Source organism: Pseudoxanthomonas suwonensis J47, assembly GCF_000513955.1.
Lineage (GTDB): Bacteria > Pseudomonadota > Gammaproteobacteria > Xanthomonadales > Xanthomonadaceae > Pseudoxanthomonas > Pseudoxanthomonas suwonensis_C.
On the sequence record NZ_AZUZ01000013.1, the window covers coordinates 54,686 to 100,922 of the forward strand.

The following is a 46,237-nucleotide window of genomic DNA, read 5'->3' on the forward strand; positions in this document are numbered from 1 at the left end:
AAGCCCTGCCCGGCGGCGACGCGGTCCTCGTTGATCACCCGCAGCGGTCCCCACTGCACGTGCTCGGGATCGAAATAGCTGGCGAAGGAGAAGCTGTGCCAGGAATCCAGCCAGCCGTGATCGGCATGGCCGCGCTCGGCGGCAGGTCGCAGGGTGATCACAGGGCACCTCGGGGGTTGAGGGTGGCAAGCTGGCGATCGCGGCGCCAGGCGTCGATGCTGAAGGCGCCGGCGCCGTTGGCGGCCAGCATCAGGAAGCCGCCGGCCAGGGCCACGTTCTTCATCAGGTGGATGAACTGGTTCGGGTCGGCGAAATCGGCGTGGAACAGCAACCCGGTGGCCAGCGAGAAGGCGGCCAGCGCCAGCGAGGCGCTGCGGGTGAAGACGCCGGCGAGCACCGCCAGGCCCGCGCCGATTTCCAGGGCGATCACCAGCGGCAGCAGCGCGCCGGACACGCCCATGTTTTCCATGTACTGCTGGGTGCCGGCATAGGCGGCCAGCTTGCCCCAGCCGGAAACGATGAAGATCAACGACGGGCCGATGCGGCCCAGCAATGCGTAGAGGTGGCTCATGACGGCCTCGATCCGCGGGGCGGATCCGGCGGAATCCGGATCGGGGGCGCCCTGCGATTGGCCGACAGGATGATTGCTGTCATGCATGGAATAAAGACCAGTAAGGTCTACTAATCGTTCCGTTAATATCAACAAAGTCTGGGCCGGCGCCCTGACCGTTCTGCGTGGACCTCCTGCGGCCTCAGCCCGCGCGCAGGAGCGCCTCGAGTTCCGCCCGCGGCGGCAGCGACCAGTCGATGGGGGCCTGGCCCCGGCGCTCGAGGTACTCGTTGGTCGCCGCGAAATGCCCGCAGCCGAAGAACCCGCGGTGCGCCGACAGCGGCGACGGATGCGGCGCCTTCAGCACCTTGTGCCGGCGCGGATCAATGACCTTGCCCTTGGCCTGGGCGTAACTGCCCCACAGCAGGAACACCAGGCCCTCGCGTTCGCGCGCCAGGGTCTCGATGGCGTGGTCGGTGAAGCCTTCCCAGCCCTTGCCCTGGTGTGCGCCGGCACGGCCCTCCTCCACGCTCAGCACCGCGTTGAGCAGCAGCACCCCGCGCCGCGCCCACGGCAGCAGGCAGCCGTGGTCGGGCCGTTCGATCCCCAGCTCCTGGCGGATTTCCTTGAAGATGTTGTCCAGCGACGGCGGCACCGGCACGCCCGGCTGCACCGAGAAGCACAGCCCGTGCGCCTGGCCCGGACCGTGGTACGGGTCCTGGCCGAGGATGACGACCTTGACCTGGTCGAACGGCGTGGCGTCGAACGCGGCGAACAGCTGCGGCCCCGGCGGATAGACCCGCGCCCCGGCCGCCTTGCGCTGGCGCAGGAACTCGGCCAGCGCGCGCATGTCCGGACGCAGCAGCCAGTCGCCGATCCGCGCCTTCCACGACGGCTCCAGCCGGATCGCCGCGCGCGCGGCCGCGTCGTCCACCGAAGCGGGAACGTCGCTCATCGAGCGGACCACGCGTACTGCACGAGCATGGCTCAGCGGCGCTCCAGCCGGGCCACGCGCAGCTGGAACAGCACCTTGGTGACCAGCAGGCGTTCCTCGATCGGCTTCTGCACCAGGTCGTTGGCGCCGGACTTGAGCAGTTCGGACTGGTTGTCGCGGTTGCCGTCGCCGGTCATTACCAGCACCGGCAGGCGGCGCTTGCCGTAGGCGAAGTCGATGCGGATGCGCTCGACCACGTCGCGCCCGCTCAGCTCGCCCTTGAGGGTGACGTCGGTGAGGACCAGGTCGATGCGCTCGGGGATGCGGCCCAGCGACTCGGCGGTCAGCAGCGCGAACGCCTCCTCGGCGGTGAGCACGTGGATGACCTTGAGCTTCTGCCGCTCGAGCATGCGCCGGGTCGCCTCGGCCACCACCCGGCTGTCCTCGATGTACAGCACGGTGGCGCCCTCGATCGGCTGCGGCTGCACGTAGCCGCGGATGAACTCGGCCAGCGCGTCGTGGCCCAGCGACTTGTCGAAGTAGTCGGTGACGAACTCGGTGAAGCGGCGCTCGACCAGGTGCTGCTGCGCATCGCCGGAGACGACGATCACCGGCACGTAGGCCTGGCCCGCCGCCTCGCGCACGCTGCGCGCCAGCTCCAGGCCGTCGCCGTCGGGCAGCGACAGCGCGGTGGTGACCAGGTCGACCGCACCGGCTTCCAGTGCGGCACGCGCCTCGGCGATGCTGGCACAGCCGACCACCTCCACGCCCGGGAGCGCGCGCTGAAGCACGTCGCCGATCAGCTTGCGGACCAGTTTCGAGCCGTCGGCCACCATCACCCGCGGCGCATCGCTGATCAGGTGCTTGAGCTCTCGGACTGCCATCAGGTCTCCGTGGGCCGGGTCTGCCGGAGGAAATGCCCAGTGACCGCCCAGGCCCCCAGCCACCCCAGCAGGACGGTCCCAACCAATACCATCGACCCGTGCAGTACATCCAGCCCCTTGAGCGAGAACTGGCTCCCGTAGCTGGCGGTCAGGGCGGCCAGCGGCTGGTCCAGGGCGGCGCCGGCGCCGGCCAGCAGGGCCAGGGCCAGCAGCCCCGCACCCAGGCCGTACCAGACGCCGAGGTACAGGAACGGCCGGCGGATGAAGCCGTCGCTGGCGCCCAGCAGCTGCAGCACGCCGATCTCCTCGCGCCGGGCCTGGATGTCCAGGCGCACCGTGTTGCCGACCACCAGCAGCGCGCCCAGCCCCAGCAGCAGGGACAGCACCACGACCACGCGCTGGCCGAACGCCAGCCAGGCGTCCAGGCGCCGGCGCCAGACCGCGTCGTGCTGGACCAGGTCGGCCTCCGGCAGCCCCTCCAGCACGGTGGCCAGGCGCGCATCGGCGGCGCTGTCGCCGGCAGCCGGGGTCACCACCAGCAGGCTCGGCAGCGGATTGCCGCCGAGCACGTCGAGCGCATCGCCCAGCCCGCTGCTGCGGCGGAACTCCTCCAGCGCCTGCTCCGGCGTGCGCAGCTCCACCGCCGCCACGTCGCCGCGCGCGCGCAGCGTGTCGGCCAGCGTCGCCGCACCCTTCGCGTCCACGTCCATCTTCAGGAACAGGTTGATCTCGCGCGACTCCTGCACGCTGCCGGCGAAGTGGCGCAGGTTGTCCATCACGATCGACAGGCCCAGCGGCAGCGCCAGGGCCAGGCCCATCACCGCCACCGTCAGCAGCGTCGCCCACGGCTTGCGCAGCGCGCGGCCGAGGCTGAAGGCCAGGCTGTGCACGTGCTGGTCGAACCACACGCGCAGCCGCGAGGGCGATGCGGACGCGGCGGCACCATTGCCGCGGGCGGGCCTGGTCGCGGCGTTCATTCGGCGAGGTCCTGTGGGGAGATGTCGTCGACCAGGCGGCCGTGGTCCAGCACCAGCACGCGCTTGCGCATGCGCTTGAGCAGCGGCAGGTCGTGGCTGACCACCAGCACGCTGGTGCCGCGCTCGGGCAGGCCGGCGAACAGTTCCATGATCTCGGCCGACAGCGTCGGGTCGAGGTTGCCGGTGGGCTCGTCGGCCACCAGCAGGCGCGGCTCGGCGATGATCGCCCGGGCAATGCCCACGCGCTGCTGCTCGCCGGCCGACAGCTGCGACGGCAGCGCCTTCTCGCGGTGGCCCAGTCCCATGCGCTCGAGCACCGAACGCACCCGCTTGCCGATCTCGGCGCGGCGCGTGCCGCGCAGGATCAGCGGCAGCGCCACGTTCTCGCCGATCGTGCGGTCGGTCAGCAGGCGGTGGTCCTGGTAGACCACCCCGACCTCGCGCCGGTGCATCGCCACCTTGCCGCCGCGCACGCGCTGCAGGTTGCGCTCGCCGAACACCACCGTGCCGCGGCTGGGCCGCTCGGACAGGTGGATCAGCTTGAGCAGCGTGCTCTTGCCCGCGCCCGAGTGCCCGGTGACGAACAGCATCTCGCCCTCGTCGACCTCGAAACTCACGTCCACCAGCGCCTGGTGGCCGCCGGGGTACTGTTTGCTGACGCTCTCGAATCGCAGCACGCTCATGCGGCGATTATGCAGTTCGGCGCGTCCCGGGCGACAGGGCGGGGGATCGTCCTTGCGGGCAGGTGGGCGGGAGGCCGGTGCGGGCTGCATCGCGCCCCCCGGATGCGCTGCGCTTGTCCGGGCTACGCAAGAGCCCTTCTCCCACCGGGGTGAGGCGGCATGTTTGCGCGCCACTGGCGCGCATGCCGGCGAACGCATGCGTCCCACGGACGGGAGCCCGGGCCCGAAGCGGGGGTCGTGGAGAGGGCAGGCGGGCCAATGTGGCGAGGATCCCGACCCTCACCCCTGCCCCTCTCCCGGAGGGAGAGGGGAAAAAGAACGAAGCCACGACCGAAACGCCGCAGAAGACGCGGTAGCGCGGGGGTATGGCGCAAGCGGCACAGGGATGTGCCGCGGTCGCGCGTTGGAGCAGGACGCGGAACCGCGCGATGCGCCATACCCCCGCGCTGCCGCGGCTCCGTCCGAAGCCGCCCACGCTGATGCGGTTGCCCTTGCCCTTGCCCTTGCCTTTGCGGTTGCCGTTGCCGCTGCCGTTGCCCTAATCAAGATGGCGGAACGGCAAGGGCGGCGAGACAGCCAGAAGCCGGACGCAGAGGTCCGGCAAACCCCGGAGCGTCAGCCCCCGACCAGCGAGCGCAGCTTGCGGCCGATGCGGCCCAGCAGCGACTCGCGCTTGGTGTCCTTGGCCGGGGCGGGCGCCTGGGCCGACGCCTGGCCGCGCAGCGACGGCGCCGACTGGCGGATCGCCGGCACCGCGGACGGATTGGACTGGTCGCCGGCCGGTACGTTGCCGTCGACCGGCTTGCCGCGACGACGACGGCGACGCTTGCGCGGCGCGCGCTCGCCCTCACCCTCGCCCGCCGGAACCGCACCGGCCCCGGCCACCGCCGGCTGCGGACGCGGCGCCCGTTCCGGTGCCGCCGCCTGGGCCTCGCCACCGGCAACGGCCGCGCCCTCGCCCTGCGGCTTGCGGCGCGGACGGCGCTCGCCCTCGCGACGCTCGCCACCGCCACTGCGGCCACCGCTGCGACCGCCGCGCGAACGGCCGCCGCCACGACGCTCCTCGTCGGCGGCACGCTGCTCGCGCGCCTCGCGGAAGATCTGGCCGATGCTCTCGCCGTCATCTTCCTCGCCCTCGGCCGCTTCCGGCTTCGGACGCTGCGGGCGCGGCAGCGCGGTCAGCAGCTCCGCGGTGACCGGCTCGGACGGGATCTTCTGGTCGATGTAGGCCTCGATGTCCGGCAGCGACATCGCGTAGCGCTCGCAGGCGAAGCTGATCGCATCGCCCTCCTCGCCCAGGCGCGCGGTACGGCCGATGCGGTGGACGTAGTCCTCCGCGTCGAACGGCAGGTCGTAGTTGTAGACGTACTTCACGCCGTCGATGTGCAGGCCGCGGGCGGCCACGTCGGTGGCCACCAGGATCTCCAGCTGGCCGGCCTGGAACTTCTTCAGCAGCGACTCGCGCTTCTTCTGCGGCACGTCGCCGGACAGCACGCCGACGCGGTAGCCCGCTTTCTCCAGCGCGCGCGCCACCCGCTCCACGAAGGCCTTGGTGTTGACGAAGATCATCGTCCGCGCGCCTTCGCTGCGCGACAGCAGGCCCAGCAGCAGCGGCAGCTTCTCCTCGTCGGCCGGGTAGTACAGCTTCTGGCGCACGCGCGCGGCGGTGACGGTCTCGGCCTCCACCACCAGCTTCTCCGGCTCGTTCATGTGCTCGTAGGCCAGCTCCAGCACGCGGTGGCTGAGGGTAGCCGAGAACAGCAGGGTCTGGCGGGTGGTGCGCTCCGGCATCCGCCGCAGCAGGAAGCGGATGTCCTTGATGAAACCGAGGTCGAACATGCGGTCGGCCTCGTCCAGCACGCAGACCTCGCAGGCGTGCAGGGACACGACCTTGTGCTGCTTGACGTAGTCGATCAGGCGGCCGGGGGTGGCGATGATGACGTCGGCCCCCTTCTGCAGCAGCTCGCGCTGCTTGTCGTAGTCCACGCCGCCGTAGACCAGGGCGAACTTCAGGCCCAGGTCGGAGGCGAACTTCATCGCGTCCTTGTGGATCTGGATGGCCAGTTCGCGGGTCGGGGCCAGGATCAGCGCGCGCGGGTCCTCGACCTTGCGGTCGGCCAGGGCCGGGCGGGTGAGGAGGCGGTTGATCACCGCCACCAGGAAGGCCAGGGTCTTGCCGGTGCCGGTCTGGGCCTGGCCGGCGACGTCGCGCCCGGCCAGCGCCATCGGCAGGGTCATGGCCTGGATCGGAGTGCAGCGGGTGAAGCCCGCCGCCTCCAGGCCGGCGAGCAGCGCCGGGTGCAGGTCGAACGAGGAAAAAGCTACATCGGTCAGCGGTTTGTCGCTCATCATCCAGTCTTCATGAGGCCCGTCGCAGCGTGTCGCGGTGGGCGGCTTGCATCGGTTTCCGGCGCGCCGCACACTGCGGGCCGTCGTCGGATCGCGCGGCCGTCGGGGGGACGGTAGCCCCCTTGACTTCTCCGCGAAACGCCCCAGTTTACCCCAAAGGCGCCGCCGGCCCCGTTTCCGCCGGCGCCGGCAATCACGGAGATATAAAGTGAACGACAAGGTGATGCACGTCGGCGATGCCGATTTCGACAGCGCCGTGCTGCAGTCCCAGGAACCGGTTCTCGTCGATTTCTGGGCCGAATGGTGCGGCCCCTGCAAGATGATCTCGCCCATCGTGGACGAGCTGGCCGAGGCCTATGAAGGCCGGGTGAAGGTGGCCAAGGTCAACATCGACCAGAACCGCGCGACCGCGATCCGCTACCACGTGCGCTCGATCCCGATGCTGCTGCTGTTCAAGGACGGCCAGATCCAGGCCACCCAGGTCGGCGCCGTCGGCAAGGGCCAGCTGACCCAGATGATCGACCGTACCCTCGGCGCCGCCGCCTGAGGAACAAAGCCTTGCGGGACGGCCGGGGAGGCCGTCCCGACAGCGCCTGAACCGCTTGCCTGGCCCGCTTGCCGGGCGGCCGGAGGCGGTGATAGTGTCGGTACAGCCGGCCGCAGATCCGTGGCCGCGTCCTGTCCGCGGACCACTCCGCCGGGCCCATCCCACCAGGATCCCAAACGCCCGCACCGGGCGCTCGCACCTACCAGCGAGGAATCGCAATCTTGTCCGAGAACACCCTGCCTGAAGCGCCCGGGAGCGAAGACGCACCCGCCGAGAAGCGTGCGCGCAAGCGCGTGAGCAAGACCGCCGACACCGGCGGCGAAGCGGCCGCCGCGGCCGCGCCCGCTGCTCCGCCGGCGCCTCCCGCACAGGCCCCCGCCCCGGTCCAGTCCGGCGGCGACAACGCTTCCAGCAACAACGCCCCGGCCGCCGAAGGCGCCGCCCCGCAGCAGCCTGGCGCCAACGCCGGCGGCCAACCGCAGGGCGGTGGCGAAGGTGGCGACCGCGACCAGCGCGAAGGCGGTGGCCGCAACCGCCGCGACCGCTTCCGCAACCGCCGCGACCGCCAGCGCGAACGCTTCCGCGACGACGGCGGCATGCAGGACGACAACGGCAACAACCAGATGCAGCAGCCGCCGCGCCCGCACCCGAGCGTGCCGGAAGGCTTCCCGCAGTACTCGCTGGGCGACCTCAAGCGCATGCCCGCGCACAAGCTGCTGGAGATCGCCGAGCAGCTGAACATCCACGAGGGCGTGGCCCGCGCCCGCAAGCAGGACGTGATCTTCGCCCTGCTGAAGGTGCTGACCCGCCACGGCGAAGGCGTGCAGGCCGACGGCGTGCTGGAAATCCTGCCGGACGGCTTCGGCTTCCTGCGCGCGGCCGAGGCCAGCTACCTGGCCGGCCCGGACGACACCTACATCTCGCCCAGCCAGATCCGCCGCTTCAACCTGCGCACCGGCGACCACCTGTCCGGCCGCATCCGCTGGCCGAAGGACGGCGAACGCTACTTCGCCCTGGCCGTGGTCGACACGATCAACGGGGAGCCGCTGGAAGCGTCGAAGAACAAGGTCCTGTTCGAGAACCTGACCCCGCTGTTCCCGCGCCGGCGCTTCCGCCTGGAGCGTGGCGACGGTTCGACCGAGGACATCACCGGCCGCATCCTCGACCTGATGGCCCCGCAGGGCAAGGGCCAGCGCTCGCTGATCGTCTCCCAGCCGAAGGCGGGCAAGACGATGATGATGCAGCAGATCGCCACCGCGATCACGACCAACCACCCGGACGTGCACCTGATCGTGCTGCTGATCGACGAGCGTCCGGAGGAAGTGACCGAAATGCAGCGCACCGTGCGCGGCGAGGTCATCTCCTCGACCTTCGACGAGCCGGCCGCGCGCCACGTGCAGGTCGCCGAGATGGTGATCGAGCGCGCCAAGCGCCTGGTCGAGCACAAGAAGGACGTGGTGATCCTGCTCGACTCGATCACCCGCCTGGCGCGCGCCTACAACAACGTGGTGCCGTCCTCGGGCAAGGTGCTCACCGGCGGCGTCGACGCCAACGCCCTGCACCGCCCGAAGCGCTTCTTCGGCGCGGCGCGCAACGTCGAGGAAGGCGGTTCGCTCACCATCATTGCCACTGCGCTGATCGACACCGGCAGCAAGATGGACGAGGTGATCTACGAGGAGTTCAAGGGCACCGGCAACTCCGAGGTGCACCTGAGCCGCCGCATCTCCGAGAAGCGCGTGTTCCCGGCCATCGACATCAACCGCTCCGGCACCCGCCGCGAGGACCTGCTGATCGAGCCGGAACTGCTGCAGAAGATCTGGATCCTGCGCAAGCTCCTGCACCCGATGGACGAGATCGGCGCGATGGAGTTCCTGCTGGACAAGATGAAGAACACCAAGTCCAACGACGAGTTCTTCAGCTCGATGAAGCGCTGAGCCGGACCCTTCCGGCAAGGCCCCGGAAAGCCCCGCCGACGCGGGGCTTTCCTGCATCCGGGGGGCGCGCGGCAGCGGTCGGCGCCGTCTTCACCGGCACTGGAAGTCGCCCGCCCCTACCGGCGCGCAGCCGTCGCCCCACCTGCCGGTCTGCCGCCAGTAGGCGACAACGCCGGCTTCCACCAGCAGCTTCCTGAAGTCCGGGTGCGCGCGCAGGCCCGAATACGGCGCGTTCCACAGGGCCACGTAGGGGTAGTGCGACACGGCTCCCTCGTCGAACCCTTCCTGTGCTTCCAGGTACCTGCGCAGGGCCGCCATGGCCAGGTCGGCATCGCCCAGGGCGTCGGCGACGTTGATCGCCAGGTATGCGGAGTTGCCGGCATCGCCGACGGAGCCGTCGACGACCCGGCGCACCAGGGCCAGCATCGCCTCGCGCCGGCCGAGCACCCCACCCAGCTCGCGGAAGAACGGGGTATCGAAATCCTGGCCGTTCCGCAGCAGCCGTCCGTGCAGTTCGCGCAGTTCCTCCAGCCCGCCGGGACGCTGTCCGGCCAGCTGGCGGAAGAACGCCACGCAGTCCGGCTCGACCTGGCTGCCTTCCAGCTGCTGGCCACGCCGGTACTCGGCTTCGGCTTCCTGGTAGCGGCGCGCGGCGGTGTAGTCGTACTGCAGGTCGCGGGACAGGAACAGCGCCATCGGTTCGACCGCCCGCACCTGCTCGACCAGCGCGATGGTCTCGTCCAGGTGGCCCACGGCGTAGAGCATGTACGCGTAGTCCCAGACCCGCTCCCGGGTCAACGGCCCGGAGTCGACGACCTCCTTCGCCAGGGCGATCGCCTCGGCACGCCGCCCCTCGCGCCACAACGCATTGGCGCGGTCGCGCTTCGCCACCCAGGTGTCCGGCGCGATCCGCGCGATGTGCGCGCGCACCCGCCGCGCTTCGGCGCGCAGCTCCCCTCCCCGCGCGTCCCCGAGCTCCTGTGCCATCGCCACCAGCGATCCGGCCAGCGCGTCCCAGCACAGCACGCACCGCGGATCGAGCGCCACCATCTCCCGCGCCAGCTGCAGGCGCTCGCGATCGTGCCCGAAGTCGAACAGCTCGCGCATCCCGATGCCGCGCCAGCGCAGGTAGCGTTCATACGCCTCGACGCTGGTGGTACCGCCCTGGTCGCGGTTGAACTCCGCCACATCCAGCTTCACGCTCAGGGCCCGGGCGACATCGCGGGAGATCTCCTCCTGTACCGCGAACACGTCGCGCAATTCGCGCGCGTAGGTCCGCGACCAGAGATGGATGCCGTCGTCGGCGCGGACCAGCTGCGCGGTGACGCGCAGCCGGTCGCCTTCCCTGCGCACGCTGCCTTCGAGCAGGTAGTCGACGCCCAGCTTGCGGGCGATCGCGCGCAGGTCCTCGTTCGAGCCCCTGAACGCAAAGCTCGAGGTGCGCCCGACCACCCGCAGCGCAGGGGCCTGCGCAAGCTGGCCGAGGATTTCCTCGGCCAGGCCGTCGGCGAGTTACGCCTGGTCGTGCGCGCGGGAAAGGTCGGCGAATGGCAGGACCGCCAGCGAGGGCTGGCTGCCGGGCGGCACGGCCGGCGACGCGGCTTCACGTCCCGCGTGCCACCACCATGCCGCCGCAATCGCGACGGCCAGGCCGCCGAGAGCGACGACGATCCGCCATCGCGACCGCCGGGCCCGAAGCGGCCCGGCGCCAGGCGTGGCCACGGATTGCGCGGCGGCGTCCGTCGCCGGGGCAGCTGCGACGGGTTGCGCCGTGGCGTCCGTGTCGGCCCCGGCAGGCAGGTCGAAGCGGTATCCCACCCCGTACACCGTACGCAGCAGGCGCGGGTGCAGCGCATCCTCGCCGAGCGCCTGGCGCAGCAGGCTCATGATCCGGTTCAGCACGCCCGGGGTGACATGCCGGTGTCCCCAGACCGCGTCGAGGATCTCGTCGCGGGTGAATACCGTACCGGGTGAACCGGCCAGCAGGGCGAGCACCGCGAACGCCTTGGGTTCCAGCGCCTGTTCGCTGCCGTCGCGCCACAGCCGCCGGCCGGCGAAGTCGATGACCAGGCCGTCGAAGGCAAGGCTGCATGGATCCTGCTGCGACATAGGCCCTCGGGCGGTAGCCCCCGCTGCCCGAGTATAGGGGGCGTACCCCCGCGGCCCCGGGCCCAAGCCTTTCCCAAGCTTTTGCCCCGCACCCCGCGGTAGGCCTGCGACTGGCCTCATGACTCCCGCCACGCGGAAAGGGACGCTGTCCGCACCGGATGCGCTGCCGGCAGCAACGACAGGAGGAAGCCATGAATGCAGGCAACGGGGTCCCGACGGGTCGTGCCCGGGCGCGGGAGGCGATCCCTGCCGCCCGGGCGTTGCGCCGGGTCGGCCGGTTCTTCCATTTCGCAGCGCTGGCCGGGCTTGCCGCGTTCGGTGCCTACATCGTCGCCCGGGCCAGCGGTGCCACCTCGCGGAACTTCGACCAGTGGCACCTCCTGGTCGCGGGCCTGCCGATGCCGACCGCCGCGGACTGGATCGCCAATCTCGGCATCGGCATGCACTTCGCCATGGGTGCGATCCTGGTACTGCCCTGGCCGATCCTGTTCTCGGCCACGATCCGCGCGCGCCACCGCGCGGTGCACCGCTGGACCGGGCGGGTCTACGTCGGCGCGGGCTTCCTCGCCGGCGTCGGTGGCATGTCCTTCATCCTGGCCCATGGTGCATACGCCCCACCCGCTTCAGTCGCGTTCGCGATATGGGGAGCGCTGCTGATGCTGAGCGCGGTCATGGCCTACCTACACGCCCGCGGCAGGCGCTTCCAGCAGCACCGCGCCTGGGCGATCCGCCTGTTCGCGATGGTGCTGGGCTCCTGGCTGTTCGATCTGGAAATCCGCGCCTGGAACGACCTGACCGGCGGAATCGGCGTCGGCGAGGGCAACACCTTCGGTCCGTTCGATCACGCGATCCTCTACCTGTTCTTCGTGCCCAACCTGCTGGTCGCCGAGTTCTTCATCCGCGACTGGCACAGGCATCCCGCGTTGTCACGAACCCTGAAGTGGCCGGCGCTGGCAGCGCTTGTCGCCGCAGGTTCCGTGTTCGCTTACGCGATCCTCGCCGTGAGCGCGACCCAGGGCGGAAAGTACGGGCGCCACCTGTTGCAGCTCGTGTCAGGCTGAGGCCGCCATGACCAGGTGCGGGCGGCCTCGGAGAGGTCGCTGGCCCGCCTAGGGAGCGGTGCCGGGATCGCGCTCAGCCCTCGGTGAACACGCCCAGCTCGTGCTGCAGCACCAGCCGCGGCGAGGCGATGTCGCCGGAGGCGCTCATGTTGGCGATGGCCGGGCCGTCGGCCAGCGGCTTGGGCTCCACCACCGTCTGCCGGCGCGCCCAGGTCATGCCCTCGAGCTGGAACGCGACCGGGACGCGCGTGCGCGCCAGGCCGCCCTCGTACTGCAGGGCCTTCGGGTTGAGCTGCCACCGCGACACGACCCTGCGGACGACGCTCTGGAATTCACGGGCGTAGGTGGCCGCCGCTTTCGGCGCCCGCTCCACCTCGCTGCGCAGGTCGATGCGTTCGACTTCCGCCCCGACCACGCGCCCCGTCCCGTCGACGGTGACCACCATCGCCACGTCCGCCGCGACGCCGGCCTGGGCCGCGGCGGGCGGATAACGCGGCGGCGGGATGCGCACCCCCTCGTGGAGGAGGAGCCGGTTGCTGTCGGCAAGCAGTTCGTAGAAATCCGCCTTCTCCACGGCCATCTCCGCACTGTTGCCGTCCGCGCCGATGGTCGCCTTCAGCACCATCTCCGCGCGCGCACGCACCGGGATCGCCTGGCCGTTCTCGATCACCGGCTCGAAGCGCCAGCCGGAAACGTGCTGCTTGAGCGCCGCGTCGACCTTCGCGCCCACCGACTGCTCGACGGTGTACGACTGCACCGTGCCGTCGGCGGCGACCTCGATGATGCCCCGGGCATGGGCCGTCCACACGTCCCCGGGCGCCGCCAGCGCGGTCCCCGCCATCGCCGTGCACGCCAGCAGGGCCAACCATGCCAGCCACTGCGTCCTCGCCACCGCCAACCACCGCGTGCTGTCCATGCGCGCTCCCCGGGATGGAATCCGGGCCGAGGATAGCGGAAGTGGGTACCGGGGATTCGACGCCCTGGCCGGCTGGCCCCGGTCAGGGTGCCTGCAGCCGCTCGATCATCGGCGCCAGCCAGCGCGCATAGGGTTCCCACTTCGGCTTCTCGCGCACCTGGATGCCCTCGCGCACCTGCACGGCGCTGGCGGTGACCACGCCGCGGCTGGCGCCCGGCTGGAGCATGGCCGGGTCGAAATCCACGCCGCAGAACGCCGCCACCCGCCGCATCTCCGCTTCGGTGTCGCGGACCAGGCGGCGGTAGTCGACCTCGAGGATCCGGTCGGGATGGCGCGCCTTCCAGTGCCGCATCAGCGCGTCATGCATGCGGTGGTAGTCGGCCAGCTCGATCGGATCGTAGCTGTAGGCGTTGGCTTCGGAGAACAGCTCGCGCAGGTTGGAGAAGCAGGTTTCGACCGGGTCGCGGACCATGTGCAGGATCCGCGCCTGCGGCAGCGCGTGGACGATGAAGCCGACGTTGAGGAAGTTCGACGGCAGCTTGTCGCTGAAGACCCGCTCCTGTCCCAGCCGCCAGGCCAGGCCTTCGAGGTACTGGCGACCGGCCGCGCCCAGGTCGGCGGTGCGCGCGCGCTCGACCAGCACCGCATCGATCACCCCGCGGCAGTGGTGGTCGGTGGCCTGGCGCATCGCGCTGGTGAAGTCGTACAGCTCGCCCAGTCCACGCACCTGCGGATGCCTGCCGAGCAGCTGCTCCAGCAGCGTCGTCCCCGAGCGGTGCATGCCGACGATGAAGACCGGCGTGCGCGCGTCCTCCTGCATGGCGGGCACCGGCGGCGACGCCGGCTCGAACGCCGCCAGCGCATCGAACAGCACACGGGTGGCCGCGCTGTCGTAGGCCAGGCGCGAGCGCTTGGCGCGGCAGGCCAGGACCAGGGCCTGCCAGGCCTCGTCGTACCGCCCGAGGTCGTCGAGCTCCTTGTGCAGGGCGAAGCCCAGCAGGGCGATGTCCTCGGGCCTGCGCCCGGGCCTGGCCAGTTCGCGGCGGATCGCCTCGACATGGTTGCGTTCGCCGGTCTGCCGGCCGAGCCAGGCCTGCAACCAGTAGCCCTGCGCGATCTCCGGTGCCCGCCGCAGCGCGCGGGCGATGTCCTGCCCGGCCTCCTCGAAGCGGCCCAGGTAGGTCAGCACCTGGCCGCGCGACAGCAGCGTCGGCGGGAAATCCGGATCGGCGCTGCGCGCCTCGTCGAGGAAGGCGATCGCGCGCTCGGGCAGGTTGGCGTAGCTCAGCTGCGCGGCGACCGCCAGCAGCAGCGGGATCGGCATGCGCGACATCGGCAGCAGGCGTTCGATGCATTCGAGCATCGCCGGCACCTGGTTGAAGGTGCGCAGCCGCGGCAGCAGTTCCACCAGCAGCGCCGGATCGCTGGCGCCGCTGCGCGCCGCCTCCCGTGCGTGCCGCGCGGCGAGGCGGTAATGCCCGGCCAGCGAATGCAGGTACGACAGCTGCACCAGGGTGCAGGGATCGCCGGGTACCTGCCCGAGCGCCTGCTCGCAGGCGGCGATCGCCGCGCCCCAGTCGCGGCGCGCGGCGTGTTCCTCGGCGGCGGAAAGCAGCGGCCAGATTGCCTGCGGCGCAGGGAAGCTCATGCCGCGTCCTCCAGCATGCGGAGCAGTGGCTGCAGCTGGACGGCGTAGCGCCGCCACGCACCGATGGAACGCTCGTGCACGGCCTGGCGCACCTGGCTGCTGCTGGCCGTGGACACCGGTGTGGTGTTGGCCGCGATGTCGTGCAGGCCGGCATGGGCAGGGAGGCCGAGGAACTCCAGCAGCGACGCGGCGACCTGTTCCGGCTCGCGCGCCAGCGCCTCGTAGTCGACCACGCGCACCGCGCCGGGCGCGGCGGAAGCCCAGTGCGCGGTCCAGCGGCGCACGTTGCGGCAATGGCTGGCCAGGTCCTCCAGCGTGTAGCTGCACGGATACGCGCCGCCCTGGAACAGCTCCTTGAGGTTGGAGAAGCAGGCATCCAGCGGATCGCGGCGCAGGACCAGGATCCGCGCCTGCGGCAGCGCGCGCAGGAGCAGCGGGATGCAGCTGAGGTTGAGTGGGTTCTTGTCGACCAGATGGGTCGCGGCGGCGGGCGCACCGGCACGGGTGCGGCGCAGGTAGATCCGGCCGGCCTCGGCGGCATCGGCGCCTGTGAACAGGTCGTCCATGCCGGGATGGGCGGCGGGATGGAAGAAGCGGCCGGTCGCCTCGCTCACTGCCGCGGCCAGGTCGTTGCGCTCGCCCAGTGAATGCACGGCGGGATGGTTGCCGAGGATGCGGTCGAGCAGCGTGGTGCCGGTGCGCGGCATGCCCACGATGAACACCGGCCGCGGACCGCCGCCCTCCTCTTCCGGCGCTGATGCAGGAACGCCGGCCTGCATCATCGCCTCCAGCGCCGCAGCCTCGCGGGGACCGTCCCAGGCATGGCGGCGACGCATCAGCGCGGCGCCCTGCGCCAGTGCATCCCATGCCGAAGCGGTGTCGTCGGCCGCGTCGAACTCGCGGAACAGCGCGTAGCAGAGATGGGCGCGCGAGAGGTCGTCCCCTGCCGCCGCCAGCGCGCGCTGCAGGCGCGGCACCCGCGACAGCGGCGGGTTCGCGCGCGAATGGGTGGCCAGCGCCCAGTGCGCATCGGCCAGGCCCGGCGCGACGGCCAGGCAGGCTTCGTAGTGGCGCTCGGCCTCGTCCATGCGGCCGAGGTAGCGCAGCACGTTGGCCCGGGTCAGGCGCAGCAGCGGATGGCCCGGCGCGCGCGGCTCCACGGCATCGAGCAGGCGCAGCGCCTCCGCGTAGCGGCCGGCCAGCCACAGGTGCTGGGCGAGCGCGGGCGAGTGCGCGATCACGTCCGGGTCGTTCCAGTCCGCGGCCAGGATCACCGCGACCGCTTCGTTCTCCTCGGCGAAATCCAGCAGGCGCGCGGTGACGTGGCCGATATGGCGCACGCCGCTGCCTTCGCGCACCGCCGCGGCAGCACGCAGGGCATGCGCGCGCGAGGCCGCGTAGTCACCCGCCGCCTGCGCCAGGCGGGACATGCGCAGCCGCGCCGGTACATGGGCCGGTTCGATCTCCAGGATCCGCTCGTACAGCAGGCGCGCCTGCGGCCAGGCGCCGGCGGCCTCATGCTGTTGCGCCTGCCGCCACGCTTCCACGATCGACTGCATCGCACCTGCCCGGAAAGGATGAGCCAAGCATAGCCTCGCCTTGCGTCCATACCGGACGGCCAGGCGCGGCTGCCGGGGAAGCGAGGCCGCCTTGCGGCGGCCTCGCGAAGTACAGCCAGGAAATACCGCAGGTCAGAAGTCGTACTGGATCATGAAGCGCACGCTGCGCGGGCTCTGGAAGGCACGCGGCAGCAGGTACGTGTTGAGCGGCACGCCGGTGGCGCCGTCCTCGGCCACTTCGGTCACCGCGATGCGCTTCTGGTTGTTGAGGACGTTGAACACGTCGACCTTGAACCACAGGCCCGGCGCCCACTTCGGCGCGTAGGCGAGGTTGAGGTCGATCGAGTTGGTCCACGGCAGCCGGCCCGCGGTGCCGCGCGGCACCGGATCGGCCGGGCCGTCCACGCCGCCGCTTTCGGTGGTGCCGCAGCGGAAGAACGATGAGCCGTACGGGTGGATGCCGCCGTGGTACGGGTACAGCACGCCCAGGCAGTTGATCGGGCGGCCGGACTGCACCAGCAGGTTGCCGCCGACCGACCACTCGTCGTTGATGCGGTAGGCGCCGAACACCTTCAGGCTGTGGCGGCGGTCGTTGGGCAGGTAGCCGTAGGCGTCGACCATCAGCTCCTTGTAGTCGAAGTCCTGGGTGACGCTGGTATCGGCCTGGCCGATGTCGGACTTCACGCCGCCCTCGGTATTGCCCTTGTTCCAGGACATCGTGTACGAGGCGCTAGCGAACCAGTTGTCCCAGTCGCCGTCCCAGAACAGCTCCAGCGAACGGTAGCTGCGGCGCGCCGGCGGCGACAGCAGTTCGCCGGGCACGGTGTACTCGTGGAGCACGCCGTTGTCCTCGACGTCGGTGAGGAACACCGAATCGGCGCCCGGGTTGAACATGCGGCAGTACGGGAAGCCGCTGCCCGGCAGCACCGGGTCGAGGCCGTCGGCCACCGCCTGGTCGTAGATCGGCGTGTAGTCGCAGTTGTCGTCGATGGCCGCCTTCAGCTTGCGGTAGATGCCCTTGACGCCGATGTTCTGGTGCTCGGTCAGCGCGTACTGCGCGCCCAGGATGTACTCGTCCTGGTACATCGGGTCGAGGTTCTTGGAGGCGATGGTCGCCGCGTTCTTCGCCTCGCCGAACTCGCCGTTGATGTAGCTCAGCCCGCCGCGCGGGGTCAGCCCGATCGGCGCGCCGGTGACCGGGTCGACGCCGGTGAAGTCGAAGTTCTGGCGGGTGAACAGCGAGCGGCTGGCGCCGCGCACGGCCACGCTGGCGGTCAGCGGCAGCGCGTAGCGGCCGGCGGTACCGTAGACCTTGAACGTGGAATCGCCGTTGACGTCCCAGGAGAAGCCCACGCGCGGCGAGAACTGGTTCTCGATCTTGACGTAGGCCTCGCCGTCGCCGTTGAAGTTCTCGAAGGTGTCCCAGCGCGCGCCGAGGTAGGCCAGGAAGGTGTCGGTGACCTGCCAGTTGTCCTCGATGTACCAGGCCTTCTGCTCGACGCGGACCGTCGAGCCCTGGTTGACGATCTGCTCGCGGACGATGTCGAACTCGTCGCCGGTGTTGGCGATGCCGTCGGGACCGTTGTTGGTCGAATAGCGCCAGATGCGGCCGCCCTCGTACGAGGTGCCGGCGACGGATTCGAACTCGTCGGTGTCGTAGCCGAAGCCGATGCGGTGGTCGCCGATTTCCCAGTCGAAGTCCAGGCGGAACTGGTCGCGGGTGTCCTTGGAGTCGGCGCGGTCGATCGAACCGCCGATGATGTTGCAGGTGCTGGCGTAGGTGCCGGTGATGGCCTGGCGGTAGCCCGGGCGCACGTCGGTGATGATCGGGCAGCCGGTGGCCGGTTCGGCGAGGTTGCCGCGGTACTCCACGCGGTCGCCGTTGGCGGTGACCAGGTGGCGCGCACGCGAGTATTCGCTGGTGCCGTACAGCGCCGAGAGCGAGAAGGTGTCGGTCAGGTAGCCGGTGTAGCGGAAGATGTAGTTCTCGCCGCCGGCCTCGTTGTACGAGGTGCCCACCAGCGGGCCGCGGTCGAGTTCGCCGAGGGTATTGCTGTAGGTCTTCGTCGTGGTGGTGCGCTTGTCCGACATCCCGGTGAACTCGAGGTGGTGGTCCTCGTTGATCGCCCAGTCGAGCTTCACCAGCCAGATCGGATCTCCCTTCTCGGTTTCGGAGGTGTTGGTCTTGGACAGGACCGTGCCCCACTCGTCCTTGTCGACCTTCTTGAAGGTGACCGCGCCGTAGGCGAACAGCTTGTCCTTCACCAGCGCGCCGCCGGCCCAGGCCGAGGCGGCCCACTCGCCCAGCGTGTCCTTGGAGTTGTCCTGGCGGATCTTGCCCAGGTCGTCGGGGACCAGCGGGTTGGAGTAGTACGCGTTCGCCGGCTCTTCGCGCAGCGAGTCCGGCGACCAGAACACGTTGGCGCCGGCGGTGAACTCGTTGGTACCGCGCTTGGAGACCATGTTGACCACGCCGCCCAGCGAGCGGCCGAACTCGGCGCCGTAGCCGCCGGTCATGGTCTGCTGCTCGGCGATCGACTCGTACGGCGCCTGGGCGAAGTTCAGGCTGCGGAACGAGTTGGTGATGTTGAAGCCGTTGAGGTAGTACTGGTTCTCGGCGACCGAGGAACCGCCGAACGAGGCCAGGTTGCCGAAGGCGGTATCGCCCTTGACCGTGCCGGGCGCCAGCAGTGCCACCGAGGTCGCGTCGCGCGACACCGGGATGCGGGCGATCTGCTCGGCGGTGAGGATGCTGGTGGAGGCCACCGACGAGACGTCGATCGGATTGACGCCACGGGTGCCCACCACGTTCACGGCGCCCAGCTCGGTGGCGCCGGCGCCGGCGCCGGCAAAGATGACCGGCGTACCGGTGCCGACGTTGACCGTCACGTCGCGCACCACGGTGCTGCCATCCGCGCGTCGCAAGGTCACCCGGTAGGTACCCGGCTGCAGCGAGGGAATGCGGTATGCGCCATCGGCACCCACCGTGACTTCGCGGTGGTAGCCGGTGGAAGGATTGTCGACAACAACGGTTTCGCCGGATGAGGCCTGACCGAAGAGCGCGCCTACTGCCTGCTGCGCGTGCGCTCCCGAACTGATGCAGAGGCCCAGTGCCACGGTCAACGCACTGCGCCGCAGTTTGCGGTTCAGAGATGAGCGGTTCATGTTGTCCCCAGTTTATGAATGTGCCCTGACGGGCGGTTTCAAACGTGACTTATGGCAGATGCCCGCGTCAATGAACTGTGTCCCATTTAGGTTAGACAACCGTTAAGAAATGTGACTGCGTTCACATTTTCCGACGAACGGACGGCGCGCCCCGGGGGTAAGCGGCGGGCCTCGGGCCCGGTTCCGGTGTCGCCCACCGCGCCCTGCCCTGCCGGCAGCTGGCTCCAACCGCGCCCAGCGACGGCCCCCGATGTCTTGCACCACCCCTCCCGGCAGGCGACGCGCATCACGCGCACGGCACCGCTGCAGCGCCGTTCCAACTCCGGTCCGCCTCGCCGCCGCATAATTCGCGGCAATGGATTCCCCCTTCACTTCCTCCCTGAGCCTGGAACTGGCCCTGGTGCTGCTCGCCGCGGCGATCGTGGCGGTGCCGCTGTTCCGCCGCTTCGGCCTGGTCGCCGTGCTGGCCTACCTCGGCACCGGCGTGCTGCTGGGCCCGGACGGCATCGGCGTGGTGCGCGATCCGGCGCACATCCTCGGCGCCTCGGAACTGGGCGTGGTCATGATGCTGTTCGTGATCGGCCTGGAAGTTTCGCCGGCACGCCTGGCACTGATGCGCAAGCCGGTATTCGGCGCCGGCGGCGCGCAGGTGTTCGTCTCGGCGCTGCTGATCGGCGGCGCGCTGCTGTTCTACGGGCTGAGCTGGAAGGGCGCGCTGGTGGCCGGCCTCGGCCTGGCCCTGTCCTCGACCGCGGTGGGCCTGCAGCTGCTGGCCGAACGCAAGGAGCTGGCCAGCGAGCACGGCCGCCTCGCCTTCGCCATCCTGCTGTTCCAGGACCTGGTGGCGATCCCGCTGCTGGCGATCATCCCGCTGTTGGGCGGGGTCAAGAACGAGACCCTGAGCTGGACCATGGTCGGCCACGCGATCAGTGCGCTGGCCCTGGTCTGGTTCGGCGGGCAGCTGCTGATGCGCCGCACCCTGCGCGTGGTCGCCAGCACCCAGGCGCCGGAAGTGTTCACCGCCACCGCGCTGCTGGCGGTGCTGGGCAGCGCCTGGATCATGCAGCAGGCGGGGCTGAGCCCGGGCCTGGGCGCATTCATCGCCGGCGTGCTGCTGGCCGACTCCGAGTACCGGCACGAGCTGGAATCGCAGATCGAGCCGTTCAAGGGCCTGCTGCTGGGCCTGTTCTTCATCGCCGTGGGCATGGGCATCGACCTGGACCGCATCGCCCGCGAGCCCTGGCTGATCGCCGGCGGCGTGGGCCTGCTGCTGGTGGTGAAGTTCAGCGTGCTGTACGCGGTGGCGCGGGTGGCGCGGCTGCCGCGCGGTTCGGCACTGATGCTCGGCGGCACGCTGTGGCTGGGCGGCGAGTTCGCCTTCGTCGTGTTCCAGGAAGCGCTGCGCGTGCGCCTGCTCTCGGCCGGCAACCACGACCGCCTGACCGCGATCGTCGGCGTGTCGATGGCGCTGATGCCGCTGCTGCTGATCGCGCTGGACCGCGGCCTGCGCGCGGCCCGCGCGGCGCGCCCGGAGCCGCCGCCGGCGCAGCCGGCCTTCGACGTCCCCGCCGCCGATCCGGCCACGCAGAAGCCGCGCGTGCTGGTCGCCGGGGTCGGCCGCTTCGGCCAGATCGTGGCGCGCCTGCTGGCCGCGCAGCGCATCCCCTACGTGGCCCTGGAAGCCGACCCGAAGCGCGTCGAGGACGTGCGCCGCAGCGGCGGCCGCATCTATTACGGCGATCCGACCCGCTCCGACCTGCTGCGCGCCGCCGGCGCCGAGCACATCGAGGTGTTCGTGGTCTGCACCGACGACCCGGAGAGCAACCTGCAGGCGGTGCGGCTGATCCGCCGGCTGTATCCACAGGCGAAGATCCTCGCCCGCGCCCGCGACCGCCACCACGCCTGGCGGCTGATGGACCTGGGCACCGAGCCGTTCCGCGAACTGTTCGGTAGCAGCCTGGAAGTCGGCGAGCGCGTGCTGCGCGAGCTGGGCGTACCGCCCGAGGTCGCCGCCGGCCACGTGCGCCGCTTCCGCGCCCACGACGAGGCGTTGCTGCAGGAGCAGTACCTGGTCTACGACGACGACGCGGCGCTGCGCCGCAGCGTGCGCGAGGCGCGCGCCGAGCTGGTGAGGCTGTTCGAGGCCGACGCCGCCGACGCGGCCGGCAAGGACCGGGATTCCGCCGCCGCGGACGACGCAGCCGGGCCGCCGCCGAACCCGGAACGCTGAGCGCGGCGGTGCCGCGCCGGCCGCGGTCGGGCGGTCAGCCGCGCGGTTCGCGCAGGAAGCGCGCCATCGACACCCCGGTCTGCGCCGGGGCGAACTCGCCGGCCACGTCGACGAAGCCGCGCATCACCGCGATCTCGCGCGGGCTGCGGTTGAGCGTGTCGCGCAGGTCCGGGTCGGCGCCGGCGCGCAGCAGGCGCTGGACCACGCCGCGCAGGCCGTGCAGCGCAGCCAGGTGCAACGGACCGAAGCCGCGCGGATCCTGCGACTCCAGCGACACGCCCTCTTCCAGCAGCCGTTCCAGGCCGGCCAGGACCACGCCCTCGTCGCAGGCGCTGCCCGGCTCGGCGCGCGCACCCAGCAGCAGCAGCAGCGGGGTGACGCCGCCGGCGGCCGGCATGTCCGGCTCGGCGCCGGCCAGCAGCAGGGTGTCGAACAGCGCCAGCAGGCGCGCGCGGTCGCGGCCGGTGAAGCCGTACAGCGCGGCGCAATGCAGCGGCGCCAGGCCCTGGCCGTCGCCGGCGTCGATGTCCGCGCCGGCGGTGAGCAGGCGTGCGGCGATGTCCGGCAGGCCCAGCGCCGAGGCCAGCATCAGCACGGTGACGCCACCGGGCAGGCGGTGTTCGAGGTCGGCGCCGGCGTCCAGCAGCGCGTTGACGATCGCGGTCTGGCGCATGCTCACCGCCGCCGACAGCGGGGTCGCGCCGCTGTTGGCCGCGTGCTGCGGATTGGCGCCGCGGGCCAGCAGCAGGTCCACCGCCGCCGCGTGGCCGCCGCCGGCGGCGCGCAACAGGCCGGTGCAGCCCTGCGAATCGACCGCGTCGACCGGGAAGCCGAGTTCGAGCAGGCGGCGCACCGCGTCGGCGTCGCCGGCCATCGCCGCGGCGACCACGTCTGCGGCGCGCAGCGTGCGCTTCGGCAGCGGCCAGCCGCGCCAGTCGAGCCAGTCGGCCAGGTCGCGGCGGCCGCTGGCCAAGGCCACGCCCAGCGGGGTCTGGCCGTCGGCGGCGCGCGCGTCGGGCGAGGCGCCCTGCGCGACCAGGCGCTTGAGCGCCGATTCCCTGCCCAGCGCCGCGGCCAGGTGCAGCGCGGTCATGCCGTGGCCGTCGCGGGCCTCGCGGTCCACGCCAGCTTCCAGCAGCGCGTCGAGCAGGCGCAGCCAGCCCAGCCGCACCGCCAGCGACAGCGGCGGATCGCCCGCCGGCGACGCCGCGAACGGATCGGCGCCGTGCAGGAACAGTTCCAGCGCCAGCTGCTCGTTGCCGCGCCCGGCCTGGTCGCGCTGCACGCAGGCGGCGAGGAAGCGGGCCAGGCCGCCGGCACCGGCCGGCGAGGCGCCACGGGCGAGCAGCACCTGCAGCGAGGCGGCGGCATCGCCGCCCTGGTCGAGCAGCGCGGTCAGCGCGGTCTCGCCGGCGACCAACGTTTCCGGATCGGCACCGTGTTCCAGCAGCCACTCCACCGAGGACGGCTGCATGCGCAGCAGCGGATCGTGCAGCAGCCCGGCCAGTTCGGCCGGATCGCACAGCCGCGCCAGCGCATCGAGCCCGTCCATGCGCCCGGCCTGCAGGCCTTCGTGCAGCAGGGCCAGCGGCGGGCGCTCGTCGGCGACGGGGCTGTCGCCGGCGGCGTCGGCCACCGCGGCCGGCAGCGGATAGGCCGGATCCAGCGCCGAGACGATCGCCCAGCGCCCGCTTTCGGCTGCGACGTCGACCGCGCGGCGGCCGGCATTGTCGGCGCGGTCCGGGTCCACGCCCAGTTCCAGCAGGCGCCGGACCAGGGGCAGCGAGGCCTGTTCCGCGCCGGCGGCCAGGACCAGGGCGTTGCGGCCCTCGGTGTCGACCACATTCACGTCGACCTTGTGCGCCAGCAGCTGTTCCAGCACCGGGCCGCGCAGCGCGCGCGCCGCTTCCAGCCACGGCGTGCGCCCGACGTGGTCGCGCGCCTGCGCGTCGGCGCCGGCAGCCAGCAGGGTCGCGACGATGTCGGCGTGGCCGGCCAGCGCGGCCTCGTGCAGGGCGGTGCGGCCGTCGCGGCCGGGGGTGCCGACCTTGGCCTTGAAGCGCAACAGCAGCTGCACGCCGGCCGGATCGTCCTCGTCGGCCGCGGCGGCGGCCAGCAGGGCCGGCTGCCCGCCCGGCGGCTCGGCCAGGGCGCCGCGCTCGAGCAGGAACTTGGCCAGGCGCCAGTTGCCGGCGGCGCAGGCCACGCCCAGCGGCGAATGGCCTTCCTGGTTGAGCGCGTCGATCCCGGCGGCGGCGTCGCGCAGCAGCGCGGCCACGCCCGGATCGGTGCTGCGCGCGGCGTGGTGCAGCGGGGTGTTGCCGTCGGCGTCGGTGGCGCGCGGGTCGGCGCCGTTGGCCAGCAGGGTCATCACCGCTTCGGGACGGCCGTGCCAGCTGTCGCGGGTCGCGGCCAGCAGCGGGGTCATCCCGCCTTCGCAGGCGTTGAGGTCGACGCCGCGGGCGATCAGCGCGCGCAGCAGGTTCAGGTCCGGCAGCACCGCGGCCAGCGCCGCCAGGCTGCGGCGGTCGCGTTCGCCCGGCGGCGGCGGGGCATGCGGATCGGCGCCGGCGTCCAGCAACTGCAGGGCGCGGTCGACGCGGCCGCCGCGGGCGGCGGCATAGAGCTCGGCGACCAGGTCGCCATTGACCGGCAGCGGTTCCGGCGCGGTCGGGGCCGCGGTGGCGACCGCAAGGAAATCCAGCGGCGTGGCCACCTCGACCGGCGCCGGCGCGCGCTGCACCAGCACGTGCAGGGCCGGGAACAGCAGCGCGCACACGCCGGCCAGCGGCCAGCGCCAGGCCTCGGGCAGCAGGCCGGGCCAGGCCAGCAGCAGGATCGCGGCCAGCACCAGGGCCAGCAGCGCGGCCACGCCCAGGCCGCCCCAGCTGCCGGCGTCCTGCAGCGGCAGGCGTCGCCACAGCGCGGGCAGGTGCCCGCCGCTGCGTTCCAGCGCATGCCAGACCGGCCAGGTGCGCCACAGGCCCAGCAGCACCGCGCTGGCCATCGCGCTCAGGCCGAGCGCCGCGCCCAGGCTGCCGCTCTCGCGCAGCGCCGCCAGCGGCCAGGCCACCAGCAGGCCAGCCAGTACCGCTGCGCCGGCCCACAGCCCCAGCAGCGGCAGCACGTCGCCGACCAGCACGGCCGGATGCGCGGCGCCGCGGGTGCCGCGCCACCACGACACGCCCAGGGCCAGCGCCGGCTGGGCCAGGATCGCCGCGACCGCGGCGACCACGCCGCCCATGCCGCCCAGCAGGACCAGCGCCACGCCGGCGGCCAGCGCCAGCGGCGCGGCGCGGGGCACGCGGGCGGCGGGCCTATCCATCGGACGGCTCCGGGTCCTGCGCGGCGGCCGCGCGGGCGGCTTCGACCGGCGGCAGCTGCAGGTGGAAACCGTGCGCGGCCAGGTTGGCGCGGACCACGGCGGGGTCGGACTGGGCCAGGCGCCGGTCGGGGGTCAGCGCCACTTCGAGGACGAAGGACAGCTCGCCCAGCCGCGCGCGCACCGGTTCGGGCAGCCGCGCGAAATCGTCGCGGGCGGCGAGGAACACGTAGGTGTCGGCTCTGCGGAGGCTCTTGTATACGTAGGCTTGCATGCGCGCGTGCCGCGCCCTGCACGGGGGAATGCGGGGATTGTGGAGGAAATGCGCCAGTGGCGAAAGCGCGGGAACGCCGGGAAATCCACGGCGAATCGGTTCACCTTCCGCAGACGCGGCCCCGCCCGGGCGCTGGCTATACTCGCCAGCCAACCGCCCGACGCCAGCCCTGCTTGCAGCCCGCCACGTCCCCGCCCCGGATCGCCCCGCTCGCGATCACTGCCTATACCGCTACCACCGCGCTCGGCGCCGGGCTGGAGGCGCAGCGCGAGGCGCTGGCCTCCGGGCGCAGCGGCCTGCGCCGCAACCACTTCGGCGACTACGGCGAGGCCGCGCTCGATTGCTGGATCGGCCGCGTCGATGGGCTGGAAGACGGACCGCTGCCGGCGCGCTTCGCGGACCGGGAATCGCGCAACCACCGCCTGGCCTGGCGGGCGCTGCAGCAGGACGGCTTCGCCGACGCCGCCGCGGCCGCGGTGGCCCGGCATGGCGCGACCCGGGTGGCGGTGATCGTCGGGACCTCGACCTCGAGCATCGGCGAGACCGAGACCGCCTACGCCCGCCAGCACGGCGGGCGCCTGCCCGAGGCGCTGGCCCGGCTGAAGGTGCACACCCCGCATGCGCTGGGCGATTTCGTCGCCCTGGCCAGCGGCGCGCGTGGGCCCTGCCTGACCGTGGCCACTGCCTGCTCGTCCAGCGCCAAGGTGTTCGCGCTGGCCGCGCGGATGCTGCAGGCCGGCATCGCCGACGCGGCCATCGTCGGCGGCGTCGACACCTTGTGCGGCAGCGTGCTCTACGGCTTCAACGCGCTGCAGCTGGTCTCGACCAATCCCTGCCGCCCGTTCGACGCGCGCCGCGACGGCCTGTCGCTGGGCGAGGCCGGCGGCTTCGCCCTGCTCGAGCGCGAGCCGGCCACGCCGGTGCGCGGCTGGCTGCGCGGCTATGGCGAATCCAGCGACGCCCACCACATGTCGGCGCCGCATCCGCAGGGCCTGGGCGCGCTGCGCGCGATGCGCGAGGCGCTGGCCCGCGCCGGCCTGGAACCCCAGGCGATCGACTACCTCAACCTGCACGGCACCGCCACGCCGGCCAACGACAGCGTCGAGGCGGCGGCGATCGCAGAGCTGTTCCCGGCCACGCTGCACGCCAGTTCGACCAAGGGCTGGACCGGGCACACGCTCGGCGCCGCCGGCATCGTCGAATCGGTGTTCGCCCTGCTGGCGCTGGAAGAGGGCCTGCTGCCGGGCACGCTCAACAGCAGCGAACCGGATCCGGCCTGTGGCCCGCAGCTGCGTTTCGAGACCGCGCGTCGCCCGATCGCGCTCGCGATGAACAACGCCTTCGGCTTCGGCGGCAACAACTGCTCCCTGGTATTCGCCCGCGCATGAACGCGACCACGCTGACCGCCACCATCGAAGGCCTCGGCCTGTGGGCGCCACAGGCGCCGTCCTGGGCCGACTACCGAGCGCTCGTCGCCGGCGGGCCTGCCGCCACCGCCACCCGCCCGGCACCGGCGCTGCTGCCGCCGAACGAGCGCCGCCGCGCGCCGGACACGGTGCTGGTCGCGCTGGAAGCGGCGCAGGCCGCCTGCATCGATGCCGGCCGCGAACCGGCCAGCCTGCCGTCGGTGTTCGTCTCCACCTACGGCGACCTGGCGATCACCGAACACCTGTGCCAGACCCTGGCCAGCGCGCCGCGCGAGCTGTCGCCGACCCGCTTCCACAACTCGGTGCACAACGCCGCCGCCGGCTACTGGACGATCGCCAGCGGCGCGATGGAACCGGCCACCGCGCTCAGCGCCGGCCGCGCCGGTTTCGCGATGGGCCTGCTCGAGGCGGTGGCGCAGCTGCAGGCCGGCGCACCGGCCGCGCTGCTGGTCGGCTACGACGGTGCCTCGCCCGGACTGCTGCGCGAGCTGGCCTCCAGCGAAGGCCTGCTCGGCGTCGCCCTGGTGCTGGCGCCGGCGGCCGCCGGCGGGCGCACGCTCGCGCTGAGCCTGGAAGACGGCGAAGCGCCCGCGGCACCGGAACGTGTCGCCCCGGGCAACGCGATGGCACCGGCGCTGGCGCTGTTCGAGGCGCTGGCCCGTGGCTCGGGCAGCGCCTGCCTGCCGGCCGGCGAAGGCCGCCGCCTGCGCCTGGATGTCGGCCATGGCTGAGCCGGTCTGCCGGGACGGCGAAGTGGCGGTGGTGATCCCGGCGCTCAACGAGGCGCTGCGGATCCGCCAGGTGGTGGAGGAATGCCTGCGCCACGTGCCATGGGTGATCGTGGTCGACGACGGCTCCGACGACGGCACCGGCGAGTGCCTGCGCGAGCTGCCGGTGACGGTGCTGCGCCATCCGCAGCGGCGCGGCAAGGGCGCGGCGCTGCGCAGCGGTTTCGCCGAAGCGCTGGCGCGCGGCGCGCGCGGCGTGCTCACCCTCGACGGCGACGGCCAGCACGATCCTTCCGACCTGCCGCGGCTGCTGGCCGCGGCCGCGCGCCATCCGGACCACATCATCATCGGCGCACGCCTGCGCCACCGCGCCGCCGCGCCGCCGCACCGGCGCGCGGCCAACGCCTTCGGCGACTGGGGCGTGGCCTGGGCCGCCGGCCACCGCATCGCCGACACCCAGAGCGGGCAGCGCTACTACCCGGCCAAGGTGATCGCGCTGCGCGACGTGCCCGGCGAGGACTTCGTTTTCGAGGCGCAGATGCTGATCTCCGCCGCGCGCCAGCTCGGCGTGCGCTGCGTGTCGGTGCCGGTGGAGACGCGCTACCGCGGCGACGATGGCGGTCCGCTGCGGCGCAGCCATTTCCGCCCGCTGCGCGACCTGTACCGGATCACCTCGCACGTAGTGCGGCAGGTGCTCAAGCACGGCGACGTGTGGCGCGAGTACGCGCGGGTGCGCGCGCAGGCGCCGCTGATCGACCGCGACTGACGAAGCTGCCCCCCGCTCCTGGTATTTGCCGGTGCCTTCGGGTCCCCGGATGCGCTTCGCTTATGCGGGCTACGGCTTCTGGCAGGAGAGGTACACCCGATGGTGCTCAGGCCATGCCGCCGTTGATCCCGATCACCTGGCCGTTGATGTAACCGGCCGCTTCCGAGCACAGGAACGCGACCAGCGCCGCCACTTCCTCCGGCCTGCCGGCGCGCGCGGCGGGGACCATCTGCTTCAGCACTTCAGGCGTGAACCGTCCGCCGGCCATCGCGCCCTCGATCACGCCGGGGGCGACCACATTGACGGTGATGCCGCGGCTGGCCATTTCCCGTGCCAGCGACTTCGACGCGCCGTGCAGCGCGGCCTTGGCCGCGGCGTAGTTGGTCTGGCCGCGGTTGCCGAGCACCGCCGCCACCGAGGACACGCTGACGATGCGGCCCCAGCGGCGCCGCGCCATCGGCAGCAGCAGCGGCCGGGTGACGTGGAAGAAGCCGTGCAGCGAGACGTCGATGACGCGGTGCCAGCGCGCGTCGTCCATGCCGGCCATCGGCGCGTCGTCATGGATGCCGGCGTTGTTGACCAGTACATCGACCGGGCCTGCAGTCAGCAGCGCCTCCATCGCCGCGGCGGTGGCAGCACCGTCGGCGACGTCGAAGGCCACCGCCTCGGCCCGGCCGCCGCCGGCGCGGATCGCCGCGACCACGGTTTCGGCGCGGACCAGGTTGCTGTTGGCGTGCACGACCACGTCCATGCCGGCCGCGGCCAGCGCCTGGCAGATCGCGCCACCGATGTCGCCGCTGCCGCCGGTCACCAGGGCGCGGCGGGTGGGAGTGCTGGGTTCGTCCATCGCGCGATTCTGCCAGCGCCGGCGGGCGCTGTGCGCAGCGGCAAGCCTGGTGCCGGGGCTAGGCCGGGCCGAGCATCGCCGCGGCGCGGCCCTGCGCCAGCAGCCGGCCTTCGTGGAACAGGCGGAACACGTACTGCTGGCTGGCCTCGCTGGCGGCGACCAGTTCGGCCTCGCCTTCGATCGCGCCGGGCAGGTCGTCGATGCGTTCGACATGAAGCTCGACCTCGCGCAGCGCGACCAGCACGCCGGCGGCGGCACGCCCTTCCTGCGCCTGCGCGAGCAGGCCGCCGTGCACGGCCATCGCCTGGGCGCCGTACTCGCACAGCGCCACCGCGTGCACGCGGTCGCGCGCGCGCAGCGGATGCCCGGGATCGATGTGGTTGCGCGCGCGCAGGCGGATGCCGCGCGCGTTCCAGTCGATCACATCGTCCCACAGGCACATCGGCCCCTGGTGCGGGACCAGGGCGAGGATGCCGGCGCGGTCGACGAGCGGACTCACGGGGCGATCTCGCGCGCGGGCCGGCGCGCGACCAGCAGCGCCAGCACGAAGTTGAACAGCACGCCCAGCGCCACCGTGCTGCCGATCGCGCGCAGCACCGGGATCGAGGACAGCGCCAGCAGGCTGAACACCAGCAGCGTGGTCAGGCTGCACACGATCAGCGCGTGCAGGGTGCGCAGCTGGTCGGCGCGGTCGTCGCCGGCGTGGTCGAAGAACAGCGCGTAGTCCAGGCCCAGGCCGGCGGCGAGGATCAGCGAGACCAGGTGGAACAGGTTCAGCTCGACCCCGCACAGCCGCAGCACCGCCACGATCAGCACCGTGGCCAGCGCCATCGGCGCCAGCACCCGCAGTACCCGGCGCGGCGCGCGCAGCGCCAGCCACACCGTGGCGGCCAGCAGCAGCGCCGCCACCGCCAGCGCGCTGAGCAGGCGCATGCGCCACTGCGCGACCAGCGATTCGGATGCCTGCTTGAGGTCGAGCAGCTGCGCGCCCAGCGGTTCGACCGCGGCCGCCAGCGCCTGCGGATCGTGCAGGCCGGTGAGCGAGACCAGCGCGGTGACGTGGTCGCCACCGCGCAGCAGCAAGCCCGACACCGCCAGTTCCAGCGGCGTGCCGGCGAGGTCGTCGATGCCCAGCGGGGCGGCTTCGCGCGCGGCGGCGACGTCTTCCACGAACGGGTCGAAGGCGTCCTCGCGGAACGGCGTGCCGGCCAGCGCTTCGGCGAGCGTGGCGCGCAGCTGTGCCTCGTCCGGCAACGCCTGCTGGCGCGTGCGCTGGGTCGCGGCGGCGGGCAGGTAGCGCGCGGCCAGGTCGTAGCCGTCGAGGACGCCGTCGGCCTGCAGCTGGCGCAGCCGCGGCAGCAGGCGTTCGGAAGCAGCCAGTGCGGCATCCGCGTCCTCGCCCTGCACCACCAGCAGGTAACGCACGTCCGGCGCACCCAGTTCGGCGCGCAGCTGCGCGTCGCGTTGCAGGTCCGCCGGCGGCACCGGGGTCAGCCGCGACAGGTCGTTCTGCCAGAACGCGCCCGGCGCGAACGCGACGACCGCCGCTGCCAGCAGGCCGGCCACGGCCAGCGCCAGGCGCGGCCGCGGCAACCGTTCCACCCGCCGCCACAGGCGCGCGAGCAGGCGCGAATCGGCCGGATCGTGGCGCGCCGGCGTCACCAGACGCGGCAGCAGCCAGCGCGTGCACGCCGCGGCGACCGCGAGGCCGGCGATGGTGAACACTGCCAGCTGGCGCAGGCCTTCGACGCCGGAGAACAGGAAGGTCGCGTAGGCAATGCAGGTGGCGACCACGCCGGTCACCAGGGTCGGCCACAGCGCGCGCACGCTGTCGCGCGGCGACTGCCCCGGGCGCAGGTGGCTGAAGAAGTGGATCGGATAGTCCTGGGCCACGCCGATCAGGGTGAAGCCGAAGGCGATGGTGATGCCGTGCACGCCGCCGCCGGACAGCAGCGCCACCGCGCCCAGGCCGGCGAGGCCGCCGCTGGCCAGCGGCAGCGCGCCCAGCAGCGGCATGCTCCAGCGCCGGTAGGCCAGGCCCAGCAGCAGGAGCAGGCCCAGCGTGTCGGCGGTGCCGATCCAGCCCATCTCGCGTTCGGTGCGGTCGCGGATCGCGACGGCGAAGGCGCCGGGACCGGAGATCTCGAGTTCCACGCCATCGCCGGCGCTGCCGGTGGCGTCGAAGGCTTCGCCGATCGCGGCCACCGCTTCCTGCTGCCCGGCGCTGTCGAAGCCGGCGGCGCGGGTCTGCACCAGCAGCAGCGCCTGCGCGCCGGCGCGGTCGAACCACACGCCATGGCGGCGTTCGGGCGCGTTGGCCGGCTGCCACTGCTCGGCCAGGCGCAGGGTCTCGAGGGTGGGATCGGAGGGCAGCAGCGGCTCGACCAGGTCGGCCGCCGGCGAACCGAGGTCCTGCACGCGCTGCTGCAGTTCGTCGTGCAGGAACGCCGCATCCAGCGGCTGCGTGTCCAGGGTCGGCGAGAGCAGGTAGCGGTACGGACGCAGGTGCCCGGGGATCGCGTCCAGGCCGGCGTGGTCGCCATTGGCCACCTGCGCCACCGAAGGCTGCGCGGCCAGTTGTGCGCGCAGCGTCTGCGAACGCCCGGCCAGCACCTCCGGCTCCGCGCCCGACAGGGCCAGCAGCAATATCCGCGACCCCAGGCCTTCGCCCAGCTCGTCCATCAGCAGCACCTGCGCCGGGGTGCGTGGCGCGGGCAGGAAGCTGCGCAGGTCTTCCTCCATGCGCAGGTGGCGGCCCAGTGCCCATGCGGCCAGGGCCAGCAGCGCCAGCCAGGCCAGCAGCAGGGCGGCGCGGGCGAAACCGCGCGGGGTGGCTGCACTCACCGGTGGCCGTCCCGGCACAGCGAAGCCAGCTTCGCCGCATCGGTGACGCCGGCCGCGGCCGCGGCGGCGCCGGCCATCAGGGTCAGCTGCGGCGGGCCCTTGGCCGGCTGGTTCTCGACGCAGCGCAGTTCGGCGCCGCGGCCGTGCAGGTCGATGTGGCGCAGCGCCGCGGCCAGCTTCGGATCGCGCGGCACCAGCCGCAGCGTCCACGCCTCGCGCGCACCTTCGGCGCTCACCGCATAGGTCTTCTCCAGCAGCGCGCGGTCGCCGGCCAGCAGCGCTCCGAAGCCAGCCTGCACCGCCGCCAGTTCCGGCACCTGCGCCAGGGCGATGCGGCGGGGCGTGAGGCCGTCACGCTGGACCACCGCCTCGCCGGCGGACAGCGTGGTGGTCTCGCGGTAGGGCGCGTCGACCTGGCGCACCAGGCTGCCGTCGGCCTCGCGCCGGTATTCGCCCTGCAGGCGCAGCGGTTCGCGCAGCATCGGCGAATCGCGCAGCTCGACGAACGGGGTGCGGCTCGGTGCCGGGCGGGCGACGGCCTGCAGCACCCAGCCGGCCTCGACCGGCGTGGCCGCCTCAGCCGCGGCGCACGGCAGCGCCGTCGTCGCGCAGCACAGGATCGCCAGGCGCAGGCGCGCGGTCGGTCGGCGTTTCATCGGTCTGCTCGCTCCAGAAATCGTAGAAGTTGAACCAGTTCAGCGGGGCCAGCCGCGCGTAGTGCTCCAGCCGCGCGGCATAGGCGGCGACCTGCCGCTGCAGCCAGGCCGCGCGTTCGCCGCGCGCGGGCACCGCTTCGACCCGGGGATCGAGGAAGGGTTCGAAATGCAGGTCGTAGCGGTTGCCGCCGCGGTACAGGCCGAAGCACAGCAGCACCGGCGCCTGCAGCACCGCGGCCAGCCGCCACGGGGTCAGCGGCAGCCGCGCCGGCGCAGCGAGGAACGGCACGCTCGCGGTGTCCTCGTGCGCTTGCGCGCGGTCGACCAGCAGCGCCACCAGCGCGCCTTCCTGCAGCGCGTGCTGGATCTCCAGGGCGATCGCCGCGCCGGGCTGGGCGCCGTCGATCACGCCACGGGCCAGCTCCGGGTCCAGCGAATCGAAGATGCTGGTCAGCACCGGGTTGTGGCCCTTGTCGAGCACGATCCGCACCTGCAGCCCCGGGCGCCGCTTCGACAGCACCCGCAGCGCGTCGAAGCTGCCCAGGTGCGAACCGAACAGCAGCGCGCCGCGGCCCTCGTCGAGCAGCGCCTCCAGCGGCGCCAGCCCATGCACGCGGATGTCGAAGCGGTCCAGGCGGCCGCCGAGCAGGAACAGCCGGTCGAGGATGGTCGCGGCGAAGCAGTGGATATGCCGCGCCACGGCCAGCACCCCGGCCGGGCGCCCGTGCACGCGCGCCAGCCAGGCCCGCGAGGCGCGCCGCTCCGGCCCGCGCACCAGCAGGAAATAGGCGGTGATCGGATACAGGCACAACCGCGCCAGCCAGCGGCCGCCGTAGCGGGCGATGGCCACGATCAGGCCCAGCGAGGCCCGCGTCCCGCCTTCAGGGCGGTGCTTCCACGCCGCGGCGGCCGGCTCAGCCATGGGTGGCCTCCTGCACTTCGCCGCGCGCCAGCACGCCGTCCTCGCCGCGGACCTCGAAGCGCCAGCGCGGCGCGGCGCCGTCCAGCACCACCTCGGCGACCTGCCCCGGCAGCAGCGGACGCAGGAACTTCACCTGCGGCAGGCGCAGCGGCGCCGCCGGCGCGTGCGCGGCCTCGATCGCCTGCAGCACGTGTTCCAGCAGCACGACGCCCGGCACCAGCGGGCGGCCGGGGAAGTGGCCGTCCAGGCAGGGATGGTCGGGCGGGATCGAGAAGCGCATCGGCCAAGGATAGTCGGCGCGGGCCGGCCGGTGGCGCGGCGCGGCCGGCGCGGCTCAGCGCAGCAGGTCGCGCCAGAAGTGCGGGCCCAGCGCGGCCAGCCGCCGGGCGAAATCCAGCCCGTTGCGGTACGGCCGCTGCGGGAAGCGGCGCTTGCGGTACTGGAACTCGGCCACCATGAAGCCGCCGACCATGCCGTAGTTGAGGAGGTTGGCGAACCACGACCAGGCATGCTGCGGCACCGCGATCCACGGCTCCCGGCCCAGCGCGTACAGCACCCCGCCCGGCACCGCGCACACCGCCAGGGCGGCGTTGGCCAGGGTCAGTCCCGCCAGCAGCAGCGCCCAGCCCAGGGTCAGCCGCCGCGCGTAGGCCGGCAGGCCTTCCGGCAGCGGCCAGCCCGACTGCGCGTACAGCGCCGAGACGATCCGGGTCACCAGCGGCGTGCGCCCGCGCAGCAGGCTGCGCCCGAACAGCCACGCCAGCCAGCCGGTGAACAGCACCGGCGGCGCCAGCAGCAGCAGGTCCAGCCAGAGCGTGCCGGCCAGTGCGGCCAGCAGCGCCAGCGACACCGCCAGCAGGCCCAGCGCCCACCAGCGCCGGTGCAGCAGCGGCAGCACCAGCATCAGCAGCACCAGGTCGGCCAGCGCCAGCGCCGGCCACATGCCGCCGCGGGTACCGGCCAGGTGCGCCAGGACGGGATAGGCCACGCCCAGCAGCAGCTGGACCGGCAGGGCCAGCGCGGCGGCGGGATCGCGGCCATCCGCGCCACCGGCGACCATCACGTCAGTTGGCGCGGTGCGCCTGGACATGGGCCGCCAGCGCGCGCAGCGAGGCGAAGATGCGCTTGTTGTCGTCGCCGTCGGCGCGCAGCTGCACGCCGTAGCGCTTGCCGACGGCCAGCGACAGCTCCAGCGCGTCGATCGAATCCAGGCCCAGGCCCTCGTTGAACAGCGGCGCCTCCGGGTCGATCGCCTGCGGGTCCACGCCCTCCAGGTTGAGGCTCTCCACCAGGAGCTGGGCCAGTTCGCGTTCGGCTTCGGTCTGCGGCATGGGTCGGGTGATCCGGGTTCTGCAAGGGCGGCCACGATCCGGCATCGGACGCCGCCGCGCAAGCCCGGCAAGGCCGCGTGAACCGCCTGGCGGGCGCCCGCGCTATCATCCGGCGTCCTTCCAGCACCCCGCAGGGCCGCCCTCCGCATGACCCTTCCCGAGCCGCCGAACACCCCGTCCGCGCCACCGGCGCGCACGGAGCCGGCGACCGGCGCTGGTGGGGCCGCGATCGCGACCGACGTGCTGGTGATCGGCGGCGGCCCGGCCGGGACCACCGCCGCCACCTTCCTGGCCCGCCGCGGCTGGAAGGTCACCCTGCTGGAGAAGGACGTCCACCCGCGCTTCCACATCGGCGAATCGCTGCTGCCGATGAACCTGCCGATCCTCGAGCGCCTGGGCGTGCTGGAGCAGGTGCGCGCGATCGGCGTGTACAAGCCCGGGGCCGACTTCCCGATGCGCGGCGACGCCGACAGCGTCAACGTGTTCCGCTTCGACCGCGCGCTCAACCCGCGCTTCGGCCACGCCTTCCAGGTCAAGCGCGCCGAGTTCGACAGCCTGCTGTTCGACAACGCGCTGGCCAGCGGCGTGGATGCGCGCCAGCAGGTGAAGGTCGAGCAGGTCGAGTTCGGCGCCGACGGCCGCCCGGCCGTGGTGCACGCGCGCCAGGCCGACGGCACCGCGCTGGCCTTCCACCCGCGCTACCTGGTCGACGCCAGCGGCCGCGACACCTTCCTCGGCAGCAGGCTCAAGCTGAAGAAGAAAAACCCCAGGCACCAGTCGGCGGCGATCTTCAGCCACTTCCGCGGCGTCACCCGCCGCGAGGGCGAGTCCGCCGGCAACATCACCGTCGAGCGCTTCGCCCACGGCTGGATGTGGCTGATCCCGCTCACCGGCGACGTGATGAGCGTCGGCGCGGTGTGTTTCCCCGAATACCTGAAGACCCGCAAGGGCGACAACGAATCGTTCCTGATGCAGACCCTGCGTGACACTCCATCGGTCTGGACGCGCATGGCCAACGCCGAGCGCGTCGCGCCGGTGCACGCCACCGGCAACTACTCCTATACCTGCAGCCGCATGCACGGCCCGGGCTGGGTGATGGCCGGCGACGCCTTCGCCTTCATCGACCCGGTGTTTTCCTCCGGCGTCTACCTGGGCATGAACAGCGGCGAACAGGCTGCGGCCACGGTCGACGCGATCCTGCGCGAGCCTTCGCGCGAAGCCGCCGAGCAGCGCGCCATGGACCGCCGCCTGCGCCGCGGCCTGCGCCACTTCTCCTGGTTCATCTACCGCTTCACCACCCCGGTGATGGAGCGGCTGTTCGCCGAACCGCGCAACCACCTGCAGCTGGAGCAGGCGGTGATCTCGATGCTGGCCGGCGACGTGTTCGACAACTTCGCCGTGCGCTGGCGCCTGCAGGTGTTCCGCATCGTCTATGCGCTGACCGCGCTGCGCATGGCGCCGCAGGCGCTGGCCGGCTGGCTGCGCCGGCGCCGCCAGGTGCGGCAGCGCTTCAGCGGCGACACCCTGCAGGGAGGCAACCCGTGAGCCGGCCCCTGCCCTTCGCCGACCTGGCCGCGCCGCGGCTGCAGGTGTCCTACGCGCCCGCCGACACCCTTGCCCGGCAGCTGGCCGACCCGCAGGTGCTGGCCGTGCTCGGCTTCGGTCCCGATGCGCCGGTGCTGGACGATCCGCGCTGGCTGCGAGTGCCGCTGGAACCGCTGCAGGGGCCGCCGTGCATCGAGGTCTGGCGCGCAGCCGCCCCGGTCAGCCACGGCCGCGACGACGGCCTGGCCTGGGCCACCGACGGGCGCCTGCTGTTCGGTTCGCTGGAAGTCGACGAAGGCGAGGAAGGCATCGAGGCCGCGACCGCGCGCGCCTATTCGCGGCTGGTCGCCTTCGTCGGCGCCAGCCAGATGCCGCGCCTGCTGCGCATCTGGAACTACCTGGACGCCATCACCGTCGGCGACGGCGACGAGGAGCGCTACCGCCGCTTCTGCGTCGGCCGCGTCGCCGGCATGGGCGGCATGGATACGTCGAGCCTGCCGGCGGCCACCGCGATCGGCCGCTGCGACGGCCAGCGCCGCCTGCAGGTGTACTGGCTGGCCGCGCGCGAACCCGGCACGCCGCTGGAGAACCCGCGCCAGGTCAGCGCCTACCGCTACCCGCGCCAGTACGGCCCGCAGCCGCCGAGCTTCGCCCGCGCGATGCTGCCGCCGGCCGGGGCGGCGATGCCGCTGCTGCTGTCCGGCACCGCCGCCATCGTCGGCCACGCCTCGCAGCACTGCGGTTCGGTGGCCGCGCAGCTCGACGAGACCCTGGCCAACATCGGCAGCCTGGTCGACGCCGCGCGCCGGCTGCAGCCCTCGCTACCGGCTGCGCTCGGCAGCGGCAGCGCGCTGAAGGTCTACGTGCGCGAGCCCGGCGACGCCGCCACCGTGGCCGCGCTGCTGGAAGCCCGCCTGGGCCCGTCGGTGCCGCGGCTGCTGCTGCACGCCCACGTCTGCCGCCGCGAGCTGCTGATCGAGATCGACGGCGTGCACGGCGAACCGGCCACGCCGCAGGCCTGAGCAAGGCCGGCGCTTGCGCCGGCCTCGCCCGCGTCTGGGATACTCCCCCGCGCTGCATTCGCCCCGGCCCCGCGGCCGGCGCCACTCCAATGCCGTACCAACCGGAAGGGTGACGATGAACCTGCTGCGCCTGGCGTTCCTGTCCTGCCTGTCCTTCGCGACCGCCACCGTGGCGGCCGCGCCCGTCCCGGAGCCGACTGCCACCGATGCACGCCCCGAGGCCGGCGTGGCCCGCATCGACCCTGCGCGCCTCGACGCCGCCCTGCGCCGCTTCGTCGATGCCGGCGAGATCACCGGCGCCTCCGCCCTGGTCTGGCACGACGGCCGCGAAGCGTACTTCGGCGCCTTCGGCATGGCCGACCGCGAGGCCCGCAGGCCAATGACGCGCGACACCATCGTGCGGATCTTCTCGATGACCAAGCCGGTCACCGGCGTGGCGCTGATGCAGCTGTACGAACAGGGGAAGTTCCAGCTCGACGACCCGGTGTCGCGCTACCTGCCGGAGTTCGGCAAGGTGCGCGTCTATTCCGGCACCGACGCGCAGGGCCGGCCGCTGCTGGAGGCGCCGGAGCGCCCCATCACCATCCGCGACCTGATGCGCCACACCGCCGGCTTCGTCGGCGGCAACGACGATCCCAGCCCGGTCGGCGCGATGTACCGCAAGGCCGACCCGGAGAACTTCGACAACACCCTGGCCGAGGAAGTGCGCCGCATCGCCAGCGTGCCCCTGCTCTACCCGCCCGGCACCCGCTGGCTGTACTCGCCGGCGGTGGACGTGCAGGCGCGCCTGGTCGAAGTGCTCTCCGCCCAGCCGTTCGACGCCTACCTGCAGGCCCACGTGTTCGAACCACTGCGGATGAAGGACACCCGCTATGTCGTGCGCGCCGCCGACCGCGACCGCCTCGCCGCGCTGTACCTGCGCAGCGACGATGGCGTGATGTCGCGCGTGCCCGACGTCGAGGCGATGAAGATCAACGGCCGCGACACCCGGCTCAAGCCCGGCAGCTGGGGCCTGACCTCGACCCTCGACGACTACATGCGTTTCGCCCGCATGCTGCTGGACGGCGGCGAGCTGGATGGCGTGCGCCTGCTGCAGCCCTCGACCGTGCGCCTGATGGCCACCGACGCGCTGCCGCGCGAGGTCGGCCCGCACGACCGCTCCTGGCTGCCGAGCAAGGGCCAGGTCGGCTTCGGCATCGACTTCGCCGTGCGCATCGCCCCGCCGGCCGATGCCGGGGAAGCCTCCGGCGAAGTCGGCGAATTCTTCTGGGACGGCGCCGCCAACACCCTGTTCTGGGTGGACCCGGTCAACGACATCGCCGCCGTCCTGTTCGCCCAGTGGCTGCCCTTCGGCAAGGTCCCCCTGCACAAGACCTTCCGCGACGCGGTGTACTTCGACGACACGACTGCGGCCGCGCCGCGCAAGTAGCCCGGACAAGGCCGACATCCGGGATAGGCCCCTCTCCCGGAGGGAGAGGGGGGCAAAGAGCGAAGCCACCACCCAGATGCTCCCGAAGACGCGGTAGCGCGGGGGTATGGCGCAAGCAGGCCATGGATGGCCTGCGGTCGCGCGTTGGAGCCAGGGATGGCGGAACCGCGCGATGCGGCATACCCCCACGTTGCCGCGGCTCCGTCCGAAGCTGCCCCCCTGAAGCTGTTGCTCTGGCTGTTGCCGCGATATCGCCAGACAACAGCAAGGACTGCTCAGCGCTTCTCCGCCTTGCAGTCCCCGCCCTTGCGCTTCAGCGGATTCCAGCGCGAACCCTCCTCGCACGGCGGCGTCGCCTGCGCCGCCTGGCGTTGCGCCGCCGCCTGCGCCAGCTTCTGCGCCTTGGCCTTCTCCAGCGCCGCCCGGATCTGCGGCAGCGCCGCCAGCGCCGCCTTCTCGCCTTCCAGGATCGCCTGGTTGCGCCTGGTGAAATCCGCCGAACCGTAGTCCAGCACGTCCGGCCGGATCACCACGTCCGCGCGTCCCAGCTCCTGCTCGCCCAGGCGCTGGCCCATGATCGCGATCGACTGGTTGACGATGCCCAGCATCCCGTCCGGACGCTTGCCCGTCGCCTTGCTGGAGATGTCGACCGCGATCACCACGTCCGCCCCGAGCTGGCGCGCCGCGTCCACCGGCACCGGACTGACCACCCCGCCATCCACGTACTGGTACTGGCCGATGGTCACCGGCTCGAACACCCCCGGCACGCTGCTCGACGCGCGCACCGCCTGGCCCGTATTGCCGCGCACGAACACCGTGCGCTCGCCCGTCTCCAGACGCGTGGCCACCGCCGCGAACGGCTTGCGCAGGCGCTCGATCGGCCGCTTGCCGACCTGCGCATTGACGTAGTCCTGCAGCGCCACCCCCTGCACCAGCCCCCCGCCGAACAGGCGCACGTCGCGGATGCTGGCCTCGTCCAGCGCCACCGCCTTCTCCTGCAGCTGGAACGGATCCATGCCGCCGGCATAGAGCGCCCCGACCACGCTGCCGGCGCTGGTACCCGCGACCACGTCGGGCTTGAGCCCGTTGGCCTCCAGCATCTTGATAACGCCGATATGGGCGAAGCCCTTGGCCGCGCCACCGCCCAGCGCCAGACCGATGCGCGGCGGCGGCACCACCGGATCGGGCGCGGCCGGCGCGACCACCTGCGGCGGCGCCTCCGGCTTCGTGCCCCCGCACGCGGCCAGCAGCAGCAGGGCCAGCACGGGGAGCCAGCGACGGGGCACGGATCGGGACAGCGGGGAACGGCGCACGGATCGGATCACGGGAAGGGCCGCGGCATGCGGCGCCGAGGATTCTAGAACCGCCCGCCCGCCGCTTCCGGCATGGCGGATGAATGCGCCCTAGGGCGCGCCCGCGAGCAGCTCCAGCAGGGTCTCCCGGCGCAGCTTGCCGGTCTCGTTGCGCGGCAGCCGCTCCAGCAGGCGCAGCCGGCGCGGCAGGAACACCGGATCCACCGAGCCGCGCAGCGCCTCGAGGATGTCCCCCGCCTCCAGCCCCGGCGCCACCGCCAGCGCCGCGATCCGGCCGACCCCGCCGGGCCGGTCCGGCTCCAGCTGCAGGACCACGCCATCCTCGACCCCGGGGATCGCCAGCAGGCGCCGGGTCAGGTCGCCGAGCGAGGCGCGCTTGCCGGCGATCTCCAGCAGGTCGGCCTGGCGCCCGCACAGGCGGAAGCGGCCATCGGCATGGACCTCGAACAGGTCCGCCAGCACCACCGGCGCCGGCAGGTGCGGCGCGTCCACCTGGGTGCCGTCCGGCTGCGGCGCCAGGCGCACGCCCGGCAGCGGCGTCCACAGCTCGTCGCGCGCGGTGCGGCGGCGCGCGAAAACGCAGGTCTCGGTCGAGCCGAATACCTCGCGCACCTCGGCGCCGTAGCGGTCCTCGACCTCGGCGGCCAGTTCCCGTGGCAGCGGCGCGGTCGCCGAGACGATGCCGCACAGCGGCGGCAGCGCCACCCCGGACTTCAGCAGCGCGCGCAGATGCACCGGCGTGGTCACCAGCAGGCGCGCGCCATTGGCCTCGTGCAGCGCGCGGGCCACGTCGGCGGGGAACAGCGGCTTGCCGGCATGCACCGCCGCGCCGCCGAGCAGCGGCAGCATCACCGTCATCTCCATGCCGTACATGTGCTGCGGCGGCACCGTGGCCACCACCTGCGGCTGCGCCGCGCCCCACAGGTCCTGCAGCTCGGCCAGGTTCTGCATCGCGCCGGTGGCGAAGGCCGCCCAGGTCTTGGCGTGCGGCTGCGGCCGCCCGGTGCTGCCGGAGGTGTAGCCGATCGCGGCCAGCGCGTCGGGTTCGACCGCCGGCACCGCCGGATCCGCGGCCGCTGCCTGCGTTGCCACCGCATCGATGCGCCCGGCCTCCAGGCGATAGGCACCGCCGGCTGCATGCGCCTCGAGGATCTCGGCGACCGTGCCGGGCGCGCCGGACGGCGGCAGCAGCGCCACCTGCCCGCGCAGGGCGGCGGCGCAGAAGCCCAGCAGGAAGCGGCGGCGGTCCTCGGCCAGGTGCACGACATGGCGGGCGTCCGGCAACCCGGCGGCGAGCGCACGGGCCTGTTGCATGAACGCGCCGAGGGTCAGCGCGCCCTCGCCATCGAACACCAGGACCCGGTCCGGATGGCCCGCGGCCAGCGGCAGCCGGCCGCCCTGGTTGTGCGTTTGGATGACGGCCGACATCGGTGCTGCCAGGTCCCCTGTGCGACGGACCCGTTGCCCGCCCTTGTTCCGCGGCTAGCTTGGCCGGCGCGTGCCACGCAGGCAAGGCTTGGCCGCGAACCGTGACCTTCCACCGGTGGCCGGCCCGCCGCGGACTGCTACCCTGCCCGGCTCCCGAAACTGCCGCCGTCGCCATGACCCGTCCGCTGCTGCGCGCCCTGCCCCTGCTCCTCGCCCCGGCCGCCCTGTTCGCCGCCCTGCCGGCCGCCGCCCAGGCGCCCGCCCCGCTGGCCATCGAGCAGGCCATGGCCGACCCGGACTGGATCGGCCCGCCGGTGGAGAAGGCCTGGTGGAGCTGGGACGGCCGCGAGGCGCAGCTGCTGCTCAAGCGCGAAGGCACCGCCATCCGCGACACCTGGCGCCAGCCGGTCGCCGGCGGCGCGCTGCAGCGCGTCTCCGACGCCGAGCGCGCCGGCCTGGATGCGCCGGACCCGGTGTACGACCCCGCCCGCCGGCGCATGGTCTTCGTCCGCAACGGCGACGTGTTCCTGCGCGACCTGTCCTCCGGCACGCTGACCCAGCTGACCCGCAGCGCCGTGGCCGAATCGCAGCCGCGCTTCGCCGCCGACGGCGGGGTGATCTGGCGCGCCGGCAACGACTGGTTCAAGTGGAACGCCGGCTTTGGCGTGGCCCAGGTCGCCTCGCTCAAGGCCGAGAAGGACCCGGCCGCGCCGCCCAAGCCCGACCTGCTGCGCGAGCAGCAGCTGCGCACCATCGACACCCTGCGCAAGGACAAGGAGCGCCGCGACGCCCAGCGCGCGCAGGAGGAAGCCTGGCGCAAGGCCGACCCGACCCGCGCACCCGGCCCGGCCTACCTCGGCGACGAGGTCGAGATCGTCGACAGCAGCCTTTCGCCCGACGCGCGCCACCTGCTGGTGGTGACCAAGAAGAAGGGCGCCGACGCCGGCCGCGAAGGCAAGATGCCGACCTACGTCACCGAGTCCGGCTACGAGGAATTCGAGGACGTGCGCACCCGCGTCGGCCGCAACGACCCGCTGCCGCACGCGCTGTGGCTGGTCGACGCCGTCGACGGCAGCGTGCGCGAACTGGAGTTCGACCCGCTGCCGGGCATCGGCGTCGATCCGCTGGCGGCGCTGCGCAAGGCCGCCGGCAAGGATCCGCTCAAGGGCCTGCGCCCGGTGCAGGTCGGCGGCGATGGCCCGAACGCGGCGATCCGCTGGACCGATGACGGCCGCAACGTCGCGGTGATGCTGCGCGCGGTCGACAACAAGGACCGCTGGATCGCCGCGGTCGACCTGGACGGCGCCACCCTGCAGTCGCGCCACCGGCTCAACGACCCGGCCTGGATCAACTGGAACTTCAACGACTTCGGCTGGCTGCCGGACAACCGCACGCTGTGGTTCCTGTCGGAGGAGTCCGGTTACTCGCACCTGTACACCCAGGCCGGCAACGGCCGTCCGCAGCAGCGCACCTCCGGCAAGTGGGAAGCCTCCTCGCCGGTGCTGACCGCCGACGGCAACGGCTTCCTGTTCCTGTGCAACCGGCAGTGGCCGGGCGACTACGAGGTCTGCGCGCTGGACCTGGCCAGCGGCCAGGTGCGCGAGGTCACCGCGCTGGACGGCGTGGAGGACTTCAGCCTGTCGCCGGACGGCCGCCAGCTGCTGGTGCGCTGGTCCGCCGCCTACCTGCCGCCGCAGATCGCGGTGGCGCCGGTCGCCGGCGGCGAGGCGCGCAAGCTGACCGACACCCGCAGCGCCGGGTTCAAGGCGCGCGACTGGATCGAGCCGGAGATCGTGCAGGTGCCCTCGAAGCACGGCGCCGGCACGGTGTGGGGCAAGTTCTACGGGCCGAAGGACTACGAGCCGGGCCGCAAGTACCCGGTGGTGATGTTCGTGCACGGCGCCGGCTACCTGCAGAACGTGCACGCCCGCTACCCGAACTACTTCCGCGAGCAGATGTTCCACCACCTGCTGGTGGAGAAGGGCTACGTGGTCCTGGACCTGGACTACCGCGGCAGCGAGGGCTACGGCCGCGACTGGCGCACCGCCATCTACCGGCAGATGGGCCATCCGGAACTGGAGGACTACCTGGACGGCCTGGACTGGGTCGTGGCCAACCGCCAGGGCGACCGCGACCGCGCCGGCATCTACGGCGGCAGCTACGGCGGCTTCATGACCTTCATGGCGCTGTTCCGCTCGCCGGGCACGTTCAAGGCCGGCGCCGCGCTGCGCCCGGTCGTGGACTGGACCCAGTACAACCACGAGTACACGTCCAACATCCTCAACACCCCGGACATCGATCCGGAGGCCTACCGCAAGTCCTCGCCGATCGAGTACGCGCAGGGCCTGCAGGACGAGCTGCTGATCGCCCACGGCATGATCGACGACAACGTGTTCTTCCGCGATTCGGTGGTGCTGACCCAGCGCCTGATCGAACTGCGCAAGGACAACTGGGAGATCGCGCCGTACCCGCTGGAGCGCCACGGCTTCACCCGCGCCGACTCCTGGCTGGACGAATACAAGCGCATCCTCAAGCTGTTCGAGCGCACGCTGAAGTGAGCGCGCCGATACCTCTCTTTCTTGTCCGCAGGAACGCTCCATGACCGAACACGCACCCGCCCCGGCCGCCGAACCCGGACCGATCCGCACCGTCGCCGCGGTGATCCGCAACGCGCGCGGCGAGATCCTGCTGGTTCGCAAGCAGGCCTCGAAGGTGTTCATCCAGCCCGGCGGCAAGCGCGAACCGGGCGAGGACAGCCTGGCCACCCTCGGCCGCGAGCTGGCCGAGGAGCTGGGCGTGCGCCTGCTGCCCGGGGCGCAAACGCTGGGCGAGTTCGAGGACTCGGCGGTGAACGAGCCGGGCCGCCGCGTGCGCGCCGAGGCCTTCCTGGTCGAGGTCGAGGGCGAACCGGTGCCGCAGGCGGAGATCGCCGAACTGGCCTGGGTGGCGCCGCGCGCGCCGTTCCCGGTGCCGGTGGCCCCGCTCAGCGCCGGCCACATCATGCCGGCCGTGGTCGCCGCCGCCCCGTAGGCGGCCGCCCGCGCGCCCGGCACAATCCGGCCAGCCAGTCACCCGGGAATCCATGAGCCAGCCGCCGCCTCGCACCGGCTTCGTCACCGTGACCGCGATGATCAGCGTGGTGCTGGCCGCGATCGCCGTGATGACGTCGGCGCTGCTGGTCATGTTCGCCGCGGCCATGCCCGACATCCCCGCCCAGCCTCCGACCGGTCCGGAGGCGATCCTGAACAGGTTCATGTGGATCCTGGACTACCGGGTGGCCCTGACCACGGCCCAGCTGGCGCTGGCACTGGTCTTCCTCGCCGCCTCCTGGGGCCTGCTGCGCCGCCGGGAATGGGGGCGCTGGCTGTTCATCGGCCTGCTGGTCCTCACCGCGCTGGTCAACTTCGCCGGGCTGGTCCTGGTCAACCCGCTCTTCGACGGGCTGATCGACATGTACCCGACGCAGCTGCTGGAAAGCCCCGACGGCGCCCAGCTGCTGGCCCAGATGCAGTTCAGCAAGCGCATCACCTTCATCACCACCGCGCTGGGCGCGGTCGGCCTGGCGGCGCTGCACGGCTGGCTGGCCTGGAAGCTGTGCACGCCCGAGGTCCGGGCCGAGTTCAGCTGATCGCCGCGGCCGCCGGCCGCTCCCCCTTGATCGGAATCAAAGGACAGAAGCTTCCCCATGACTAGAATCCCGGGCATGGACCCGCAATTCGATTCCGTTCGCGACTACCTGACCGGACTCCAGGACCGGATCTGCGCCGCCATCGAGGCGGCCGACGGGCAGGCACGCTTCGTCGAGGACGCCTGGACCCGCAATGCCGAGCCCACCGGCCCTTCGCACGTCGGCGGCGGCCGCACCCGCGTGCTGCGCGAGGGCGCAGTGTTCGAGCAGGCCGGGATCGGCTTCTCCGACGTGTCCGGCAGCCGCCTGCCGCCGTCGGCCAGCGCCGCCCGCCCGGAACTGGCCGGCGCCTCCTGGCGCGCCACCGGCGTGTCGCTGGTGTTCCACCCGCGCAATCCGTACCTGCCGACCACCCACGCCAACGTCCGCCACTTCCGCGCCGAGCGCGACGGCGAAACCGTGGCCTGGTGGTTCGGCGGCGGCTTCGACCTGACCCCGTTCTATCCGTTCGACGAGGACATCGAGCACTGGCACCGCACCGCCGCGGACCTGTGCGCGCCCTTCGGCCCGGACCGCTACGCCGAACACAAGCGCTGGTGCGACGAGTACTTCTTCCTGCGCCACCGCAACGAGACCCGCGGCGTGGGCGGCCTGTTCTTCGACGACCTGCACGGCGACTTCGAGCGCGACTTCGCCTACATGCGCGCGGTCGGCGACGGCTTCCTCGACGCCTACCTGCCGATCGTCGAGCGCCGCAAGGACACCCCGTACGGCGAACGCGAGCGCGAGTTCCAGCTGTACCGCCGCGGCCGCTACGTCGAGTTCAACCTGGTCTACGACCGCGGCACGCTGTTCGGGCTGCAGAGCGGCGGCCGCACCGAATCGATCCTGATGAGCCTGCCGCCGCGGGTGCGCTGGGAGTACGGCTACCAGCCGCAGCCCGGCAGCCCGGAGGCGCGCCTGCACGAGTACCTGGTCCNGNGNGNCTGGCTGGGGGGCCAGTCGCGCGCGGGCCAACCCTGAGGGCCGGATCCGGGGGAAGGCGGAAATAAAAAGCCCCGCCGAGCAGGGGGGGCTCGACGGGGCTGGGAACGGCGACTTGGGGAGGAGTCCCGCTCCGGGTAGATCTGCTCCAGGGGAAGGGAGAGATCCGTCGACAGGCGTTGCACCTGTCGAGGGCTATATCACCATTCCGAACATGGATGGATC

The 46,237-nt window shown here is 72.4% G+C and carries 39 protein-coding genes (1 of these 39 only partly in view); 14 read left to right on the forward strand and 25 right to left on the reverse strand.

The window, feature by feature from the left end:
- From M503_RS0105200 to rhlB, 7 genes are all read right to left on the reverse strand, one after another.
- Positions 1-161, reverse strand: partial view of a pirin family protein gene (locus tag M503_RS0105200; RefSeq protein ID WP_028919273.1) — the start only. 550 nt of this gene lie to the left of the window's left edge; the window shows 161 of its 711 coding nt (coding positions 1-161); its start codon is at positions 159-161; its stop codon lies off the left edge, out of view.
- Positions 158-571 carry a DoxX family protein gene (locus M503_RS0105205; protein WP_028919272.1) on the reverse strand — a complete coding sequence of 138 codons (414 nt, stop codon included), beginning with the start codon at positions 569-571 and terminating at the stop codon, positions 158-160. Before M503_RS0105205 ends, M503_RS0105200 begins: the two co-directional genes overlap by 4 nt.
- Before the next feature lie 181 nt (positions 572-752).
- Positions 753-1,505 (reverse strand): uracil-DNA glycosylase, encoded by a 753-nt coding sequence (ung, locus tag M503_RS0105210; protein ID WP_051414275.1) that lies wholly within the window; start codon positions 1,503-1,505, stop codon positions 753-755.
- A gap of 32 nt (positions 1,506-1,537) precedes the next feature.
- A complete protein-coding gene (locus M503_RS0105215) occupies positions 1,538-2,368 on the reverse strand; it encodes a response regulator (RefSeq protein WP_028919270.1) in 831 nt (276 codons plus the stop codon).
- Positions 2,368-3,345, reverse strand: a complete 978-nt coding sequence (gene ftsX / locus M503_RS0105220; RefSeq protein ID WP_028919269.1) for a permease-like cell division protein FtsX — start codon at positions 3,343-3,345, stop codon at positions 2,368-2,370. Before ftsX ends, M503_RS0105215 begins: the two co-directional genes overlap by 1 nt.
- On the reverse strand, positions 3,342-4,028 hold the full coding sequence (ftsE, locus tag M503_RS0105225; RefSeq protein WP_028919268.1) for a cell division ATP-binding protein FtsE: 687 nt from the start codon (positions 4,026-4,028) through the stop codon (positions 3,342-3,344). Before ftsE ends, ftsX begins: the two co-directional genes overlap by 4 nt.
- A 615-nt stretch (positions 4,029-4,643) precedes the next feature.
- On the reverse strand, positions 4,644-6,377 hold the full coding sequence (gene rhlB, locus M503_RS0105230) for an ATP-dependent RNA helicase RhlB (protein ID WP_028919267.1): 1,734 nt from the start codon (positions 6,375-6,377) through the stop codon (positions 4,644-4,646).
- Between the two features lie 208 nt (positions 6,378-6,585).
- Between rhlB and trxA the strand changes: the two genes are divergently transcribed.
- Complete coding sequence (trxA, locus tag M503_RS0105235; protein WP_024868518.1) at positions 6,586-6,924, forward strand: thioredoxin TrxA; 339 nt, start codon at positions 6,586-6,588, stop codon at positions 6,922-6,924.
- 221 nt (positions 6,925-7,145) lie between these two features.
- Positions 7,146-8,858: a transcription termination factor Rho gene (rho, locus tag M503_RS0105240; RefSeq protein ID WP_024868517.1), complete on the forward strand. Its 1,713-nt coding sequence runs from the start codon at positions 7,146-7,148 to the stop codon at positions 8,856-8,858.
- 90 nt (positions 8,859-8,948) lie between these two features.
- Here rho and M503_RS0105245 read toward each other — a convergent pair whose 3' ends face one another.
- Positions 8,949-10,310 carry a hypothetical protein gene (locus M503_RS0105245; protein WP_028928132.1) on the reverse strand — a complete coding sequence of 454 codons (1,362 nt, stop codon included), beginning with the start codon at positions 10,308-10,310 and terminating at the stop codon, positions 8,949-8,951.
- Positions 10,311-10,370: 60 nt separating this feature from the next.
- Complete coding sequence (locus tag M503_RS16780; protein WP_051414277.1) at positions 10,371-10,967, reverse strand: winged helix-turn-helix domain-containing protein; 597 nt, start codon at positions 10,965-10,967, stop codon at positions 10,371-10,373.
- A gap of 191 nt (positions 10,968-11,158) precedes the next feature.
- Here M503_RS16780 and M503_RS16785 point away from each other — a divergent pair, with 191 nt between their 5' ends.
- Positions 11,159-12,028, forward strand: a complete 870-nt coding sequence (locus tag M503_RS16785; RefSeq protein ID WP_197017181.1) for a DUF2306 domain-containing protein — start codon at positions 11,159-11,161, stop codon at positions 12,026-12,028.
- A 73-nt stretch (positions 12,029-12,101) separates the two neighbouring features.
- On the opposite strand, the gene M503_RS0105260 is transcribed toward M503_RS16785, so the two are convergent.
- The 4 genes from M503_RS0105260 to M503_RS0105275 form a co-directional block, all read right to left on the reverse strand.
- Positions 12,102-12,944: an energy transducer TonB gene (locus tag M503_RS0105260; protein WP_028919265.1), complete on the reverse strand. Its 843-nt coding sequence runs from the start codon at positions 12,942-12,944 to the stop codon at positions 12,102-12,104.
- 82 nt (positions 12,945-13,026) lie between these two features.
- A complete protein-coding gene (locus tag M503_RS0105265) occupies positions 13,027-14,592 on the reverse strand; it encodes a tetratricopeptide repeat-containing sulfotransferase family protein (RefSeq protein ID WP_028919264.1) in 1,566 nt (521 codons plus the stop codon).
- A complete protein-coding gene (locus M503_RS0105270) occupies positions 14,589-16,151 on the reverse strand; it encodes a tetratricopeptide repeat-containing sulfotransferase family protein (protein WP_028919263.1) in 1,563 nt (520 codons plus the stop codon). The genes M503_RS0105265 and M503_RS0105270 overlap by 4 nt, the downstream gene beginning before the upstream one ends.
- A gap of 132 nt (positions 16,152-16,283) precedes the next feature.
- On the reverse strand, positions 16,284-19,268 hold the full coding sequence (locus M503_RS0105275) for a TonB-dependent receptor (RefSeq protein WP_197017182.1): 2,985 nt from the start codon (positions 19,266-19,268) through the stop codon (positions 16,284-16,286).
- Positions 19,269-19,671: 403 nt separating this feature from the next.
- Here M503_RS0105275 and M503_RS15725 point away from each other — a divergent pair, with 403 nt between their 5' ends.
- Entirely contained in the window at positions 19,672-21,546 is a 1,875-nt protein-coding gene (locus tag M503_RS15725) for a monovalent cation:proton antiporter-2 (CPA2) family protein (protein ID WP_051414283.1), read from the forward strand.
- Positions 21,547-21,580: 34 nt separating this feature from the next.
- Here the strand turns inward: M503_RS15725 and M503_RS0105285 are convergent, their stop codons facing one another.
- Together M503_RS0105285 and M503_RS15730 are read right to left on the reverse strand one after the other, a co-directional pair.
- On the reverse strand, positions 21,581-24,871 hold the full coding sequence (locus tag M503_RS0105285; protein ID WP_028928133.1) for an ankyrin repeat domain-containing protein: 3,291 nt from the start codon (positions 24,869-24,871) through the stop codon (positions 21,581-21,583).
- Positions 24,864-25,142: a YcgL domain-containing protein gene (locus tag M503_RS15730; RefSeq protein ID WP_024868501.1), complete on the reverse strand. Its 279-nt coding sequence runs from the start codon at positions 25,140-25,142 to the stop codon at positions 24,864-24,866. The genes M503_RS0105285 and M503_RS15730 overlap by 8 nt, the downstream gene beginning before the upstream one ends.
- Positions 25,143-25,342: 200 nt before the next feature.
- Between M503_RS15730 and M503_RS0105295 the strand changes: the two genes are divergently transcribed.
- From M503_RS0105295 to M503_RS15735, 3 genes are read left to right on the forward strand one after another with little or no spacing between them, the layout of a single operon-like run.
- Positions 25,343-26,530 carry a beta-ketoacyl-ACP synthase gene (locus M503_RS0105295; protein WP_028919260.1) on the forward strand — a complete coding sequence of 396 codons (1,188 nt, stop codon included), beginning with the start codon at positions 25,343-25,345 and terminating at the stop codon, positions 26,528-26,530.
- Positions 26,527-27,300, forward strand: coding sequence for a beta-ketoacyl synthase chain length factor (locus M503_RS0105300; RefSeq protein WP_028919259.1), 774 nt, complete (start codon positions 26,527-26,529; stop codon positions 27,298-27,300). The genes M503_RS0105295 and M503_RS0105300 overlap by 4 nt, the downstream gene beginning before the upstream one ends.
- Entirely contained in the window at positions 27,293-28,063 is a 771-nt protein-coding gene (locus tag M503_RS15735) for a glycosyltransferase family 2 protein (protein WP_037060576.1), read from the forward strand. The genes M503_RS0105300 and M503_RS15735 overlap by 8 nt, the downstream gene beginning before the upstream one ends.
- A gap of 106 nt (positions 28,064-28,169) precedes the next feature.
- On the opposite strand, the gene fabG is transcribed toward M503_RS15735, so the two are convergent.
- From fabG to M503_RS0105345, 8 genes are read right to left on the reverse strand one after another with little or no spacing between them, the layout of a single operon-like run.
- Complete coding sequence (gene fabG / locus M503_RS0105310; RefSeq protein ID WP_028919258.1) at positions 28,170-28,910, reverse strand: 3-oxoacyl-ACP reductase FabG; 741 nt, start codon at positions 28,908-28,910, stop codon at positions 28,170-28,172.
- A 58-nt stretch (positions 28,911-28,968) separates the two neighbouring features.
- On the reverse strand, positions 28,969-29,352 hold the full coding sequence (locus tag M503_RS0105315) for a phosphotransferase (RefSeq protein WP_051414294.1): 384 nt from the start codon (positions 29,350-29,352) through the stop codon (positions 28,969-28,971).
- Positions 29,353-29,405: 53 nt separating this feature from the next.
- Positions 29,406-31,754: an MMPL family transporter gene (locus tag M503_RS0105320; protein WP_028928134.1), complete on the reverse strand. Its 2,349-nt coding sequence runs from the start codon at positions 31,752-31,754 to the stop codon at positions 29,406-29,408.
- The gene (locus M503_RS0105325; RefSeq protein WP_051414284.1) at positions 31,751-32,410 is read right to left on the reverse strand and encodes a LolA-related protein; all 660 of its coding nucleotides are present in this window, start codon (positions 32,408-32,410) and stop codon (positions 31,751-31,753) included. Before M503_RS0105325 ends, M503_RS0105320 begins: the two co-directional genes overlap by 4 nt.
- Complete coding sequence (locus tag M503_RS0105330) at positions 32,331-33,332, reverse strand: acyltransferase (protein ID WP_028928135.1); 1,002 nt, start codon at positions 33,330-33,332, stop codon at positions 32,331-32,333. Before M503_RS0105330 ends, M503_RS0105325 begins: the two co-directional genes overlap by 80 nt.
- The gene (locus M503_RS0105335) at positions 33,325-33,612 is read right to left on the reverse strand and encodes a dehydratase (protein WP_024868492.1); all 288 of its coding nucleotides are present in this window, start codon (positions 33,610-33,612) and stop codon (positions 33,325-33,327) included. Before M503_RS0105335 ends, M503_RS0105330 begins: the two co-directional genes overlap by 8 nt.
- A 54-nt stretch (positions 33,613-33,666) precedes the next feature.
- Complete coding sequence (locus M503_RS0105340; protein ID WP_051414298.1) at positions 33,667-34,392, reverse strand: hypothetical protein; 726 nt, start codon at positions 34,390-34,392, stop codon at positions 33,667-33,669.
- 4 nt (positions 34,393-34,396) lie between these two features.
- A complete protein-coding gene (locus tag M503_RS0105345; protein WP_028919253.1) occupies positions 34,397-34,663 on the reverse strand; it encodes a phosphopantetheine-binding protein in 267 nt (88 codons plus the stop codon).
- 147 nt (positions 34,664-34,810) lie between these two features.
- On the opposite strand from M503_RS0105345, the gene M503_RS0105350 reads away from it, so the two are divergent.
- From M503_RS0105350 to M503_RS0105360, 3 genes are all read left to right on the forward strand, one after another.
- A complete protein-coding gene (locus M503_RS0105350; protein ID WP_231472323.1) occupies positions 34,811-36,208 on the forward strand; it encodes an NAD(P)/FAD-dependent oxidoreductase in 1,398 nt (465 codons plus the stop codon).
- Positions 36,205-37,230 (forward strand): pteridine-dependent deoxygenase, encoded by a 1,026-nt coding sequence (locus M503_RS0105355; RefSeq protein WP_051414286.1) that lies wholly within the window; start codon positions 36,205-36,207, stop codon positions 37,228-37,230. The genes M503_RS0105350 and M503_RS0105355 overlap by 4 nt, the downstream gene beginning before the upstream one ends.
- A gap of 115 nt (positions 37,231-37,345) precedes the next feature.
- On the forward strand, positions 37,346-38,659 hold the full coding sequence (locus tag M503_RS0105360) for a serine hydrolase domain-containing protein (protein ID WP_028919250.1): 1,314 nt from the start codon (positions 37,346-37,348) through the stop codon (positions 38,657-38,659).
- Positions 38,660-38,934: 275 nt separating this feature from the next.
- Here the strand turns inward: M503_RS0105360 and M503_RS0105365 are convergent, their stop codons facing one another.
- Together M503_RS0105365 and M503_RS0105370 are read right to left on the reverse strand one after the other, a co-directional pair.
- A complete protein-coding gene (locus tag M503_RS0105365) occupies positions 38,935-39,957 on the reverse strand; it encodes a patatin-like phospholipase family protein (protein ID WP_028919249.1) in 1,023 nt (340 codons plus the stop codon).
- A gap of 105 nt (positions 39,958-40,062) precedes the next feature.
- The gene (locus M503_RS0105370) at positions 40,063-41,400 is read right to left on the reverse strand and encodes an AMP-binding protein (protein ID WP_051414289.1); all 1,338 of its coding nucleotides are present in this window, start codon (positions 41,398-41,400) and stop codon (positions 40,063-40,065) included.
- Positions 41,401-41,573: 173 nt separating this feature from the next.
- Here M503_RS0105370 and M503_RS0105375 point away from each other — a divergent pair, with 173 nt between their 5' ends.
- From M503_RS0105375 to hemF, 4 genes are all read left to right on the forward strand, one after another.
- Positions 41,574-43,958 (forward strand): S9 family peptidase, encoded by a 2,385-nt coding sequence (locus tag M503_RS0105375; RefSeq protein ID WP_028919247.1) that lies wholly within the window; start codon positions 41,574-41,576, stop codon positions 43,956-43,958.
- A gap of 40 nt (positions 43,959-43,998) precedes the next feature.
- Entirely contained in the window at positions 43,999-44,430 is a 432-nt protein-coding gene (locus M503_RS0105380; protein ID WP_051414291.1) for an NUDIX hydrolase, read from the forward strand.
- Between the two features lie 52 nt (positions 44,431-44,482).
- Positions 44,483-45,028 (forward strand): hypothetical protein, encoded by a 546-nt coding sequence (locus M503_RS0105385; protein WP_028919245.1) that lies wholly within the window; start codon positions 44,483-44,485, stop codon positions 45,026-45,028.
- A gap of 75 nt (positions 45,029-45,103) precedes the next feature.
- Positions 45,104-46,051, forward strand: a complete 948-nt coding sequence (gene hemF, locus M503_RS0105390) for an oxygen-dependent coproporphyrinogen oxidase (protein ID WP_028928136.1) — start codon at positions 45,104-45,106, stop codon at positions 46,049-46,051.
- The last annotated feature ends 186 nt before the right edge of the window (positions 46,052-46,237 follow it).

Bases quoted from the DNA above. Each gene is read 5' to 3' on its own strand.
- M503_RS0105205 (WP_028919272.1), bottom strand. From the start codon at position 571: ATGAGCCACCTCTACGCATTGCTGGGCCGCATCGGCCCGTCGTTGATC.
- ung (WP_051414275.1), bottom strand. From the start codon at position 1,505: ATGAGCGACGTTCCCGCTTCGGTGGACGACGCGGCCGCGCGCGCGGCG.
- M503_RS0105215 (WP_028919270.1), bottom strand. From the start codon at position 2,368: ATGGCAGTCCGAGAGCTCAAGCACCTGATCAGCGATGCGCCGCGGGTG.
- ftsX (WP_028919269.1), bottom strand. From the start codon at position 3,345: ATGAACGCCGCGACCAGGCCCGCCCGCGGCAATGGTGCCGCCGCGTCC.
- ftsE (WP_028919268.1), bottom strand. From the start codon at position 4,028: ATGAGCGTGCTGCGATTCGAGAGCGTCAGCAAACAGTACCCCGGCGGC.
- rhlB (WP_028919267.1), bottom strand. From the start codon at position 6,377: ATGAGCGACAAACCGCTGACCGATGTAGCTTTTTCCTCGTTCGACCTG.
- M503_RS16780 (WP_051414277.1), bottom strand. From the start codon at position 10,967: ATGTCGCAGCAGGATCCATGCAGCCTTGCCTTCGACGGCCTGGTCATC.
- M503_RS16785 (WP_197017181.1), top strand. From the start codon at position 11,159: ATGAATGCAGGCAACGGGGTCCCGACGGGTCGTGCCCGGGCGCGGGAG.
- M503_RS0105260 (WP_028919265.1), bottom strand. From the start codon at position 12,944: ATGGACAGCACGCGGTGGTTGGCGGTGGCGAGGACGCAGTGGCTGGCA.
- M503_RS0105265 (WP_028919264.1), bottom strand. From the start codon at position 14,592: ATGAGCTTCCCTGCGCCGCAGGCAATCTGGCCGCTGCTTTCCGCCGCC.
- M503_RS0105270 (WP_028919263.1), bottom strand. From the start codon at position 16,151: ATGCAGTCGATCGTGGAAGCGTGGCGGCAGGCGCAACAGCATGAGGCC.
- M503_RS15725 (WP_051414283.1), top strand. From the start codon at position 19,672: ATGGATTCCCCCTTCACTTCCTCCCTGAGCCTGGAACTGGCCCTGGTG.
- M503_RS0105285 (WP_028928133.1), bottom strand. From the start codon at position 24,871: ATGGATAGGCCCGCCGCCCGCGTGCCCCGCGCCGCGCCGCTGGCGCTG.
- M503_RS15730 (WP_024868501.1), bottom strand. From the start codon at position 25,142: ATGCAAGCCTACGTATACAAGAGCCTCCGCAGAGCCGACACCTACGTG.
- M503_RS0105300 (WP_028919259.1), top strand. From the start codon at position 26,527: ATGAACGCGACCACGCTGACCGCCACCATCGAAGGCCTCGGCCTGTGG.
- M503_RS15735 (WP_037060576.1), top strand. From the start codon at position 27,293: ATGGCTGAGCCGGTCTGCCGGGACGGCGAAGTGGCGGTGGTGATCCCG.
- fabG (WP_028919258.1), bottom strand. From the start codon at position 28,910: ATGGACGAACCCAGCACTCCCACCCGCCGCGCCCTGGTGACCGGCGGC.
- M503_RS0105315 (WP_051414294.1), bottom strand. From the start codon at position 29,352: ATGTGCCTGTGGGACGATGTGATCGACTGGAACGCGCGCGGCATCCGC.
- M503_RS0105325 (WP_051414284.1), bottom strand. From the start codon at position 32,410: ATGAAACGCCGACCGACCGCGCGCCTGCGCCTGGCGATCCTGTGCTGC.
- M503_RS0105330 (WP_028928135.1), bottom strand. From the start codon at position 33,332: ATGGCTGAGCCGGCCGCCGCGGCGTGGAAGCACCGCCCTGAAGGCGGG.
- M503_RS0105335 (WP_024868492.1), bottom strand. From the start codon at position 33,612: ATGCGCTTCTCGATCCCGCCCGACCATCCCTGCCTGGACGGCCACTTC.
- M503_RS0105340 (WP_051414298.1), bottom strand. From the start codon at position 34,392: ATGGTCGCCGGTGGCGCGGATGGCCGCGATCCCGCCGCCGCGCTGGCC.
- M503_RS0105345 (WP_028919253.1), bottom strand. From the start codon at position 34,663: ATGCCGCAGACCGAAGCCGAACGCGAACTGGCCCAGCTCCTGGTGGAG.
- M503_RS0105350 (WP_231472323.1), top strand. From the start codon at position 34,811: ATGACCCTTCCCGAGCCGCCGAACACCCCGTCCGCGCCACCGGCGCGC.
- M503_RS0105360 (WP_028919250.1), top strand. From the start codon at position 37,346: ATGAACCTGCTGCGCCTGGCGTTCCTGTCCTGCCTGTCCTTCGCGACC.
- M503_RS0105370 (WP_051414289.1), bottom strand. From the start codon at position 41,400: ATGTCGGCCGTCATCCAAACGCACAACCAGGGCGGCCGGCTGCCGCTG.
- M503_RS0105375 (WP_028919247.1), top strand. From the start codon at position 41,574: ATGACCCGTCCGCTGCTGCGCGCCCTGCCCCTGCTCCTCGCCCCGGCC.
- M503_RS0105380 (WP_051414291.1), top strand. From the start codon at position 43,999: ATGACCGAACACGCACCCGCCCCGGCCGCCGAACCCGGACCGATCCGC.
- M503_RS0105385 (WP_028919245.1), top strand. From the start codon at position 44,483: ATGAGCCAGCCGCCGCCTCGCACCGGCTTCGTCACCGTGACCGCGATG.